At 67.6% G+C, this 57,671-nt stretch carries 45 protein-coding genes (2 of these 45 cut by a window edge); 20 read left to right on the top strand and 25 right to left on the bottom strand.

The genetic code is table 11. The features are described 5' to 3' along the window. The 4 genes in view from FHW78_RS08575 to FHW78_RS08560 are tightly spaced (at most 44 nt apart) and all read left to right on the top strand, a layout consistent with a single transcriptional unit that may run on beyond the window. On the top strand, positions 1–368 hold the final stretch of the coding sequence (locus FHW78_RS08575) for a TIM barrel protein (protein ID WP_255443270.1). It extends 463 nt beyond the left edge of the window; only the last 368 of its 831 coding nucleotides appear in the window; the start codon falls outside the window, past its left edge; it ends in the stop codon at positions 366–368. A gap of 35 nt (positions 369–403) precedes the next feature. Further along, a complete protein-coding gene (locus tag FHW78_RS08570) occupies positions 404–2,089 on the top strand; it encodes a GMC family oxidoreductase (RefSeq protein WP_183639489.1) in 1,686 nt (561 codons plus the stop codon). Continuing rightward, positions 2,089–2,667: a gluconate 2-dehydrogenase subunit 3 family protein gene (locus FHW78_RS08565; RefSeq protein WP_183639488.1), complete on the top strand. Its 579-nt coding sequence runs from the start codon at positions 2,089–2,091 to the stop codon at positions 2,665–2,667. Before FHW78_RS08570 ends, FHW78_RS08565 begins: the two co-directional genes overlap by 1 nt. Before the next feature lie 44 nt (positions 2,668–2,711). Beyond that, entirely contained in the window at positions 2,712–3,455 is a 744-nt protein-coding gene (locus FHW78_RS08560; protein ID WP_183639487.1) for a DUF1080 domain-containing protein, read from the top strand. A gap of 32 nt (positions 3,456–3,487) precedes the next feature. On the opposite strand, the gene FHW78_RS08555 is transcribed toward FHW78_RS08560, so the two are convergent. From FHW78_RS08555 to FHW78_RS08535, 5 genes are all read right to left on the bottom strand, one after another. Next, positions 3,488–3,769, bottom strand: a complete 282-nt coding sequence (locus tag FHW78_RS08555; protein WP_255443170.1) for a cytochrome c — start codon at positions 3,767–3,769, stop codon at positions 3,488–3,490. A gap of 32 nt (positions 3,770–3,801) precedes the next feature. Continuing rightward, entirely contained in the window at positions 3,802–4,656 is an 855-nt protein-coding gene (locus FHW78_RS08550; RefSeq protein ID WP_183639485.1) for a sugar phosphate isomerase/epimerase, read from the bottom strand. A gap of 67 nt (positions 4,657–4,723) precedes the next feature. Then, positions 4,724–5,848, bottom strand: a complete 1,125-nt coding sequence (locus tag FHW78_RS08545; protein ID WP_183639484.1) for a Gfo/Idh/MocA family oxidoreductase — start codon at positions 5,846–5,848, stop codon at positions 4,724–4,726. A gap of 11 nt (positions 5,849–5,859) precedes the next feature. After that, positions 5,860–7,074 (bottom strand): nucleoside permease, encoded by a 1,215-nt coding sequence (locus FHW78_RS08540; RefSeq protein ID WP_183639483.1) that lies wholly within the window; start codon positions 7,072–7,074, stop codon positions 5,860–5,862. A gap of 27 nt (positions 7,075–7,101) precedes the next feature. Continuing rightward, complete coding sequence (locus FHW78_RS08535; RefSeq protein ID WP_183639482.1) at positions 7,102–8,154, bottom strand: sugar phosphate isomerase/epimerase family protein; 1,053 nt, start codon at positions 8,152–8,154, stop codon at positions 7,102–7,104. Between the two features lie 92 nt (positions 8,155–8,246). Here FHW78_RS08535 and FHW78_RS08530 point away from each other — a divergent pair, with 92 nt between their 5' ends. Continuing rightward, positions 8,247–9,251 carry a LacI family DNA-binding transcriptional regulator gene (locus FHW78_RS08530; RefSeq protein ID WP_183639481.1) on the top strand — a complete coding sequence of 335 codons (1,005 nt, stop codon included), beginning with the start codon at positions 8,247–8,249 and terminating at the stop codon, positions 9,249–9,251. Positions 9,252–9,293: 42 nt separating this feature from the next. Here FHW78_RS08530 and FHW78_RS08525 read toward each other — a convergent pair whose 3' ends face one another. Continuing rightward, positions 9,294–10,868, bottom strand: coding sequence for a winged helix-turn-helix domain-containing tetratricopeptide repeat protein (locus FHW78_RS08525; protein ID WP_183639480.1), 1,575 nt, complete (start codon positions 10,866–10,868; stop codon positions 9,294–9,296). A gap of 234 nt (positions 10,869–11,102) precedes the next feature. Here FHW78_RS08525 and FHW78_RS08520 point away from each other — a divergent pair, with 234 nt between their 5' ends. The 8 genes from FHW78_RS08520 to FHW78_RS08485 all read left to right on the top strand — a co-directional run bounded on the left by FHW78_RS08520 (position 11,103) and on the right by FHW78_RS08485 (position 21,670). Beyond that, positions 11,103–11,858: an SDR family oxidoreductase gene (locus FHW78_RS08520; protein WP_183639479.1), complete on the top strand. Its 756-nt coding sequence runs from the start codon at positions 11,103–11,105 to the stop codon at positions 11,856–11,858. 134 nt (positions 11,859–11,992) lie between these two features. Further along, positions 11,993–12,994 (top strand): HlyD family secretion protein, encoded by a 1,002-nt coding sequence (locus FHW78_RS08515; RefSeq protein ID WP_218533440.1) that lies wholly within the window; start codon positions 11,993–11,995, stop codon positions 12,992–12,994. Next, the gene (locus FHW78_RS08510) at positions 12,991–14,580 is read left to right on the top strand and encodes an MFS transporter (RefSeq protein WP_218533442.1); all 1,590 of its coding nucleotides are present in this window, start codon (positions 12,991–12,993) and stop codon (positions 14,578–14,580) included. Before FHW78_RS08515 ends, FHW78_RS08510 begins: the two co-directional genes overlap by 4 nt. Before the next feature lie 324 nt (positions 14,581–14,904). Further along, positions 14,905–17,088, top strand: coding sequence for a TonB-dependent siderophore receptor (locus tag FHW78_RS08505; protein WP_183639477.1), 2,184 nt, complete (start codon positions 14,905–14,907; stop codon positions 17,086–17,088). Between the two features lie 33 nt (positions 17,089–17,121). After that, the gene (locus FHW78_RS08500; protein WP_183639476.1) at positions 17,122–17,439 is read left to right on the top strand and encodes an iron uptake protein; all 318 of its coding nucleotides are present in this window, start codon (positions 17,122–17,124) and stop codon (positions 17,437–17,439) included. 14 nt (positions 17,440–17,453) lie between these two features. After that, positions 17,454–19,121 carry a PepSY-associated TM helix domain-containing protein gene (locus FHW78_RS08495; RefSeq protein ID WP_183639475.1) on the top strand — a complete coding sequence of 556 codons (1,668 nt, stop codon included), beginning with the start codon at positions 17,454–17,456 and terminating at the stop codon, positions 19,119–19,121. Further along, the gene (locus FHW78_RS08490) at positions 19,114–19,446 is read left to right on the top strand and encodes a DUF3325 domain-containing protein (protein WP_183639474.1); all 333 of its coding nucleotides are present in this window, start codon (positions 19,114–19,116) and stop codon (positions 19,444–19,446) included. The genes FHW78_RS08495 and FHW78_RS08490 overlap by 8 nt, the downstream gene beginning before the upstream one ends. A gap of 73 nt (positions 19,447–19,519) precedes the next feature. Next, positions 19,520–21,670 (top strand): TonB-dependent siderophore receptor, encoded by a 2,151-nt coding sequence (locus FHW78_RS08485; protein WP_255443168.1) that lies wholly within the window; start codon positions 19,520–19,522, stop codon positions 21,668–21,670. Between the two features lie 30 nt (positions 21,671–21,700). Here the strand turns inward: FHW78_RS08485 and FHW78_RS08480 are convergent, their stop codons facing one another. From FHW78_RS08480 to FHW78_RS08425, 12 genes are all read right to left on the bottom strand, one after another. Continuing rightward, positions 21,701–22,735 carry a sialidase family protein gene (locus tag FHW78_RS08480; protein ID WP_183639473.1) on the bottom strand — a complete coding sequence of 345 codons (1,035 nt, stop codon included), beginning with the start codon at positions 22,733–22,735 and terminating at the stop codon, positions 21,701–21,703. Positions 22,736–22,740: 5 nt separating this feature from the next. Beyond that, positions 22,741–24,300 carry a sodium/sugar symporter gene (locus FHW78_RS08475; RefSeq protein ID WP_183639472.1) on the bottom strand — a complete coding sequence of 520 codons (1,560 nt, stop codon included), beginning with the start codon at positions 24,298–24,300 and terminating at the stop codon, positions 22,741–22,743. Between the two features lie 26 nt (positions 24,301–24,326). Further along, a complete protein-coding gene (locus FHW78_RS08470; protein ID WP_183639471.1) occupies positions 24,327–25,223 on the bottom strand; it encodes an SMP-30/gluconolactonase/LRE family protein in 897 nt (298 codons plus the stop codon). 2 nt (positions 25,224–25,225) lie between these two features. Then, positions 25,226–26,011: an SDR family oxidoreductase gene (locus tag FHW78_RS08465; RefSeq protein ID WP_183639470.1), complete on the bottom strand. Its 786-nt coding sequence runs from the start codon at positions 26,009–26,011 to the stop codon at positions 25,226–25,228. Positions 26,012–26,016: 5 nt separating this feature from the next. After that, positions 26,017–27,165 (bottom strand): galactonate dehydratase, encoded by a 1,149-nt coding sequence (gene dgoD / locus FHW78_RS08460; RefSeq protein ID WP_183639469.1) that lies wholly within the window; start codon positions 27,163–27,165, stop codon positions 26,017–26,019. Beyond that, positions 27,162–27,797 (bottom strand): 2-dehydro-3-deoxy-6-phosphogalactonate aldolase, encoded by a 636-nt coding sequence (locus FHW78_RS08455; RefSeq protein ID WP_141455254.1) that lies wholly within the window; start codon positions 27,795–27,797, stop codon positions 27,162–27,164. Before FHW78_RS08455 ends, dgoD begins: the two co-directional genes overlap by 4 nt. 10 nt (positions 27,798–27,807) lie before the next feature. Beyond that, positions 27,808–28,527 carry a FadR/GntR family transcriptional regulator gene (locus tag FHW78_RS20165; RefSeq protein ID WP_183639468.1) on the bottom strand — a complete coding sequence of 240 codons (720 nt, stop codon included), beginning with the start codon at positions 28,525–28,527 and terminating at the stop codon, positions 27,808–27,810. 102 nt (positions 28,528–28,629) lie between these two features. Continuing rightward, entirely contained in the window at positions 28,630–30,210 is a 1,581-nt protein-coding gene (locus FHW78_RS08445; protein ID WP_343205547.1) for an exo-alpha-sialidase, read from the bottom strand. After that, complete coding sequence (locus tag FHW78_RS08440) at positions 30,207–32,963, bottom strand: TonB-dependent receptor (RefSeq protein ID WP_183639467.1); 2,757 nt, start codon at positions 32,961–32,963, stop codon at positions 30,207–30,209. Before FHW78_RS08440 ends, FHW78_RS08445 begins: the two co-directional genes overlap by 4 nt. A 69-nt stretch (positions 32,964–33,032) precedes the next feature. Continuing rightward, positions 33,033–34,184: a cellulase family glycosylhydrolase gene (locus FHW78_RS08435; protein WP_183639466.1), complete on the bottom strand. Its 1,152-nt coding sequence runs from the start codon at positions 34,182–34,184 to the stop codon at positions 33,033–33,035. Positions 34,185–34,287: 103 nt separating this feature from the next. Next, the gene (locus FHW78_RS08430; protein WP_255443167.1) at positions 34,288–35,415 is read right to left on the bottom strand and encodes an aldose epimerase family protein; all 1,128 of its coding nucleotides are present in this window, start codon (positions 35,413–35,415) and stop codon (positions 34,288–34,290) included. Positions 35,416–35,559: 144 nt separating this feature from the next. After that, positions 35,560–36,480: a 2-dehydro-3-deoxygalactonokinase gene (locus tag FHW78_RS08425; protein ID WP_183639465.1), complete on the bottom strand. Its 921-nt coding sequence runs from the start codon at positions 36,478–36,480 to the stop codon at positions 35,560–35,562. Positions 36,481–36,661: 181 nt separating this feature from the next. Between FHW78_RS08425 and FHW78_RS08420 the strand changes: the two genes are divergently transcribed. Next, positions 36,662–37,672 (top strand): glycoside hydrolase family 43 protein, encoded by a 1,011-nt coding sequence (locus FHW78_RS08420; protein ID WP_183639464.1) that lies wholly within the window; start codon positions 36,662–36,664, stop codon positions 37,670–37,672. Positions 37,673–37,724: 52 nt separating this feature from the next. Here FHW78_RS08420 and FHW78_RS08415 read toward each other — a convergent pair whose 3' ends face one another. Further along, entirely contained in the window at positions 37,725–38,675 is a 951-nt protein-coding gene (locus FHW78_RS08415) for an alpha/beta hydrolase (RefSeq protein ID WP_218533451.1), read from the bottom strand. 3 nt (positions 38,676–38,678) lie between these two features. Then, positions 38,679–40,025, bottom strand: a complete 1,347-nt coding sequence (locus FHW78_RS08410; RefSeq protein WP_183639463.1) for a choice-of-anchor Q domain-containing protein — start codon at positions 40,023–40,025, stop codon at positions 38,679–38,681. A gap of 251 nt (positions 40,026–40,276) precedes the next feature. Between FHW78_RS08410 and FHW78_RS08405 the strand changes: the two genes are divergently transcribed. From FHW78_RS08405 to FHW78_RS08395, 3 genes are all read left to right on the top strand, one after another. Continuing rightward, positions 40,277–40,708: a DUF4440 domain-containing protein gene (locus tag FHW78_RS08405; RefSeq protein WP_183639462.1), complete on the top strand. Its 432-nt coding sequence runs from the start codon at positions 40,277–40,279 to the stop codon at positions 40,706–40,708. A gap of 241 nt (positions 40,709–40,949) precedes the next feature. Beyond that, a complete protein-coding gene (locus FHW78_RS08400; RefSeq protein ID WP_183639461.1) occupies positions 40,950–42,761 on the top strand; it encodes a sensor domain-containing diguanylate cyclase in 1,812 nt (603 codons plus the stop codon). Positions 42,762–42,967: 206 nt separating this feature from the next. Beyond that, positions 42,968–45,955: an EAL domain-containing protein gene (locus FHW78_RS08395; RefSeq protein ID WP_183639460.1), complete on the top strand. Its 2,988-nt coding sequence runs from the start codon at positions 42,968–42,970 to the stop codon at positions 45,953–45,955. A gap of 51 nt (positions 45,956–46,006) precedes the next feature. On the opposite strand, the gene FHW78_RS08390 is transcribed toward FHW78_RS08395, so the two are convergent. Continuing rightward, positions 46,007–46,801 carry a CHAD domain-containing protein gene (locus tag FHW78_RS08390; protein ID WP_183639459.1) on the bottom strand — a complete coding sequence of 265 codons (795 nt, stop codon included), beginning with the start codon at positions 46,799–46,801 and terminating at the stop codon, positions 46,007–46,009. A 272-nt stretch (positions 46,802–47,073) separates the two neighbouring features. Between FHW78_RS08390 and FHW78_RS08385 the strand changes: the two genes are divergently transcribed. Then, the gene (locus tag FHW78_RS08385) at positions 47,074–48,096 is read left to right on the top strand and encodes an NADP-dependent oxidoreductase (RefSeq protein ID WP_183639458.1); all 1,023 of its coding nucleotides are present in this window, start codon (positions 47,074–47,076) and stop codon (positions 48,094–48,096) included. Positions 48,097–48,196: 100 nt separating this feature from the next. Here the strand turns inward: FHW78_RS08385 and FHW78_RS08380 are convergent, their stop codons facing one another. Continuing rightward, positions 48,197–49,333 carry an ROK family transcriptional regulator gene (locus FHW78_RS08380; RefSeq protein ID WP_183639457.1) on the bottom strand — a complete coding sequence of 379 codons (1,137 nt, stop codon included), beginning with the start codon at positions 49,331–49,333 and terminating at the stop codon, positions 48,197–48,199. 159 nt (positions 49,334–49,492) lie between these two features. Between FHW78_RS08380 and FHW78_RS08375 the strand changes: the two genes are divergently transcribed. Beyond that, positions 49,493–52,051, top strand: coding sequence for a TonB-dependent receptor (locus FHW78_RS08375; RefSeq protein ID WP_183639456.1), 2,559 nt, complete (start codon positions 49,493–49,495; stop codon positions 52,049–52,051). After that, the gene (locus tag FHW78_RS08370; RefSeq protein ID WP_183639455.1) at positions 52,051–53,163 is read left to right on the top strand and encodes a YdcF family protein; all 1,113 of its coding nucleotides are present in this window, start codon (positions 52,051–52,053) and stop codon (positions 53,161–53,163) included. The genes FHW78_RS08375 and FHW78_RS08370 overlap by 1 nt, the downstream gene beginning before the upstream one ends. On the opposite strand, the gene FHW78_RS08365 is transcribed toward FHW78_RS08370, so the two are convergent. From FHW78_RS08365 to FHW78_RS08355, 3 genes are all read right to left on the bottom strand, one after another. Continuing rightward, positions 53,058–54,473: an MFS transporter gene (locus tag FHW78_RS08365; protein WP_183639454.1), complete on the bottom strand. Its 1,416-nt coding sequence runs from the start codon at positions 54,471–54,473 to the stop codon at positions 53,058–53,060. The two genes, FHW78_RS08370 and FHW78_RS08365, sit on opposite strands and share 106 nt — an antisense overlap. Before the next feature lie 334 nt (positions 54,474–54,807). Beyond that, positions 54,808–56,997 (bottom strand): S9 family peptidase, encoded by a 2,190-nt coding sequence (locus FHW78_RS08360; RefSeq protein ID WP_255443267.1) that lies wholly within the window; start codon positions 56,995–56,997, stop codon positions 54,808–54,810. A 218-nt stretch (positions 56,998–57,215) separates the two neighbouring features. Then, a protein-coding gene (locus FHW78_RS08355) for a TonB-dependent receptor (RefSeq protein WP_183639452.1) crosses the window boundary here: on the bottom strand, positions 57,216–57,671 show its 3' end. It continues 2,394 nt past the right edge of the window; only the last 456 of its 2,850 coding nucleotides appear in the window; its start codon lies beyond the right edge, outside the window; it ends in the stop codon at positions 57,216–57,218.

The raw sequence follows: 57,671 nt of genomic DNA, 5'->3' as shown, positions 1-57,671 counted from the left end.
TGGAACTACTGAATTCCAAGGTGGATCACCACGATTACCTGTGCGATCACTCCGACTGGGGCGTCGCCCTGTGCAAGCGGCTGGGATCGAAGCACTTCAGTCTGCTGTACGACATCTACCACATGCAGATCATGGAAGGCGACGTCATCGCCACCATCCGAAAGCACCACGAATTCTTCACCCACTACCACACGGCGGGCGTACCGGGTCGGCACGAAATCGGCGACGACCAGGAACTCAACTATCCCGCCATCTGTCGCGCGATTCGCGACACCGGCTTCGACGGTTACCTGGCGCAGGAGTTCATGCCTGCCGCACCGGATCCGGTCGCCTCGCTGCGTGAGGCGATCCGCCTCTGCGACGTCTGAAACAACAGCTATCCACCCAGGGAAAAACAGTACCCATGGCAGACAATCACTACGACGCCATCGTCGTTGGCTCAGGAATCAGTGGCGGCTGGGCTGCCAAGGAACTGACCGAGAAGGGCCTCAAGGTCCTGATGCTGGAACGCGGACGCAACATCGAGCACGTCAAGGACTATGTCAACGCGATGAAGGAGTCGTGGGACTATCCGCATCGCGGCCGGCCGACCCAGGCGATGATCGCGGAACATCCGGTCCTGATGCGCGACTACCCGCTTTCCGAGGAAACGATGGGGATGTGGGCCGACGAAAAGGATTGTCCCTATACCGAGACCAAGCGCTTCGACTGGTTTCGTGGCTACCACGTGGGAGGCCGTTCGCTGTTGTGGGGCCGGCAGAGCTATCGCCTGTCGGAAATGGATTTCGAGGCGAACCTCAAGGAAGGCATCGCCACCGACTGGCCGATCCGTTACGCCGACATCGCGCCCTGGTATGACTACGTCGAGAAGTTCGCCGGCATCGCCGGCACCCGCGAGGGGCTGGACGTGCTGCCGGATGGCGAGTTCCTGCCGCCCATTCCGCTGAACATCGTCGAGAAGGACGTGGCCGCGCGGATCAAGCAGGCTTTCGGCGGCACCCGCCACATGATCCACTCGCGCACCGCCAACATCACCCAGCCCAAGCCCGAGCAGGGCCGGGTCAACTGCCAGTACCGCAACAAGTGCATCCTGGGCTGTCCCTACGGTGCCTACTTCTCGACCCAGTCGGCGACGCTGCCGGCGGCGATGAAGACGGGCAACCTGACCCTGCGTCCGTTCTCGATCGTCAAGGAAGTGCTGTACGACAAGGATCGCAAGCGGGCGCGCGGGGTGGAGATCATCGATGCCGAGACCGGCCAGACCTACCAGTACACGGCCAAGGTCATCTTCCTCAATGCCTCGTCGTTCAACTCGACCTGGGTGCTGATGAACTCGGCCACCGATATCTGGGAGGGTGGACTGGGCTCGTCCTCCGGCGAGTTGGGGCACAACGTCATGGATCATCATTTCCGCGTCGGTGCGTCCGGTCGGGTCGACGGCTACGAGGACAAGTACTACTTCGGTCGTCGTCCCTGCGGTTTCTACATTCCGCGCTTCCGCAACGTCGGCAACGACAAGCGCGACTATCTCCGGGGCTTCGGTTACCAGGGCGGGGCCAGCCGTTCCGGCTGGTCGCGCGAAATCGCCGAACTCAACGTGGGCGCCGAACTGAAGGACGCGCTGACCCTGCCGGGTGACTGGTCCATCGGCATGACCGCCTTCGGCGAGATGCTGCCCTACCACGAGAACCGGATCAGCCTGGACCCGGACCGCAAGGACAAGTGGGGTCTGCCGGTGCTGGCGATGGACGTGTCCATGCGCGAGAACGAGCTGGCCATGCGCCATGACATGGGCGCGGATGCGGCCGAGATGCTGGAGGCCGCGGGCGTCAAGGACGTCAGGACCCACGACAGCGACTACGCGCCCGGCATGGGCATCCATGAGATGGGCACGGCGCGCATGGGCCGGGATCCGAAGAACTCGGTGTTGAACAAGCACAACCAGGTCTGGGATGCGCCCAACGTCTACGTGACCGACGGCGCTTGCATGACCTCCAGTGCCTGCGTGAATCCGTCGCTGACCTACATGGCGATGACGGCGCGGGCGGCGGATCACGCGGTGCGCGAACTCAAGGCGGGGAACCTGTGATGGAACGTCGCGAACTCCTGAAGATGATCGCCGCCGCCACCGGCGCGGCCATGATTGGCATTCCGGGCTTTGTCTACGGACAGGCGCCGGCTCCGAACGGCAAGAGCGCTTTCTCGGCCACCGACATCGCCCTGCTGGACGAGGTCGCGGACACCATCCTGCCGCGGACCAAGACCCCGGGTGCCAAGGACGCGGGCGCGGGTCCCTTCATGGCCCTGTACGTGACCGACTGCTATACGCCGGAGAACCTGGCGATCTTCCGCGCCGGACTGGCCGATCTCGACAAGCGTGCCGGTGGCCGCTTCGTCGCGCTGGCGCCGCAGGCCCGCACTGAACTGCTGCGCGCCCTGGACACCGAAGCGCGCGACTACCTGAGCACGGCGAAGGCGGCCGCCGGGGGTGCCAGCAAGGGTCCGGTGAAGCCGCACTACTTCACCATGCTCAAGCAGTTGTCGATCTTCACCTTCTTCACCTCGCAGGTGGGGGCGAACGAGGCGCTGCAGTACGTCGCCGTGCCGGGCCGTTATGACGGCGACATGCCCTACGTTCCGGGCACGCCCGCCTGGGCGACCGACTGATGGACATGGGCGCTTCGTCCGAACCGTTCTGGCTGGGGAACACGATGAGCAAACCGATCCTGATGGCGGCCTGCCTCCTGGCCGCGGGCCCCGCGCTCGCACAGGCGCAGGCCGACCCGCAACGCGATCCCGCCAAGACCGAGGTCTGGAAGCCGATTCCGGCAACGGTGGCCACGCCGCGCGATGCCGCGCCTTCCGATGCGGTGGTGCTGTTCGACGGCAAGGACCTCTCGGCCTGGGAGAGCGAACTGGGTGGCAAGGCGCCCTGGACGGTCGCCGATGGCGCGGTCACGGTGGTGCCGGGCAGCAAGGGCATCCGCACCAGGCAGCGCTTCTGCGACGTCCAGTTGCACGTGGAATGGCGCACGCCCACCGAGACCAAAGGCTTCGATGGCCAGCATCGCGGCAACAGCGGCATTTTCCTGCAGGAGGTCTACGAACTGCAGGTGCTCGACAGCTACAACAACGCGACCTATCCCAACGGCCAGGCCGCCTCGATCTACAAGCAGGCCATCCCCCTGGTGAACGCCTCGCGCGCGCCGGGCGAATGGCAGGCGTACGACGTCATCTGGAATGCACCGCGCTTTTCCGAAGGCGGCGGGTTGCTCTCGCCCGCGCGCATCACTGTGCTGCACAACGGCGTGCTGGTGCAGAACGATACCGTGCTGTCCGGCAAGACCGAATACATCGGCGCGCCGTCCTACGCGCCGCATGGCTGCGCGCCGATCTACATCCAGGATCACGATTCCAAGGTCAGCTTCCGCAACATCTGGGTGCGCGAGCTGTAAGCGATGGCGCGGAGCGAGCCTCCGCGCGCGTCCTACTGCTTCAGGAAGGCCGCGAGGTCTTCGATATCCTTTTCCGACAGATGGCCGAAGGGCGGCATCATGCCGCCGCCCTTCCGGATGCGTTCCTTGATCTGTTTCGGATCCAGCCGCTTGCCGACATCGGTGAGCGCCGGAAACGCGCCCGCCACGCCCGCGCGGTTGGCGCCGTGGCAGGCCGCGCAGTTGGCGGCATAGACCTTGGCGCCCGCGGTGGCGTCTTCCGCCGAAGCCGCGGCGGTCGCCAACGCCACGGCGACAAAGGCCAGGGTCGCCATGCCGATGGATTTCAGCATCCGCTGCCCGCGCATCAGTGCGTCGCGCCGGCCGGCAGGTGTTCACGCAGGTAGTCCGCGCCGGCCTTGACGACCGCGGCGGGATCGCGCGGCTGGTCGTGCTCGATGATGTACCACTGCACGCCAGCCTTCTCGGCGGCGGGGAGAATGGTCTTCCAGTCCAGGACGCCCTGGCCCAGCGAGGCGAAGCCGCCCTCGTCCGTGGCCTGGCCCTTCGGCGCGTTGTCCTTGGCATGCACCGCGAACACCCGTCCGCTGAACTTGCCGAGCATCGCGGCCGGGTCGTAGCCGGCACGCGCCACCCAGGCCAGATCCAGTTCGGACTTGAGCGCGGGGCCGGCCGCGTCGAACAGCAGTTCCAGACCGGTCTTGCCACCGAAATCGATCAGCTCGAAGTCGTGGTTGTGGTAGGCCAGGGTCATGCCCTTGGCCTGGGCCTTGCTGGCAATTTCGCCCAGTTCCTTGCCCAGTGCGGCCCAGCCGGCGGCGTCGGTGGGGCGTTCCTTCTCGCCGAGGTATGGCACGACCAGATGGGTGTTGCCGAGCGTCTGGTTGAACGCCACCACGCCATCGAAATCCTTGCGCAGATCCGCCAGCTGCACGTGGGTGGAGACGGCCTTGATCGCATATTTGTCCAGCAGCTGCTTGAGTTCGGCGGCGGTGACGTTCTGCGTGCCGACGGTTTCCACCGCGTGGACGCCGGCGTCGTGGACGATCTTCAGCTGTTCATCCAGCGTGGCGACGTTGCGCAGCGTGTACATCTGCACCGCGATGGGCTGGGCCGGCGTGGCGGCGTCCCTGGCGAAGCCGGGCAGGGTCGCCAGGAGCAGCAGGGCGGTGGTCGCAATCTTGCGTGGGGTGGTGCGCATCAGGGTGTCCTCCGGGGATTCCGATGACTACAGGAAAGAAAAGCGGTCGGGGCCTGTCTTCGTGTGTTCAGGCGATGGGGGTCCAGGCGCGGGAGCGGGCCGAGGCGATGACGCGATCGACGATCAGTGCCGAGCGCAGTCCGTCTTCGAACGTCGGCAACCCTTCCGGCCGTTCGGCCAAGATGGCGCGATAGGTGTCCGCGACGAAGGCCTCGAAGCAGTTGCCGTAGCCCTGCGCGTGGCCGGCCGGCAGCACCGAGAGCCGGCGCTGTTCGGCGCTTCCGGCACCCGGTCCGCGCGTGAAGATTTCCTCGCGCTGGTCGGGCAGGCCGATCCACAGGCGTTCGCTGTCTTCCTGATCGAACGCCACGCTGGCCTGGGCGCCATCGATTTCGAACCACAGGCGGTTCCGGCGACCGGCCGAGACCTGGCTGACGGTCAGCGAGGCCAGGGTGCCGTTGGCGGTCTTGAACAGGGCCGCGGCGACGTCCTCGCTCGACACCGCCTGCATCGCACCGCCCGCCGCCGGCGTGGCGAAACTCTGGCCGGTGGCGGCGGCGCGTTCGGCGATCACGGTTTCGAAGGCGGCGCTGACATCGACGAAACGCTCGCCGCTGACCCATTCCACCAGATCGCACCAGTGCGAACCGATGTCGGCGAACACGCGCGAAGCGCCGCCCAGCGCCGGATCCACGCGCCAGTTGTTGCTGGCCGGATCCAGCAGCCAGTCCTGCAGGTAGCTGCCGTGGATGAGCCGCAGCGGACCCAGTTCACCCTGGGCGATGCGCGCGCGGGCTTCGCGCACGACCGGGTGGTAGCGGTAGACGAACGGTACCGTGGCCACCCGTCCGGTGGAGGCGGCCAGCGCCGCCAGCGCCTTGGCGTCCTCCAGGGTGGTGGCCAGCGGCTTCTCGCAGATGACGTGCTTGCCGGCTTCCAGCGCGGCCTGCGCCATCGCCCGGTGCAGGTGGTTGGGCGTGCACACGTGCACGACCTGCACCTGCGGGTCGGCGAGCGCTTCCTCGATGTCGCGATAGGCGCGCGGGATATCCCAGGCCTGCGCCACTTCCTTCCCGCGCCCAGGCGACGAACCGACCACGCCGCGGACATCGGCGCCCGCCAGCAACGCGGCGCGGCGATGCACGGCGCCAATCATGCCGGTGCCGACGATGGCGACTCCAAGCTTGCTCATCTACGCAATCCTCAATGTGCGGACGACGCGGCGGCGGCCGGTCGATCACGGAACAGGAACAGGAAGGCGATCAGCACCACCAGCGCGACGCCCGCCGGGAACAGCCAGATCTGCCGCCAGTCCGGACCCGCCGCAGTGGTGTAGTGCTCCACGACCGCGCCGGACAGGAAGGTGCCGATCAGCATGCCGACGCCATACGTGGCCAGGGTGATGAAACCCTGCGCGCTGCTGCGGGTGTCGGGACCGGCATGCGCGTCGGTGTAGATCTGGCCAGTGACGAAGAAGAAGTCGTAGCAGATGCCGTGCAGCACGATGCCGATCACCAGCAGGGAGAACCCGCTGCCCGCGTCGCCATAGGCGAACATGCCGTAACGCAGCACCCACGCCGCCATGCCGACCGCCAGCATGGTCTTCACGCCCAGCCGCACGAACAGGAACGGCATGGCCAGCATCAGCAGCACTTCGGATACCTGGCCCAGCGACTGCAGGCCGGCCGCGCCGCGCACGCCCAGATCGTTGAGATAGGGATTGGTGAAGTTGTAGTAGAACGACAGCGGGACGCAGATCGCGATCGAGGCCAGGAAGAACACCAGGTACGAACGCGATTTCAGCAGGCGCAGCGCGTCCAGTCCCAGGATCTGTCCGACGCCCGCGTTGCGCTGCTGCGCCAGCGGCGGCGTGTGCGGCAGGGTGAGCGCATACAGGCCGAGCGCCAGCGAGGCCGCCGCGGCCATGCGGAAGGTGAGTTCAAGGCGATGGGCCTGTTCCCAGCCCAGCCAGCCGATCAGCACACCGGCGACGATCCAGCCGATGGTGCCGGAGACGCGGACGAGCGGGAACTGCTTTTCCGGCGACTGCATGTGGCGCATGGCGATGCTGTTGACCAGCGCCAGCGTCGGCATGAACAGCAGCATGTACACCATCACGCAGGTCGCGAAGGTGTTGAAGCTGGTGGCTGTGGACGCGACCCACATCAACACCGCGCCGGCCAGGTGCAACACCGCCAGGATGCGCTGCGCGGCGAAGTAACGGTCGGCGACCAGGCCGACCAGGAACGGCGCGACGATGGCGCCGATGGACTGGCTGAGGAACGCGGTGGCCACCTGGCTGGCGCTGGCCTTCAGCGGTCCCTGTACCAGATAGGTGCCCAGGGTGACGAACCACGCACCCCAGATGAAGAACTGAAGGAACATCATCGCGCTCAGGCGCGACATGGCGAACGTCATGACTTCCCCTCCCAGGTCGGTGTTGGTTCAAATCCCCAGCATGCCGCGCAACGCTTCCGGATCGGCGCCGCTGTCGGCAAAGTCGTCGAAGGCGCGCTCGGTGACGCGGATGATGTGGTCGCGGATGAAGGGCGCGCCCTCGCGCGCGCCGTCTTCCGGATGCTTCAGGCAGCACTCCCATTCCAGTACGGCCCAGCCCGGGAAGTCGTACTGGGCGAACTTGGAGAAGATCGCCTTGAAGTCGATCTGGCCGTCCCCCAGCGAGCGGAACCGGCCGGGACGATCGATCCAGTTCTCGTAACCGCCGTAGACGCCGCTGCGCGCGCTGGCGCGGTACTCGGCGTCCTTGACGTGGAAGATGCCGATGCGCTCGTGGTAGCGGTCGATGAAACCCAGGTAGTCCATCTGCTGCAGCAGCAGGTGGCTGGGGTCGTAGAGGATCTTGGCGCGCGGATGGTGATCGACCGCTTCGAGGAAACGCTCGAAGGTCGCGCCGTCGTGCAAGTCCTCGCCCGGATGGATCTCGTAGCAAAGGTCCACGCCGCAGGCGTCGAAGGCATCCAGGATCGGGCGCCAGCGGCGGCCGAGTTCTGCGAAGGCTTCTTCCACCAGACCGGGCGGCCGTTGCGGCCAGGGATAGAAGTAAGGCCAGGCCAGCGCGCCGGAGAACGTGGCATGCGCCTTCAGCCCCAGGCGCTGGCTGGCCTTGGCCGCCAGCTTCACCTGCTCGACGGCCCAGGCCTGCCGCGCGGCGGGATTGCCGCGCAGTTCCGGCGGGGCGAAGCCGTCGAACAGGCTGTCGTAGGCGGGATGGACGGCGACCAGTTGTCCCTGCAGGTGGGTGGACAGCTCGGTGATCTGGATACCGTGTCCGGCCAGCATGCCGGCCACGTCGTCGCAGTAGGCCTGGCTCTGCGCGGCCTGGGCGAGATCGAAGATATGGGGCGCGCTGGTCGGCACTTGTAGGCCAGAATAGCCGAGCCCCGCGGCCCATTCGGCCAGCGTGTCCAAACGATTGAAAGGAGGCTTGTCACCGATGAACTGCGCCAGGAACAGCGCGGGACCCTTGAGTGTTTTCACGTCAATCCGCCTCGATGCAATCGATTGCATTATCCTAGCATGGGCCAACCCGGACACGCGTTGTGCACCGCATCGGGGAACCCGGGACTGACATGGCGACCATCTACGACATCGCGAAGCACGTCGGCGTTTCGGCAGGCACCGTGTCGCGCGCGCTGTCGCGGCCGGAAAAGGTCCTGCCGGCCACGCGCAAGCGCATCGAACAGGCGGCGGCCGCGCTGGGCTATGTCCCCAACACGGTGGCCCGGACGCTCAAGACCCAACGCAGCAGCAAGATCCTGGTCACGGTCCCGGACATCGCCAATCCGTTCTTCGCCCAGATCCTGCAGGGTGCGGAGGAAGCCGCGCAGGCGGCCGACTACGCCGTCCTGCTCGGTGATACCCAGCACCAGCCGGATCGGGAGGAGCGCTACGCGCAGATGCTTCCGCGCAACGAAGCCGATGGCCTGATCGTGCTGGGGCACCGGCTGCCGCCAACGGCGCAGGAAATCGTCCGGCAACTCGGCGCCAACGCGCCGGTGGTCAACGGCAGCGAATTCGATCCGGCGCTGGGCATTCCCAGTGTCCACATCGACAACGCCGCCGCCGCGCGCACCGCGATGGAACATCTCTACGGCCTGGGCCATGAGCGGATCGCCGTGATCGGCGGACCGCCCGACAATCCGCTGCACCAGCAGCGGCTGGAAGGGGCCCGGATCGCGGCCAGGGTACGTGGCCGCCTGCGTCAGCTGACGATCGTGCCGGGCGACTTCTCGGTGGAATCCGGCTACGCGGCCGCGAAGCGGTTGTTGCGCCAGGCGGCCGCGCCGACCGCCGCATTCTGTTTCAGCGACCAGATGGCGCTGGGCATGCTCGCCGCGTGCCGGGATCTGGGCATCCGCGTGCCGGAGGACTTCTCGATCGTCGGCTTCGACGATCTGGCCTCGTCCCGTTACCTCAACCCGCCGCTGACCACCATCAGCCAGCCGATGCGCGAGATCGGCATGGGTGCGGTCAAGCTGCTGCTCGCCATCATCGAGGGCGTGGACGTGCCGCATCAGCAGACGCTGGAATTCAGCCTGATGTTGCGCGGATCGACTGCCGCGCCCGCCTCGTAGGGAAGCTCCGGAACAGGGCCGGATGATCCCGCCAGGCAGCCGTCAGGGCAGGCCCGCCAGGCGCAGCCCTTCGGTCAGCCGCACGAGATCCTGCGGGCGATGGATGGGCAGCCAGTCGGCGAGGCTGGACTGGGACAGCGACGGATCCAGCGCGCGCACGTGCGCGACGGCGAGGCTGGCCTGCCGCGCGCGTCCGGCCAGCGCATGGCTCGCCGCCGCCACCACGGCGGCGACCAGCAGCGAGGGCAGGTTGCTGAGCGCTTTCTCCGCCCAGATCGATGCGGCATCGAAATCGCCGGCGAAGAAGTGCGCCAGCGCGATGCCCGCCTGCATGCGGAACATTTCCGGATCCAGCGGGCTCAGCCGAACCGCGCGGGAAAACAACGCCATCGCGCTTTCCGATTCGCCGTGGAAGATGCGCAGGAAACCGCCCAGGAACCAGGCCGGTGCGAAGTTCGGATTCAGCAGCACCGCCCGATCCAGCAGTGCGATGCCGCCGTCCAGATCGCGGGTCAGGTGGCCCAGCGCATGGCCACCGCGGGTCAGCGCCACCGCGTCGTCCCGTCCCCAGGTCACCGCCAGCCGCGCCAGGCGCACGCCCTCGGCGACCTCCACGGGCCGGTCGATCATCCAGCCGTTGACCTTGCGCCAGACATGGCACCAGGCCGCCCCGCCGTAGGCCGAACCGTATTCCGGATCCAGCTCGATGGCGCGATAGAACTGGCGCAGCGCTTCCTCGATGGTTTCGCGGCTGCCGCTGTGCAGGTTCGCGACCCCGCGCAGGTAGTAGTCGTACGCATCCAGGCTCTGGGTCGGCTTGCGCTTGGCGCGTTCGATTTCCGCGCGCTCCAACTGCGGAGAGATTGCGCCAACCACGCTTTCGGCAACCTCCGCCTGCAGCTCGAAGATGTCGTCGAGCGTGCCCTCGAAGCGCTCGGCCCACAGGTGCGTGCCGGTCGAGGCGTCGATCAGCTGCCCGGTGATGCGGACCTTGTTGCCAGCCCTGCGCACGCTGCCTTCCAGTACGTAGCGCACGCCCAGCTCGCGGCCGACCGTCCGCGGATCCACCCGATGATCCTTGTAGGCGAAGCTGGTGTTGCGGGCGATGACGAACAGCCAGCGCACGCGCGAGAGCGCGGTGATGACGTCCTCGACCACGCCGTCGGCGAAATACTCCTGGCCACTGTCACCGCTCAGGTTCTGGAACGGCAGCACGGCGATGGAGGGCCTGTCGGGCAGCATCGGTGCGGACAGCGCGCCGACGCCGCTGCCATGCGCATCCGGCAGGGCCGGTACCGGCGCGATGTCGTCGTCCCGGATCTCGCCGATGAAGCGGAATCCCTTGCGCGCGACGGTGCGCAACAGGCGCTGTTCGGAGCCGGTGTCCGCGATCGCCTTGCGCACGGCGTTGATGTGGCTGGCGACCGTGGACTCGGAGACGATCCGGCCGCTCCATACCACCTGCAGCAGTTCGTCCTTGCCGACCACGCGGTCACGATGGAGCACCAGGTACAGCAACAGATCGAAGACCTGCGGGCCGATGGAAACGGGCTGCCCGCGCAGCGTCAGTTCCCGGCGCTCGTCATCGAGCAAGCAGTCTTCGAACGCGAATCGCACGGTCAACGCCCTTGCCGTACCCTCGCGCCCCGTGCCCGAGGGAATCGCGTCATGGTACCCGATTGAATTGCACGGCCGTACCGAACCGGGCCGGCGGCCAGTCCCGGCGCCGGCGCGAATCCAAGCGGATTCCAAGGTTTCTTGAAGGTCGCCGCAAGGACTTCGCCGGGACCGGCGCGCAAGCTTTCTCCATCGGCGGCAAGTCCTGCCGTTGACCCAGCGGAGAACATGCACATGAAGATCGTCGTCATCGGGGGCACCGGCCTGATTGGCTCGAAACTCGTCGCCACCCTGCGCAATCACGGTCATGAAGTATTGGCCGCCGCCCCGGGCACCGGGGTGAACACCATTACCCGCGAAGGCCTGGCCGAGGCCATGGACGGTGCTCAGGTAGTGGTCGACGTGGCGAACGCACCGGCCTGGGACGACCAGGCGGTGCTGGAATTCTTCGAGACCTCCGGCCGCAACCTGTTGGCCGCCGAAGCCGCCGCCGGCGTACGCCACCACGTGGCGCTGTCCATCGTCGGAAGTGAACGCAATCCCGACAACGGCTACTTCCGCGCGAAGGTGGCGCAGGAGAACCTGATCAAGGCGTCGGGACTTCCGTACACCATCGTGCGCGCCACCCAGTTCCACGAATTCGTCGCCGGCATCGCCCAGGCGGCCGTCGTCGGCGATGAAGTCCGCCTGTCGCCAGCGCTCATCCAGACCATTGCATCGGACGACGTGGTGGCCGCGCTGGCCGATGTCGCGCAGGCAACGCCAATCGACGGCACGATCGAGATCGCCGGCCCGGAGGCCATCCCGCTCGACGAAATGGCCAAGCGCCTGTTCGCGGTGACGGGAGACACGCGCAAGGTCGTGGCGGACGTGCATGCGCGCTACTTCGGCGGCGAACTGGACGACCAGTCGCTGACGCCTGGTCCCGATGCGCGCCTGGGCGCGATCCGTTTCGAGGACTGGCTGGTCCGTTCGAACGCGGCTGCGTGACCGCAGCGCCGTCAGGACCATCGCGAGGAGGAACCGACATGCCTTCGTCTGAAGAAAATACCCGCGCAGGGGAAGGGGCGGCGCCCAACCCCGGAGCACCGGCACCTCCGCGCGGCCGCGCCCGGAAAATCGGCGTGCTGCTGTGCCTTGGGGCGATCATCGCCGTCGGGGCCGGCTGGGCCTGGGCGCGTGCCGGCGCCAGCGTGTCCACCGACAACGCCTACGTGCGCGGGGACGTCACCTCGCTGGCGCCCAAGGTCGCCGGCTACGTCCGGGAAGTGAAGGTCGGGGACAACCAGGCGGTGCGCGCGGGCGATGTGCTGTTCCGCATCGACGACAGCGACTACCGGGCGCGGCTGGCCCAGGCCGAGGCCAACGTGCAGGCGGCGCGGGCGCGGCTGGTCAACGTCGATGCGGAGACCGCGTTGCAACAGGCGCTCATCCGCCAGGCCAGTGCGCAACGGCATTCGCAGCTGGCCGAGATGCGGCTGGCGGCGAAGGTGTCCGATCGACGACGCGAGCTGATCCGCGGTCGTTTCGTCAGCCAGGACCAGGTGGATGAAAGCGACGCGGCGCGCTCGCGCGCGGAGGCTGGCGTATCGGCGGCTTCGGCGACGGTGGAAGCGCAGACACGCAGGATCGCCGTGCTCGCCACCCAGCGCGAAGCCGCGCTCGCGGCGGTGGCCCAGGCCATCGCGCTGCGCGACCTGGCGCGCATCGATCTGGACGGCACCGTGGTGCGGGCGCCGCTGGATGGTGTCGTCGGCAATCGCCAGGTGCGGGTCGGCCGCTTCGTCACGGCGGGCGCGCCGCTGCTGGACATCGTGCCGGTCGATGACCTGTGGCTGGTGGCGAATTTCAAGGAAACGCAACTGGCGGACGTCCGCCCCGGCCAGCGCGTGCGCATCGAGATCGACGGTTACCCCGACGCCGCGTTCCGGGGCGTGGTCGACAGCTTCGCGCCCGGCAGCGGCTCGTCCTTCAGCCTGTTGCCCGTGGACAACGCCACCGGCAACTTCGTCAGGGTCGTGCAGCGGGTGCCGGTGAAAATCCGCTTCACCGGGCAACCGTTGCCGGCGCGGCTGGTGCCCGGCCTAAGCGCGCGCGTGTGGATCGATCGACGGGCCGGGTCGTGAACCTGGCCGTGGCCGCCGCGCCGGCCCGTGCCCGCTCCGCCACGGGATCGTTGCTCGTCGCCGGCATCGTGCTGGCCGCACTGACGGAAGCCGTTGCCGGTACCGTGCTGTCGCTCGGGCGGATGGACATCATGGGCGACACCCATGCCACGCCGGACGAATTCGCCTGGCTGGACGTGGGCTACGTGTCGATGAAGCTGGTCGGCTTCCTGCTGGCGCCCTGGCTGATCGCGTGGCTGCGGGCACGCGATGTGATTGCCGGCGCCGCGCTGATGATGGGAGTGGCTTGCCTGTTCGCCGCGGCCACCGCGCGGCTGGATCTGCTGATCGCGCTGCGCTGCCTGCAGGGGGTTTCCGGCGGCGTGCTGCTGATCGCCGGGCAGGCGCTGCTGTTCCTGGCCTTCCCGCGTTCGCGCCAGCCGCTTTTGCAGGCGCTGTTCGCGATGGGATCGGTGGTGGCACCCGCGACGCTGGCGCCCGCCTTGCAGGGCTGGTTGCTCGATACCCAGGCGTGGACCTGGATTTTCTTCGGAGTGGTGCCGATCGCGCTGGCGGCGGCGGGCATCCTGCTGCTGGCGGAGATGCCGGACATGCCGGTGAGCGACGCGCCCGCGCCTTTCGACGGAATCGGCTTCGCCCTGGCGGGTGTCGCGTTTTTCTGCCTGGGCTATGCCCTGATCCAGGGCAACCGGTGGGACTGGTTCCAGGAACCACGCATTGCGTGGATGACCGCGATAGGCGCGACGAGCCTGCTGGGGTTCATCGGCTGGCAGTTGCGGATGCGCGGCCGGGGCCTGATCGACTTCTCGGTATTCGCGGACGAGGAATTCTGCTTTGCCTTCGTCGTCAGCTTCGTGGCCGGTGCCGCGTTGTTCGGCAGCGGTTACCTGATCCCGGCGTTCGCGGTGTCCGTGCTGGGTTTCACCCTGACCGACGCCGGGCGACTGCTCCTGCCCGGCGGCGGCCTGTTCATCGTGGCGCTCCTGATCGCCGCTTACCTGATGCAGGCGCGCCGGCTGCCGCCCGTGGCCACGGTGCCGTTCGGCATCCTGATGATCATGACGGCCATGTGGATGCTGTCGGGATCGAATCGCGCAAGCGGCGCCGACGACATGATGGCGGCCATCCTGCTGCGTGGATTCGGCCTGGGCTTGCTGTTCCTGTCGATCACGCTGATTGCCTTCAGCCATCTGCCTTCGCGGAACCTGGCCAGCGGCATGGCCCTGTTCAATACCGGTCGCCAGTTGGGCGGCCTGATCGGCGTGGCCGGCCTGCAGACCCTGATCGAGCACGAAACCCACATCAACGCGACGGTGCTTGGTGGCCACCTCACCGCCGGTGGCGCGCCCCTGGGTGAACGGCTGGCCGCAACCACTGCGATGCTCGCCGGTCACGGCATGGACCTGGCGTCCGCCACCCGCGCGTCGTTTGGTCTGCTGGGCAAGGCGATGGCAGGCCAGGCCACGGTCATCGCGTTCGACGCCGCGTTCATGGCCGTGGCATTGCTGTTCGTGGCGGCGGTCCCGGTATTGCTCGGGACCAAGATCGCGCTGGCGAAATTCGCGGGTCGCCGCAACCGTTCGTAGCGCGGGGGGCGGGGAAGGGGTGATGACCACCGGCGACGCCCCGGCCATACCGGTGGCAGCCGGTCCGGGCGGGGCAGGTACCCATGCCCGATCCGGTGCCGGCGAACGCCGCTTGGTCCCTGAACAGGGGCATTCTCCGGGCAAGCCAGGCGCAACAAATGCGAATGAATTGCAAAACGATAGTCATTCGCATTTAATGTGGGGCCGCAGGAGCCGCCGGCACTCGCTGCCGGCCCGTGCTGTGTCCAGCGCGCCGCGTGCGGGTGGGCGGCGGCCGGACGTCCTGCCGACCCCCTCGCCATTCCGACCAGCAGATCACCCCCCATGCGTCCCACCCCTCCGTCCCCGTTCTTCCGTTTCCGTGCCCCGCCCGCCACCCACCGCCTCGGCGCGGCGATTTGCCTGGTCTTGGCCGCGCTGTCGGCGACCTCCCTGGCTTCGGCCCAGGAAACCGCCGCCGTCCCGACGGTCGCCAGCGACGCCGCCACCGATCTGGACACCGTGCTGGTGGTCGCGCAGCGCGCCAACCGCGTGAGCAACGGCGCCACCAACCTGGACCTGGACATCAAGGACACGCCGCAGTCCATCAGCGTCGTGGACGCCACCCAGATGCGCGAGTTCGGCGCCGACAGCCTCAATGAAGCGCTGCGCCTGGCCACCGGCATCCAGGTGGACGAGTGGGAAACCAACCGGACCACCTTCACCTCGCGCGGCTTCGACATCGCCAACACGCAGATCGATGGCGTCGGCCTGCCCAACGACTGGGGCATCGTCACCGGTGCCATGGACACGTTCGGCTACGAGAAGCTGGAAGTCATCCGCGGCGCCAATGGCCTGCTGACCGGCGTGGGCAATGCCGCCGGCACCATCAACTACGTGCGCAAGCGCCCCACCAACGAGCGCCAGGGCGCGTTCGGACTGAGCTACGGTTCCTGGGCCACGGTGCGCGCCGAAGCCGATTACTCGACGCCGTTCACCGCCGATGGCCGCTGGGCCGGGCGCTTTGTCGCCGCGCATGAAAAGGGAGACTCCTGGCTGCGCGCCAAGCAGGACCAGCGTGATTTCCTGTACGGCGTCGTCGATGGCCAGATCGGTGAGAACGGCACGCTCACCCTCGGCTATTCCTGGCAGAAGGGCCAGACCGACGGCAACATGTGGGGCGCGCTGGCCTTCATGTACAGCGACGGCACGCAGGCCGAGTGGGATCGCAGCGCCTCCACCACCCAGGACTGGACCTACTGGGACACCACCCAGCAGAACGCGTTCGCCGAATACACCCACCAGCTGGGCGCGGACTGGCAACTGAAGGCGACCTACAACTATCGCAAGGTGGAGAACGACGACAAGCTGTTCTACGCCACTGACTACGCCGGCACCGGGCTGGAACCGGGCACCCACCTGGGCCTGTACGGCTATCCGTGGCGCGGCGAGGATGAGATGACCGCGCACCTGGGCACGCTGACCGCCAACGGCCATTTCCAGATGGGCGGACGCGATCAGGAAGTGATGTTCGGCGTCAGCTGGTCCAAGAGCGAGACCCGCAGCTACGAGTACGCCAACGCGGTCTATGACAGCGATCTGTTCGGTTACATCGAGATGCCGGGCTTCCCGTGGGCCGGCAACATCATCCCCGAGCCGGAGTGGGGCAGCGCTTCGCTCTACAGCACCCTGAACCAGCGCCTGAAGCGCGCCTTCGGCGCCACCCGGCTGGCGCTGACCGATCGCCTCAAGGCCGTCGTGGGCGCGAACTACGCGCAGTACCATCGCGATGGCGTGAACTACGGCGTGGTGTTCGACCAGACCGAAGGCCACACCAGCCCCTACGCCGGCCTCACCTTCGATTTCAACGCGCATGTGCTGGGCTATGTCAGCTATTCGGACATCTACCAGCCGCAGAGCCAGTCCGACGAGAACGAGCGCTATCTCGACCCGACCAAGGGCACCAACTACGAGATCGGCGTGAAGGCCGACTGGCTGGACAAGCGATTGCTGACCACGCTGGCGGTGTTCCAGGCCAAGCAGGACAACCTGGCCACCGGTGCCGGCTACAACGACAACGGCCAGTTCTACTACACCGGCGTGGACGTGGAATCCCGCGGCATCGAGTTCGAGGCCACCGGCCGGATCGGCGAGCACATGGATCTGGTGTTCGGTGCCACCGCGCTGAAGTTGACCGGCCAGGATGGCGACGACACCTATCGCTGGGTACCGCGCCGCACCGCCAACCTGATGCTGAGCGCGCGCCTGCCGGGCCACACAGCGTTCTCCTACGGCATCGGTGGCCGCTGGCAGAGCGAGATCTCCAACGTGGAGAGCAACGGCTTCACCGTGAGGCAGGGCAGCTACGCGGTGATCAACGGCTACCTGGCCTGGGACTTCCTGCCCAATGCCACCTTGCGCCTGAACGCCAACAACCTGACCGACGAGAAATACATCAACACGCTGCGCTACAGCGGTTACTACGGCGCGCCCGCGAACTACACGCTGAGCCTGAACTGGCGGTTCTGATCGCCGTCCACCGCCGAAGAGGTTCTGTACGCCATGTCACGCACGACCACATTGCCATCGGCCACCGCCACCTCCCGCCTTCGCGTGGCCTCGCGCGTGTGCGCGGCGGTGCTGGGCGGCTATGCCTTCGCCTGGGGCGCGGTCGCGCTGGTGACCGCGCTGCTGTTCGCCGCCGGGCTGGATTTCCACGATGCCGAGTTCATGGGCGCGCTGCTGGGCCTGCTGGCCTACCTGGCGGTGTTCCTGTGGACCATCGCCACGCGCCGGCTGGCCCGGGCATGGGCGGTGTTGCTGGCGGCGGGCGCGCTGATGACCGGCGCGGCTTCGCTGTTGCAATCGATGCTGGCCTGAGACGGAGAGACGCCATGCACAACAGTTTCCGACAGGCCATGGCCTGGCTGCATACCTGGTTCGGCCTGGTGCTGGGCTTCGTGCTGATGGCCGCGTTCTTCTTCGGCGCACTGTCGGTGTTCGATCGCGAATTCGACCGCTGGGCGCTGCCGGCCACCCGTTTCGAGCCCCAGCCGATGCCTTCGTTCGAACAGGTCCTGCGTCCGGCCTTCGAACGCATGCAGCCCACGTCCGAGGCGATCGAGCAGATGCGCACGCGTGTGAACGGCGACATGCCGCGGCGGTTCGACACGGTGGTCAGCTGGAGCGCCTACACCACCCACCGCGATCCGGTGCTGGCCCTGTACGCGGGTTACGAGGTGCCCAACGCCAAGGATCCGGAAGAAGCCATCTGGGCCTACGGCACCATCGATCCGCGCAATGGAACTGCGCTGCGCGACGACCAGTTGAAGATCGGCAGCGAGTTCTTCTATCCGATGCACTACAGCCTGACCTGGGACTGGAAGAACCTGGGTTTCTGGATCGTCGGTTTCTCGGCGCTGGTGATGCTCGCCGCGCTGGTCAGCGGCGTGGTCATGCACCGGAAGCTGTTCCGCGAATTCTTCACCTTCCGCCCGGGCAAGGCGCGCCTGCGCAGCACCCTGGACCTGCACAATCTGACCGGCGTGGTGGCGTTGCCGTTCCACTTCTTCTTCGCCTTCACCGGCCTGGTGATTTTCGCCGCCACCTATTATTTCCCGGTCGGGCATACCCAACTGCACGAACTGCACGACCTGCACGCGCAGGTGGAGGCGCGGGAATCCGGCCTGCCGCATGAGCGGTCCGGCGTGCCGGCCGGGCTGGCCCCGGTGGATGCGATGGTGGCCGAGGCGAAGCGGCGCTGGGCGGCAAAGGACAAGGCCGGTGATGTGGGCTTCCTGGTGTTGCAGCACGTGGGCGATGCCAACGGCTACGTCAGCGTCTATCGCGCCGGTACCGATCGCATCGCGCTGGTCGGCGACGGCGTCCACTTCAAGGCGGCCACCGGCGAGCTGATCCGCGAGGATCCGCCCGCCACCGCGGTCGGCCGCGTCAGCGAATTCCTCACCGGCCTGCACCTGCAGCACTTCCGCCATTGGCTGCTGCGCTGGCTGTACGTGCTGGGCGGATTGGCCGGCGCGGTGTGCATCGCCACCGGTTTCATCTTTTTCGTGGAAAAGCGCAAGCGCCAGCACGCGCAGCAGGGCAGCCAGGGCGCGCGGGTGGTCGATGCGCTGGCCGTCACCACGGTGACCGGCATGGTGCTGGCGACCCTGGGCATCCTGATCGCCAACCGGCTGTTGCCGGAGGCGCTGCCGGGGCGCGGCGATTGGGAGAAGTACGCGTTCTGGGGCGTCTGGTGCCTCGCGCTGGTGCACGCCGCCCTGCGCAGCGCGCCGGTGTCGAAGGGCTTGCCGAACCCGGCGTGGCGCGAACAGTGCTGGGCCATCGCCGTCTTCGCGCTGGCGGCGGTCGGATTGAACTGGATTACCACCGGCGATCACCTGCTGCGCACGCTGTCGGTGGGCTACTGGCCGGTGGCCAGCATCGATCTGGCGCTGTTGGCCACCGCCGGGCTGGCCGCACTGGCCGCGCGCCGGTTGAGGCGCCGCGCGGTCGCGGCGGATGCGCGCATGACAGGCGGGGAGGCGGCGCATGTCTGACGCCGCCGTGTCGAACTGGCTGCTCGCGGTCGCCGTACTGGCCGGCCTGGCCGGCATGGGCTGGCTGGCGCTGTCGATGCAGGCGCACGCCCAGCAGGTATGGGGCAGGGCATTGCCTGCCACCGCATCGCGCCTGTTGCGCTGGCTGGGCGCGGCGGGCATCGGCGCGGCCCTGGCGTTGTGCCTGCGCGTGGACCACGCCTCCATGGCGGTCCTGGTCTGGGTGATGACGCTGGCGTTCTCGGCACTGGTGATCGCGATGTCACTGGCATGGCGTCCGCGCGCGCTGCGCGTGCTGGCGCCGTGGACAGGATCTCGCCGCTGACGCCGCCGCATTCGACTCTTCCCGCTGTATCCACGTCTCGACTCCCGTTCCGGGTTCCACCAGGGGTATCGCCTTGTTCCCGCACGCCATCCGCACCGCGCTGCCGCGCCATTCCCTTCTCTGCCTCGGCCTGATGCTGGCGACCTCCGGCGCACGCGCGCAGGAAGCGACCGCGCAGGATCCGCCCGCCGGCAATGGAGCCAAGCAATTGGACACGATCCATGTCGAGGGCCGGCGCGTCGGCCTGAACCTGGACCAGGATGCCGGCGTGGGCGTGCTGGGCAACAAGCGCCTGCTGGATACGCCGTTCTCGGTGACGGTGGTGGACGAGGAGGACATCAACAAGCGTGGCGCCACCACGCTGGGCCAGGTGTTCATCAACGACCCGTCGGTGTTCGCCGCCGAGCCTTCGGCCACCACCAACTGGTGGGGCACGCAGATTCGCGGCATCGGTGTGCTGAACCACTACGTGGACGGCGTGCCGATGCTGATGGAGTGGGGCGGCGAGTTCCCGCTGGAAGCCGTGGAGTCGGTGCAGGCGCTCAAGGGTCTGGGCGGCTTCATGTACGGCTTCGGTTCGCCCGGCGGCATCATCAGCTACCGGCTCAAGCGCCCCACCGACACGCCGCTGCTGGCCACCACGCTGGGCTATCGCAACGACGGCGCGTACGCGTTGCGTGTGGACGCCAGTGAACGGGTGGACGGGCCGGATTCGCTGGGCCTGCGCGTCAATGCGGCGACCGAACAGGGCGATGCGTACAACGGCGCGGGCATCGACCGCACGCTGCTTTCGCTGGCGCTGGACCGGCCCATCGGCGACGCCCTGCGCTGGCACGCCGAAGTGGTGAGCGAGGACAGCAACCTCAAGCACGAACCGCTGTACTTCTATTGGGATCGCTACGAGGGCACGCGCCTGCCGAAGCCGACCTACGACTACGAGAACGCCATCGTCCGCAACGGCTACTACAAGTCCCGGACACTGCATGCGACCACCGGGCTGGAATGGCGCCTGGGCGATGCCTGGCGCATCGATCTGACGGTCGGCAGCAGCCGGCGCGAGCACTACTCCAACAAGATGTTCGCCGACCTGCTGAACGAGGCGGGCGACTATGCCGGCAACGTCTACAACTTCGCCGGCGATCTGCGCAACAGCGTGGGCCAGCTGCTGGTGACGGGGGAAGCGACGACCGGCGCGCTCCGGCACGAACTGGTATTCGGTGCCAGCTACCAGCGCAAGTGGGAGCGCTGGGGAACGGACTGGTACTGGAGCAACGATTTCAACGGCAACCTGTATCGGCGGCTGGACTTCCTGTCGACGCACGTCCCCGACTTCGGCTTTGGCCCGGTCGATTACGACGAACGGCAGAAGTCGCTGTTCGTCAGCGACACGATGCATTTCGGCGATCACTGGCAAGCCGTCCTGGGCGTGCGCCACGTGGATTACGAGCAGAAGGACCTGGACGGCGATCCCCAATCCGATTCGCGCTATACCACCTCATCGCTGACACCGACGCTCGCCCTGGTCTACAAGCCGGTGGACAACCTGTCCCTCTATGCCAGCTACGTGGAATCGCTGGAGGCCGCCGGCCGCGTGGCGATGGACGCGGAACCGCCTTACGTCAATGCGGGCGAAGCGCTGGATCCGACCACCAGCAAACAGTACGAAATCGGCGCGAAGTACCAGGCCGGCCGCTTCGGCTTCACCGCCGCGGCGTTCCGCGTCGAGCGTGCGGCCCAGGTGGACCAGTGGCGCGGTGAGGAACGGTACCGGGTACAAGATGGCCTGACGCTGTATCGCGGGCTGGAGGCCATCGGCAGCTTCGGCCTCACCCACGATCTCGACCTTGGACTGGGTTTCCTGTGGCTCGACGCGAGCCTGGAAGACCTGTCGCCGGAAAACGCCGCTTTGCAGGGCAATCGCCCCGCCGGATCCTCGCGCCGCCAGATCGTGGCCAACTTCGAGTACCGGCCGCCGTCGGTGAGCGGCCTGAGCCTGCACGGCAACGTGCGCCACTCCGGCGATCAGTACTACGAGGACGCGAACCGCGTGCTGATTCCCGGGCGTACCCTCGCCAGTGTCGGCCTGCAGTATCGGACCCAGATCGGCGGACGCATGGCCACCGTGACCGCGAACGTCAACAATCTGTTCAACCGGCGGTACTGGAACCTGGACACCCTGGGTGAAGCCAGGAACGGATCGCTCGCGTTGCGGATCGACTGGTAAGCCCGCGCCTCGCCGCGTGATGTCGCGGCCTCAGTAGGTGCCGAACCGGATCTGCACGCGGCCGCCCTCGGTGACGTTGATGACGCCGATTTCGTCGGGCGCGATCTCGTAGACGGCCGGCCATGAATGGCGGAAACCGATCGGCCAGGCGGGTTCGGGCAAGCGTTGCCAGTGTCCGCCACCGTCTTCGCTCACGCTGATCTCGTTCTGGCAGGAGGTGACGAACATCGTGCCGCGGGTGGTGGTGGTGATCTGCGGCCCGCAGCGCTGATCCGCCAGCGGCGTGCCCAGTCCGGCGGGCCAGGAACGGCCATCGGGCGAGATTTTGGAAGAAACCGGGCAGTGCTTGTCTTCGCCACAGATTTCGAACACCAGCACGTAGCCGCCCTGCGGACGCCGCGCCATCACCGGCATGCCGGGTCGCAGCGCGCCGCCGCCGGGCTGGGCGGCGATCACCGCCCTGGATTCCCAACTGCGTCCTCCATCGCGCGACAGGCGCTGCGAAACCACCTGGTTGTAGGCCGGCTGGCCGTCGGCCAGGGTCTCGTCCGCATACAGGACCGACAGCGTGCCGTCGTCGAGGAGGGTGAGCACCGGTTCCCATACGCCGCGATCGTTGCGGCCGCCGGGCGTTTCGTTCTGGTCGATGACACTCAGGAACCGCCAGCTGCGGGCGCCGTCATCGCTAGCGTAGAGATGCAACCGGTAGGAGACGCCGTCCACCAGCGAGCGCATCGCCAGCAGCACGCGCCCATCGGGCAGGGCGAGGACTTCGCCGTTGTCGATCTTGCGTCCGGGTTCGGCCAGTTCCGACCAGGGCTGCCAACTGCGCGCCTGGTCGTCGCTTACGGACAGCGCGAGCGTGGTCGGCCAGTCCTTGTGGAAGCGCGTGGTCACCGCCAGCCAGCGGCCGTCGGTCAGCCGGGTCATGCGACCCCAGCCGGCGTCCCGTGCGGCGACGGTGGCGGTATCGGTCCAGCGCACCTCGACTGCCCAGATCGGGGCCGCGGCCAGCATCAGGCCCGCCAGGAGCGCGCCTTGCGCCGACATGCGAAGCGCGCGCATGCCCATCACCAGAAAACCGCGTACAGCGCGACCAGGATGGCAACGACCGCGAGCGAGGCAACGTTGAACGAAGGCGCGGTGGCGTAACTGACGTCGGCGGTGCGGATCCGATCGCGATCGCCACTGGCACGTGTCGCCAGCGCGACGCCCACGGCCAGGACCAGCGCCAGCAGGAACACCAGGCCGATGCGATCCATGAACGGCAGCGCCGGCCACACCAGCTTGAGCGCCAGCGACAGCAGGAACGAACCGATCGCGGCGGCGAGCGCGCCGGCCTCGTTGGCGCGCTTCCAGAACAGTCCCAGCAGGAAGATCACCACGATGCCGGGAGTGAAGAAGCCGGTGAATTCCTGGATGTACTGGAAACCCTGGTCGAATCCGCCCAGCAGCGGACGCGCGGTCAGCACCGCCACCAGGATCGCCACGGCCGCGGCGATGCGGCCCACCCGCACCAGCTTGGCCTGCGAGGCATCGTGATCGCGCTTGGCGTAGAAATCGAGCGTGAAGATGGTCGCCACCGAATTGATCTTGGAGGCCAGCGACGCGACGATCGCCGCCACCAGCGCGGCGAACACCAGTCCCAGCACCCCGCTGGGCAGCAGCCGCATCATCGTCGGATAGGCCGCGTCCGGGCGTTCCAGTTGCGGCGCCAGCACCACCGCGGCGATGCCCGGCAGCACCACGATCACCGGCATCAGCAGCTTGAGGAACGCGGCGAACACCACGCCCTTCTGCGCTTCGCGGATATCCTTGGCGGCGAGCGCGCGCTGGATGATGTACTGGTTGAAACCCCAGTAGCTCAAATTGGCGATCCACATGCCACCCAGCAGCACCGACAGGCCGGGCAGATCCTTGTAGAAGGGATTGGCCGGGTCGAGGATCATCTCGAACTTCTCCGGCTGCTGCCGCCACAGGGTGGTGAACCCGTCGATCACGCTGCCATCGCCGATCTGGCCCAGGGTGATGCCGGTGACCAGCAGGCCGCCCAGCACCAGCAGCGACACCTGCACGATGTCGGTCAACGCCACCGCCTTCAGGCCGCCGTACAACTGGTAGGCCAGGGCGAAGGTGCCGAGCAGGATCAGCGCCAGGTTCTGATCGAGGCCGGCCACCTGCGAGACCGCGATGGATCCCAGCCACAGGATCGAGGTCAGGTTGACGAACACGTACAGGCCCAGCCAGAACACCGCCATCAGGGTGCGGATGCGATTGCCGTAACGCTCCTCCAGGAACTGCGGCATGGTGGTGATGCCGTTGCGCAGGAAGATCGGCAGGAACCATTTGCCGACGATCAACAGGGTCAGCGCCGCCATCCACTCATAGGAGGCGATGGCCAGGCCGATCGCGTAGCCGGAACCGGACATGCCGATGATCTGTTCGGCCGAGATGTTGGCCGCGATCAGCGAGGCGCCGATCGCCCACCAGGGCAGGGCGCGGCTGGCGAGGAAGTAATCCTGCGCGGACTTCTCGTGTCCCGCTTTCTCGCGCGAGACCCACTGCGCCAGGATGAAGATGGCGGCCAGGTAGGCCAGCACGATGCCAACGTCGAGTGTGGAAAGCGTCATGGGATCTCCGCGGGAGGGGGCGCGCGTCAGCGGCGCGGCTTGGCGTCGGGGTTGCCGGCGAACCGGGGCTCCGGCAGCCCGGCGATGCCGGGATTGAAGGCGAACACGTCACCGGCATGGCGATCACGCTCGCGCGCATCCGCGTCCAGGCCGTCATGCGCGCTGGTGACGTACAGCGTGCGCAGATCGGCGCCGCCGAAGACCGGGCGGGTCGGCTGCGTGGCGGGAATCGACACGCGGCGATCCTCACGGCCGTCGGGCAGGTAGCGCACCACCCGCGCCGCGCCCCATTGCGCGTTCCATAGCCCTCCGTCGGCATCCACCACGCTGCCGTCCGGCTCGCCGTCCTGCGTGGTCAGGTCGGCGAAGGGGGAAGCCGGACCCAATGCGTCGCCATAGTCGCAACGCTGGATGACCTTCCGCAGCGAATCGCAGAAGTACATGGTCGCGCCGTCGGGGCTGAAGGCGACGCTGTTGGCGATCGCCACGCGTGGCAGCGGCAGGGCTTCCAGCGACAGGTCGGCATGCAGGCGATGGAATCCGCCCACCGCGTATCGGGGTCCTCGCGCCGGTTCGTGCAGGGTGCCGAACACGAAGCGTCCCTGGCGATCGCAGGCGCCATCGTTGGCGCGGGTCTCGGGCACGATGCCGATGCGGTGCAGCTCGCGCAACTCGTAGCGCTGCGGGTGGAAGAATGCCAGCCGCGACGCCAGCGCCAGCAGCAGCCACCCTTCCGCCTCGCACAGCGCGAACGAGGCCAGGCGCTCCGGCAGCGGCCACTGATCGACCTTGCCGCTCGCGGGCGCGTACCGCCACAGCCGCGCGGCATGGATGTCGGTCCAGTACAGCGCTTGTTCGCGGTCGCACCACAACACGCCTTCGCCGAGCCGGTTGCCGGCGGGCACCACGATGCTCACGTCCATGTTCACACCCAGCCGCCGTCGACGATGAAGTCCTGGCCGGTGCACATGCGGCTGTCGTCGGCGGCCAGGAACAGCGCCGCGCGCGCCAGGTCTTCGGCTTGCAGATGGCCGGGCAGGCACTGCGCGCGCCGGATCTGCGCCTCGCCTTCCGCATCCAGCCACAACCGCCGCTGCTTTTCGGTGATCACCCAGCCCGGCACGAGCGCGTTGATGCGGATGCGATCCGCGCCCAGTTCGCGCGCCAGACCGTTGACCAGCCCATGCACGGCGGACTTGGCCATCGCATACATCGGATAGCCGGCGTTCTTGATCATCCAGCCGGTGGAGCCCAGGCAGATCACCGAGCCGCCGCCGAGCGCGCGCATGTCGGCTACCACCGCCTGGGTGGCGAAGTACTGGTGGCGCAGATTCACCGCCATGTTGCGCTCGAAGTCGGCCGGCGTGGTGTCGCCGAAGCCATGCCGCCCGTCGTTGGCGGCGTTGTTGACCAGCACCGCGATTGGCCCGACGTTCCGGCGCGCATCGGCGATGGCCGCGTGCAGTGCGTCCAGGTCGGTCACGTCGCAACGCAGGTAGACGGGGACGTGCTCGACCGCGCCGAGGCCGGCCAGCAGGTCTTTCGCGCCGGCATCGTCGATGTCCAGGAAGGCGACGCGCGCGCCCTGGCGGGCGAAGTGTTCGACGAAGCTGGCGCCGATGCCGGTGGCGCCGCCGGTGATCAGCACGCTGCGGCCGGCGAGACTGGGATAGCGCGCCATCGCGCCCGCGGGAGGTGTCGTTTCAGTCATCGGGATCACCACTCCGCCACGCTGCCGTCGGCATGGCGCCAGACCGGATTGCGCCAGCGATGTCCTTCCGAAGCCCGCTCGTCCACGTAGGCCTGGTTGATTTCGATGCCCAGGCCCGGGCCGCCGGGAATCGCCACGTAGCCGTCGTTGTAGGCGAACGGCGCGCGGTCGGCCAGGTAGTCGAGCAGATCATTGGCGGCGTTGTAGTGGATCCCCAGGCTCTGCTCCTGGATGAAGGCGTTGTAGCAGATCGCGTCCAGCTGCAGGTTGGCGGCCAGCGCGATCGGCCCGAGCGGGCAGTGCAGGGCCAGCGCGACGTCGTAGGCCTCGGCCATCGCGGCGATCTTGCGGGTTTCGGTGATGCCGCCGGCATGCGAGGGATCCGGCTGGATGATGTCGACGCCGCCGGTCTGCAGCACGCGCTTGAAGTCGAACCGCGAGTACAGGCGCTCGCCCAGCGCGATCGGCGCCGGCGAGAGCGCGGCCAGTTCGGGAATGGCTTCCAGATGTTCGGACAGCACCGGCTCCTCGATGAACATCAGCCCGAACGGCGCAAGTTCACGCATCAGCACCTTGGCCATCGGCTTGTGCACGCGACCATGGAAATCGACCGCCAGGCCGATTTCGCGGCCGACCGCATCGCGCACGGCCTGCACGTTTTCCAGCACGTGGGTGACCTTTTCGTGCGAATCGACGAACTGCACCTCCTCGGTCGCGTTCATCTTGACCGCGGTGAACCCGCGCGCCACCGCTTCCTTCGCCGCGCGCGCGGTGTCCGCCGGGCGGTCGCCGCCAATCCACGAGTACACCCGGATCCGGTCGCGCACCTTGCCGCCGAGCAGCGCATGCACCGGCACGCCCAGCGCCTTGCCGTGGATATCCCACAACGCCTGGTCGATCCCGGCCAGCGCACTCATCAGCACCGGCCCGCCGCGGTAGAAACCGCCACGATAGAGCACGTTCCAATGGTCCTCGATCAGCCGCGGATCCTGGCCGATGAGGTAGTCGGACAGCTCCTCCACCGCGGCGGCCACGGTATGCGCGCGGCCCTCCACGATGGGTTCGCCCCAGCCGCTGATGCCCGCATCGGTATCGATGCGGACGAACAGCCAGCGTGGCGGCACGAGATAAGGCGTGATGGCGGTGATCTTCATGGGGTGGGGTCCCGGTTGGTCTTGTTCCATGCATCGATGAAGGCGCGCGCCCGCCGCGCCACTTCGGTGGGCGGGGTGCCGGGCGCGTACAGCGCCGAGCCGATGCCGAAGCCCGTTGCACCGGCGTCGCGATAGGCGGCCATTCGTTCGGGTGTGATGCCGCCCACCGGCAACACGCCGGTGCCGCGCGGCAGCACGCTGAGCCAGGCTTTCAGCACCGGCGGTGGCAGTTGCTCGGCGGGAAACAGCTTCAGTGCGTCGGCGCCGGCGCGCAGCGCGGCGAAAGCCTCGGTGGGGGTAGCGACGCCGGGCGTGCAGCGCAGCCCGAGCGCGTGCGCCGCGGCGATGACGTCGACGTCGGCGTGCGGCATCACGATCAGCCGGCCGCCGGCATCCTTCACGTCCTCGACCTGGCGAGGCGTGAGCACCGTGCCGGCACCGACCAGGCAATGGTCACCGAGCGCGCGCGCCAGCAGCGCGATGCTTTCCAGCGGTTGCGGCGAGTTGAGCGGGACTTCCAGGATCCGGAAGCCGGCCTCGGCCAGCGCCAGGCCGATGGCCGGCGCTTCCTGCGGGGTGAGCCCGCGCAGGATGGCAACCAGAGGGAGGGGTTGCATCCAGGCGGTGCTCATGGGAACTCCTTCAGCGGGTGGACTTGCGCGTGCGCCCTCGTCCTTTCTTGATGTTGGCGCGCGAGTCCTCGATCATGCCGAGCATCGCCTCGCGCGCGGATTCCGGCCGCTTGAGCCGGATCGCGTCGTAGACGTCGAAGTGGCGCGGCAACGAGTACTTGAAGTCCGCCGCGGTCTGAGCCGACAGCAGGAAGTACGCGCCCAGCGCCGCGTCGATGACCGAGAACAGCGAAGCCATCAGTTCGTTGTTGGTCGCGTCCAGCACGCTCTCGTGGAAGTCCAGGTCCGCCTTGGCCCAGGCATCCTGGTCCGTGGCCGCGGCCATCGCCTCGTAGGCCGCCTTGATCTTCGCCAACTGCTCCGGCGAGCGCCGCCGTGCCGCCGCCGCCGCCGCCGCCGGTTCGATGATTTCGCGCATCTCCACCAGCTTCTCGACGAAGTCCTCGGTCGGCATCGAGGCACATCGCCAGGCCAGGATGTCGCCGTCGAGCTGGTTCCAGTGGCGTGGTTCGCGCACCCGGGTGCCGGTCTTCTGCTTGGTTTCGATCAGGCCCTTGGAACCGAGTACCTTCAATCCTTCCCGCAGCGCGGTCCGGCTCACCGCCATGCGCTGGGCCAGCACTTCCTCGCGCGGCAGGAGTTCGCCGGGCTTGATCTCGCCGCTGACGATCATCCGGCCGATCGCCTGGATGACCTGGTCGTAGAGATTGCGTACCGCGATTTGCTTCACTGGAGCCCCTTGGGTTCGGTGCGCCGCGTCCGGCGGCCACTCTGATTATCCGACAATAGGGGTATAGCACGACTGGGGGCATGGCATGGGAACCGTGGGAAATCATGGCGCCACCGTCGCGGGGGCGATGTCCAGATAGTCGTAGTCCAGCGGCCGGTCGCCGTTGCTGACGACGATGCGGTTGTCGCCTTCCTCCAGGGATGCGACGAACGCCGCCTCGCGCCAGCCGGCGCGGGGCGTGCTGGCGGCGGAAGCGGGGGAGGGCAGCTCCCGGCCATTCACCCGCACGCGCGGCGCGGCGGCGAAGCCGATGTCGGCGTAGCGCAGGCGGATGTGGCGATCGCCGGCGCGCCCGGCCCGGACCTCGAACACGAGATCGGCGCCGGCGCCGCTGGCCAGGCGCACCTTGCGGCCGGCCGACGCGCTGGCGTCGTCGATCTGCGCGGCGCGGCGGCGGGCCGCGTTCTCGGCTTCGTACCGCCCCAGCGCCAGCGGCGCGGTGGCCTGCAGGATCTCGTTGGACTCGGCCCGCGCGGGCGCCGAGGCGATGGAGGAGGAGGTGATGTGCAGCAACTGGCCGTCGGCGCGGACCAGCATGGCCTGGGTCCAGCCGGCGTGGATGTTGCCGCTGGCCTTGCGCACCGGGGCGTCGACTTCCCACCAGGGTCCGCGTCCGCCATGGTCATTGCGATAGAGCGTGCGGCCACCCGCATCGCCACCGCCGCCGGCCCGTTGCGCGGCCACCAGCAACACGCCATCCGCGGTTTCGCCGGGCAGCCAGCGGATGCTCGGGCACGCCGCCGGCCAGGCGCCGGCGGCGGTGCGCAGGGCGATGCCCGGATCCTCCGGCGCGCCCCAGTCCAGTCCATCGGCGCTGAATTTCAGATGGACCTGGCCGTTGCGTTCACCGTCGATGTTCTCGAACACCATCGCGTAGCCGCGACCGGGGACGCGTTCGACGATGGCCATTCCGGGGCGTTCGACACCACCCGGGAGTGCGACGTCCACGGTCTCCTCGCCCCAGCTGCGGCCACCGTCGAGCGAGACCTTGTGCGCCAGCAACTGGTTGAAACCGGCCGGCTTGTGCTGCTCGCTGGAGTAGAAGGCGACCATGCGGCCGTCGTCCAGCACCACGATGTAGGGTTCCCAGACCCCCTGGTTGAGTCGATCGGAGGGCTGGCCACCGCCCTGCACGATGCTGCCGCGATACTCCCAATGCTGGCCGCCGTCACGGCTGGCATAGAGCTGCAGGTCCTGCGCGATCACCTGATCGCGTTCGTTGCGGCCGGTCGAATTGGCGGCGAGCAGCAGGGTGCCCGCCGGAAGGTCGCCGCTGGAACGGGTCAGCTCGCTCAGGTGCGGTTGCCAGCGCAGTTGCCAGCGGCGCACATCGCCGTGCGGCTGATCGGTGATCTCGCCGACTTGCCGCCAATGCCCGCCTGCGTCGCGGCTTTCGTATAGCGGAATACCGCCCGGAGCGGACGGCTCGAACACCAGCAACATGCGCCCGTTGTCGTCCGCCCGCGGCTGGTGCGCCAACTGGATCGCCGATACGTAACCGACGCCCGCGGCCAGGCGCGCGCCGCGGGCGGCATCGTCCGTGGCCGGCGCGGCGGTGGCCGCACCGGCGCACAGCAGCGCCGGTGCCAGCCACTTCACGCGGGGCGTCGCGTGCTTGTTCACAGCTTGAACCGCAGGCCCAGGGCGAGGGTCTTGTCCTGGAATCGGATGTCGCGCGGACGGGTATCGCCGTCGCCCCAGAACTGGTGCAGGTTGTTGCCCAGCAGGTTGGTGGCCGAGAACACCAGCGTGGTCTGCGGGGTCACGTCGTAGCTGACCGAAAAGTCCAGCGAGCTGGCCGGTTCCACCTGGTCCTCGTTGCCGGACACGGTGGGCTGGGTGAAGAAGTCGATGTAGCGGCTGCGGTAGCCGTAGGCCAGTCGCGCCGAAAGCCCCTGGTTCTCGTAGAACAGCACCGCGTTGTAGTTGTTCTTCGACACGTTTTGCAGCGGCCGCGAGATTTCCGGTCCGCCGATGAACTGTGGCGAGCGGGTGGATCCGTCGATGTAGGTGTAGTTCAACTGCGCGCCCAGGCCGCTCCAGGCGCCGGGAAGGAAGTCGAAGGTCTGCTGGTAGGCCAGCTCGACGCCCTGCAGGTGGCCGCTGCCGGCGCTCTGCGGCGAGGACAGTTCGTACGGCGCGCCACCGATGGTCACGTTGGTGACGTAGGTCTGGATGTAGCCGTCGATGTCGCGATAGAACACACCCGCGCTGGCATAGCCCACCGGCGAGAAGTACCACTCCAGCGAAGCGTCGTAGTTCATCGATTCGATCGGGCTCAGATCCGGATTGCCGCTGGATGCGATCCCGGGGCGGTTGATGGTGCCCGGATTGAGCGATATCGACGGGTTGAGCGCGCCGAAGTCCGGATAGCTGATGGTCTTGGCGGCGACCAGGCGGAGCTGCCACTCATCGCTGAAGTGCAGGTTCATGCTGGCGTTGGGCAGCGTGTTGGTGTCGTCGGTCTGGCGCGTGATCGGGCTGTAGACGCTGGTGCTTGCATCGAAGGAGAAGGCGCTGAGATCGCGCTTCACCTTCTCCACCCGCACGCCGACCAGGCCGTCGACCGGCAGGCCGAACAACTCGAAGTCGTACTTGGCCTGCAGGTAGCCGGCGGCCTTGCGCTCGCCGATGTCGAAGAAGCGGCCGGGATTCTCCGGGGCCAGTCCGGCGGGCAGGCCGTAGAACGCGCGCAGCGCGTCGGCGTTGTCGATCAAGTAGTCGTAGCAGGGCACCAGGAATTTCTGGTGCAGCGCGGCGTTGTCGCGCTTGCTGCAGAAGAAGCTGGAGGCCGGGAAAAGGCCCACCACCTGGTTGTCCGGGTTCGGGTTGGCGGTGATGTTGTCGGTGCCCGCGCCGCCCGGCGGCGGCGTGGAGATTTCCACGCTGCCCTTGGCGCTGGCGGTGCGATCCGCATAGCGCAGGCCGAACTGGATCGACGCAATCGGGCCGTCGATGAATTCGAAGCGGCCATCGCCACGCCAGCTGTTCTCCTCGCCACCCGAGTGTGCCCAGGTCTGGAACAGGCCGTTGAGGTAGAAGCGCGACGGATCCAGCGCCGGGTCGCCGGCCAGGTACCAGTTCTGGTGACTACCGGACGTGCCTTCCCAGACCGTGGTGATCGGGCCGCTGAGGAAGGTGTCGATGATGAAGTTCTCGTCGCGGTAGTAGCCGGACGTGCGGGTGAACTCGGTGGACAGGTGCAATTGGTCGCCGTCCCACTTCACCCCCAGCGCGTTCTGGATGTCCTGGCCGCGCTGCTTGTGTGCCTGGGTGCTGGTCGCGGCGTAGGTATCGCCGGTCCAGGAACCGCTGGTCGCGTCGCAGACGGTCTGGCCGGCCAGCGGTCCGTCCAGCTGGTTCGGATAGCAGTGGTTGCCGACGCCGAGCTGCGACGGGGCCACCGCGCCGTTCGGGAACGAGAAGTAGAACGCCTGGTCGAAATCGTCGCGCACCCAGTCGTACAGCCCTTCCAGGTAGACCTCGGTGCGATCGTTGGGCTTCCACTGCAGGGCGTAGTTGAACGCGCCGCGCTTGCGATCGCCCTGGTTGTACGCCGTGCCCCAACCATTCGGTGCGGCGATCAGGTTGCCCTCGGCGGTACGTATCGGGTTGTTGCTTCCATCGGTCACGATCTTCGGGAAGTCGCCCCACACCGCGTCGTAGGCGTAGTGCTTGCCCAGATAGCCGAAGTTGACCAGCGCGCCGAATTCGCCGGCGTCGGTGTCCCAGCGGTTGCTGAGCAGCAGGCTGGCGTTGGGGTCGACCTTGCCGCCGTACTCGCTGTGGGTACCGGTGAGGGTGCCGGCCACTTCGGCGCCGTCGAAGTCGAACGGACGGCGCAGCTCGATGTCGACCAGTCCTGCGATGCCGCCCAGCGGCAGACTGGCCTCGCTGCTCTTGTAGACGCGCAGGGTCTTCACCGCGGTGGCCGGCAGGTTCTGGAAAGCGTAGCCGCGCCCGGAGCCGCTGAAGATCTCGCGACCGTTGAGGGTACTGATGACGTTGGGCAGGCCGTGGATCACCACCGAGGTCGTCTCGCCCTGTCCGCCCTGTGCGATCTGCACGCCGGTCACGCGCTGGAGCGCGTCCGCCACGCTGTTGTCGGGCAGCTTGCCGATGTCCTCGGCGACGATCGAATCGACCACCATGTCCGCGTCCTGCTTGATCGCCTGCGCGGTCTGCAGGCTCTGGCGCAACGCGGTGACCACGACCGTATCCAGGTTGGTGGCGTCCTGGGAGGAAGGATTCTGGTCGGCCGGCGCCTGCTGCGCGGTCGTACCGGCGTTGCCATCCTGGGCCATGGCCAGCGTCGGCAACATGAGGGCGGACAGGATCGAAAGCGACAGCAGGGAGCGGGGAAAACGAGTGTTCATGACATCTTCTCCGGAAGAGGGGCGTGAGCGATCCGCCGGCCGCGGGAGCGGCCGGTGGGGCGTCTCGGTTCAGTGACTGGGAACGGCGTTCCCGGGCGTGTCGGCAAGCTTGCGGAACAGCTCGGCTTCACGCGCGCGGTAGGGCGTGCCGTCGGCCTTGAGCAGATCGTGGAACCACAGGGTCGGCTCCTGCATGGTGTACGGGCGCTGCCAGCTGTCCCACGGAAAGCGGGTCTGGATGGCACCGTCGACGAAGCCCCAGTTGATCATGCCGATGTTCTCGCGCCGCGCGATCGGCAGGATGGTGTCCACGTTGGAGCCGTTGCCGCGCGCCAGCCACTCGGTGCAGATCAGCGGACGGTCGTAGCCGCGCAACTGGGCGATGCGCGCCTCGAAGGCTTCGGGCTGTTCGTAGTTGTGGAAGGTGATGACGTCGGACTGCTCCAGCTGGGTGCGCTGGATGGCGTTCAGGCTCTTGGCGCCAGGCGACCAGTCGTCGCCGATCCACACGCCGCTGGTGAGTGGCTGGATCGGCTTCTTCGCGCGCGCCCATTCGAAGATCCTGGGCAGCAGTTCCTCGATGCGCGCCTGCTCGCGGTCCAGTTGCTTGTCCATGTAGTTGCCGCCGCCCGGGTTGTCCGGTTCGTTCCACAGGTCCCAGGCCAGCACCCGCTTGTCGTTGGCGAAGGCACCGACCACGCCCTGTACGTAGGCGCGGAAGTGCGCGTCGTTGGCCGGATCGACCAGTTCGTGCCGGCCCGGGCTCTGGAGCCAGCCGGAGTTGTGCACGCCGGGAATCGGGCGGCGCTGCGCGCCGAGCACCGGATCCGGATCCCAGCAGCTGTCGAACAGCACCAGCATCGGCCGGATGCCGTGCTTCGCAGCGATGGCGAGGAACTGGTCGAGGCGCTTCAGGAAACCTTTCTGATCCTGCTTCCACAGCAGGTCGTGCAGATAGACGCGCATGGTGTTCATGCCGAACTTTTCGCGCGCCCAGCCGAGCTCGCGATCGATCGCCACCGGATCAAAGCTCTCGGCCTGGAACATCTCCAGCTGGTTGATCGCGTTGGAGGTGGTGTAGTTGGCGCCGACCAGCCAGGGCTGCTGTTCGTACCAGCTCTTCGCTTCGGCCTGCGACCAGCGTTCGCCGTCGGCGGCCGTCGCCATCGGCGCGGTCGCGGCGAACAGGATTGCAAGCAGGGGGGTGAGCCACTTTTGCATCGGATGCATCTCCATTACCTGAGAGGATTCGGGCATGCCTCCGGCATCCACGGCGGCAAGGGCCGTCGCGGTGGGTGGCATGCGGCGCCGGTTGGCGCCGGGATCAACGGGTGCTGCTGGCGTCCTTGTCCGTGGAGAACCGGTAGACCATGCGGTTCACGTACTGCTGGCCGGGCACAAGGCGCGCCGAACCGAAGGCGGGCTGGTTCGGCGTGTCGGGAAACAGCTGGGGTTCGAGCGCGATGGCATCGCCCTGGCGGTATACGCGGCCGCTCTTGCCCACCGTGGTGCCGTCCAGGAAGTTGCCGGAATAGAACTGCAGGCCGGGCTGCGCGGACACCAGCGACATCACCCGGCCGGAACGCGGGTCATGCACGCGCGCCACCTCGCGGGCTTCCTTCGCCGGTTCGCGGCTGATCACCCAGTTGTGGTCGTAGCCGCGACCATGCAGCAACTGCGGCTCGCTGCCGGTGCGAAGATCCCGGCCGATTGGCTTGGGCGTGCGGAAGTCGAACACGGTGCCGGCCACCGGCCGGAACTCGCCCGTTGGAATCAGGGTGGCGTCGACCGGCGTATAGGCGTCGGCGGCGATCATCAATTCGTGATCCATCGCCGTGCCGGATCCTTCGCCGGACAGGTTCCAGTAGGCGTGGTTGCTCAGGTTGACGATGGTCGGCGCATCGGTGCTGGCGCGGTATTCAATCGCCAGGCGGCCATCGCCTTCGAGCGCGTAGGTGGCGGTGACCGTCAGCGTGCCGGGATAGCCCTGGTCGCCGTCGGCGCTGACGTGGCGCAGGGTGGCGCGATCAGGCTTGGCCTCGACCACGTCCCAGACCACCTTGTCGAAGCCACGGGCGCCGCCGTGCAGGCTGTTGGGGCCATCGTTGGTGGGCACGCTGTATTCGCGTCCATCCAGCGTGAACCTGCCGCGGGCGATGCGATTGGCGAAGCGCCCGACGACGGTGCCGAAATATTGCGGCTTGGCCAGCGTGGCCTGCAGCGTCGCGTCGCCCAACACCACGTCGGCGTACTTGCCGTCGCGATCCGGCACTTCCAGCGAATGCAGCGCCGCGCCCAGCGTCAGTACACGCGCCTGCATGCCGCTGCCGTCGCGCAGCAGGATGGATTCGACCTTCGTGCCGTCCGGCAGCGTGCCGATGACCGTGCGCTGCTGCGCGCCCGCCGATGCGGCGACCGCGAGCGCCAGCGCACCCATGCAACCAACTGCCATCCCCTTGCCAAGCAACATCGCTCTTGACCTCTCCCAACGGCGTGGAAGGCTACAAAAACATATAATCAGACAATATGCACGTTGCGGCGCAACACATGGCAGGCGGCCTCGGTCACGCGGCCCGCGTGAGCAACCTCGGCCAACCTAGCCGCGCAACGCGTGGATGCCGGTGAATCCGCGTACGACGGCATCCGCCGAGGCGACCGGCCGCGAGGCGATCCCCTGCACCGCCAGCGCAGCCTGGTACAACATGCACACCGGTGCCGATCCGACCAGCGGCACGGTGGTGGCGCGCAGTTCCGGAAACAGCGCCAGCGCGTCGGCGATCTCGGCCCCGATCAACAGGCCGCGCAGGTAGGCGCTGGCGTCCGCGCGCGGCAGCAGGCCGCGAATCACCCGTGCGCGAACGCCGAACAGCAGCGCGCCCAGGCCGAGGGCATGGGCCGCGGCCGCGCCTACGCCGTCCCGGAACGCGGGGCCATCGTGGCCCGGGCCCTCCACGACCGAGGCGAGCAGGCCCGCCGCGGACAGGCGGTCGTGGATTTCGCCCGACATCGCGGTCATGAAGTCATGCACGCGCCCGTCGCGCAGGCGCACCCATTTGGTGTGCGTGCCGGGCAGGGCGATCACGGGCGAATCACCGAGTCGATCGCCGGCCAGCAGGCCGAACAGTTCGGTTTCCTCGCCGCGCATGATGTCCGGCGCGCCATCGGCCTCGCGCACGCAGGCCAGGCCGGGAACGATGTGCAGCGACAGTTCCCCGATGCGCACGGGCACCAGGCCCGCGCCCACCGTCCGCAGGCCGGCCGGGCAGTCGACATAGCCCGCGTCGATCCAGCCGATGTTGGAGCCGATCATGCCGGCCGCGTAGACGGCGCCGGCCTGTGGCCAGCGTGCGCGCACGCGATTGGCGACATCGACCATGCCCTCGCGCGAGAGCGTGGTGATGCCGGAGGCGGATTCGAGCGTGTCGATCACCTGGCCGTCGGCGGCGATGAGATAGGCGCGGAAATTGGAGCTGCCCCAGTTGATTCCGACGATGCTGTCCGCGTGCGCGTGGTTCATGGCGAGGCTCGAATGTGGGCGGTGCGATCCGCTGGCCGCGATCGGCGCGGAGGCGGCTTGTATATTGTCGGATTATATGATTACGTTGGCGGCTCCATGCAAACCGGGTCGCACGCGGCCCGTCTTCCCGCCGTCGTCCGCATCACGCGGCGCCGGGCTGACCGGAAACCGAGGAGGACTCATGTTCCATTGGCCGGCACGCCTGTTGCTGGGCGCAATCCTGCTGTACACGAGCACGGCGAATGCCGCCGAACCACCGGAATTCCGGAATCCGCTGCTGCCTTCCGGGCCGGATCCCTGGATCGTCCGCGACGGCGGGATCTACTACTACATGGGCACGCACGGCAACCGGCTGGCGATCCGCAAGACCCGCGATCTCGCGCGCCTGGCCGAGGCGGAGGAGACGACCATCTGGCGGCCGCCGGCGCGCGGTCCGAACGCCCAGTCGATCTGGGCGCCGGAGCTGCATCGCATCGACGGCAAGTGGTACGTGTACTACACCGCCGCGGCCAGCGGCCACGATGACGACGATCATCGCGGCGTCTTCGTGCTGGAAAACGGAAACGCCGATCCGACCACCGGCGAATGGCGCGATCGTGGTCGGCTCGCCACCCGGCATCCCGGCATCGACGGCACCACGTTCGCCATCGGCGACAAGCGCTACTTCGTCTATTCGCCATACGTCGGACCGGACAGCGTGCTCGCAATCGTGGCGATGTCCGATCCGTGGACGCTGGTCGGCGAGGAAACCATCATCGCGCGCCCGGACCAGGACTGGGAGCGGCAGGGCGGCCGGCAGATCCTGGAAGGGCCGGAATTCCTCGCCGGGCCCCGGGGCGATCTGTTCCTCTCATACTCGGGCAGCGCCTGCTGGTCGGACGATTATGCGATCGGCCTGCTGCACGCGCGCCCCGGAAGCGATCCGCTGCAAGCCTCGTCGTGGACCAAGGCGCCGCAACCCATCCTGGCGAAGAATCCCGCCGGCCATGTCCACGCACCCGGCCACAACGGCTTCTTCGACATGCCCGACGGCAGTGCCTGGATCGTGTATCACGCCAATCCCGGACCCGACATGAAATGCACGGCGAAGCGATCCCCGCGCATCCAGCCGGTGCACTGGCGCGAGGATGGAACCCCATGGCTGGATCCGCCGGTCGGCGAGAGTGCCGCGCCCGCAGCCGAGCGTAGATGAAGGTCCCGTGGTGTCTGCGAACGTCTGGCGGTGTGCCCGGCAAGCCGCGCGGTCAGTGGCCCGACGCGTTTGCCCGTCGCATGAACGCCAGCACCGTGGCGACGAACGCCGAGGGGTTCTCCAGCGGCAGAAGTTCCCCGGATCGCGGGATCAGGCTTCCGGCGGGATTGACCGCACCGCCGGCGCGCAGTCCAGCCAGGTATTCCTGCAGGTCGGCGGGGTCCGCATCGCCACGGACGTAGGCCAGGGCCGTATCGAAGGGCACGCATTCCCGGTTCCGCTCCGCGTCCTCGGGCATGGCCCGGTACCACTCGAACCCGGCACGCAGGGCTTCCGGGCGCTGGTAGGCTTCGGCGAACCGCTGGCGCATGTCGTTTCCAACCGCCTGCCTGTCGCGTGACAAGGCATCGATGAAGTAATCGAAGTAGGCACGCTGCCTGCCCGCCACCAGCGCTTCGGGAAGAGACGGCACCCGATGGAAAGCGAAATGCCAGATGGCCGGATTCGCGACCACCTCGTCCCACGGGTCCAATCCCGGCACCGCCGTATTCATCACCATCGCCCCGGCAATGCGATCGCCGTGGTAACGGGCCGCCGCGTACGCAATCATTCCACCGACGTCGATGCCGGCCACGACGGGGCGCGATCCCCCCAATCGTTCGGCCGCCGCGATCGCCACGTCGGCCAGGGTGGCCTTGTCGGAAGACGGCGGTGGGCCCCGCGATTCGCCTACTTCCGGCAAGTCGATGGCCATCGCGAACGCGTGTCCGCCCAATGCGTCGATCACCGGATCGTAGAGATGGCGGCAATGCGGCCATCCATGCAGCAACAGCAGTGGCGGCAGTCGATCATCGCCGGCAAGCGTGGCCGCAAGCTTCATTGCGTCGATCTGGACGGTAGTGGTTCGCATGCGGACTCCGCTTGCCTGTTGCCCGTGTCCACCCGCACCGACGGCGATGCCCGCGAAGCATGGCCACGCGGGCCGGACGGCGGCCGGCGGCATGGGTCACTCCGCCCGGAACCTGCTCTCGGTCGCGCCGATGTCCGGCGCGTTGCCGCGCACGCGCGCAAACGGACGCCCACGCTGGTCGTGGCGGAGATCGAGCAGGTTGCTGCCACGATCGATGGCCGGGCTGCCACGCAGGAGCAGGTGGGTGGGCGACGGACCGCCGTGGTCCGCCAACGGCGAGAGCAGCGGATCGGCCTGGAGGGTGTCGGCCGGCAACGAGGCCTGCGATGACTGGATCAGGTTGTGGCCGCCCACGACGCCGTCGATGTAGACGGAGACGTCGATGGATGGCGCGCCGAGGCAGGTGTTGCGTGCGACCACGGTGCTTTCCAGGTCGAGTTCCAGGACCGACCGTAGCGCGCCCCTGCAATCCAGGGTGTTCTCGTTGAAGGCGATGGTGCTGTTGAGGATCCTTGCGCCGCCGCCCTGCAGGAGCATCGCCGCCCAGTATTCGGCGACATTGCCGCTGAAGGTGCTGTTGACGATGACGGGACCGGAGTAGGCGTTGATCCCTCCCCCGGCCAGGGCCTCGTCGCGGGCAGGATGCTGCGGCTCGGAGGCGGCATTGCCGGAAATCGTGGAGTCCTCGATCAGCGCGGCGCCATCGATGTGCAATCCGCCGCCGACCCGCGCCCGGTTTCCGCTCACGACCGAACGTCGCAACGTCAGGTCGTTCGCGGCGATGCCACCGCCGTAGTACGCCGAACTGTCGCGGATCTGGCTGTCCAGGACCGTCACCGTGCCGCCCGCGTTGACCGCACCGCCATAGCCGAAGGTCGTCACGTGGGCATCGGACACGATGCTGCGCTCGATGAGCACGTCGCCGAAGGCATAGATCGCGCCGCCACGGCCTTCCTCGGTCCAGTAGATGTCATCACGGACGACCAGCAGGCAGTGGTGCACGCGGGAACGCACGATCTCGATGTTCCCCAGCGACTTGATGCAGCCGCCCATGTCGTGCGAGCCGCCTAGCTCGTCGCGCGAATTCTCGATGGAAAGCTCCTCGATGCGCAGCGTCCCGCGCCCCCAGTGCTCGATGGCCCGGTTGCCGTACCAGTTGCCGTCGATGGCCAGTCGCGCGCGCCCGGGACCCTTGAAGGTCAGGTCCTCCTGCCCGAAGTACAGGCTGCCGCCGAGCACGATGCGATCGCAGGCCAGCCCGCGCAGGTCGATGATGTCGCCGCTGGCGGCGGAACCCACCGCCGCGCGGAGGCTTCCGGGACCGGCGTCGTCGCAGTTGCCCACCGTGATCGTGGCCGCGTGCGCCTGGCCGGATCCGGTGATCGCCGCCATCCCGGACAACGCGGCAAGCAGGAGCCCTGCAAACGAACCACGACGCATCATGGCGGAATCTCCGGAGGCACGGCGTTGCCAGCCGAGCCTGCGGCCGCCAGCGTGGTCGGGTCGTGAAAAGCACGCCTTTGCCGGCGAGTGGGCGCAGGTCCCCGGTTGGGTGCCGGATTCCACCCGTGCATGCCAGCGGACGCGACAGCAGGCGTCAGGAGGGACGATCCCGCCGCAGGCGGCGCCTTCACCGGCTTGCCACCGTTCCGGGGAGGCAGAATGGGGCCGGCACCCTCATCGGAGCGCCTGTCATGGAAACGGAAGTAAGAACGCTGTTTGAACGCTACGAGCGGCTGTTCCGGCAAGCCTTGGCGGGCGAGGCGGACATGGACGAGGTCGCATCCCTGTATGCCTCGGACGTCATCGCCGCTTCGCCGGCCGGGGTGATGTCGGGCAAGAACGATCAGCAGCTCAGGAACGTCATGGCCCAGGGGTATGCGCACTATCGCGACATCGGTACCCGGCGGATGCGGATACGGGATATCCGCGTCGCGCCCATCGACGGGCTTCACTGCATGGCCAGCGTGGCATGGACCGCGACCTATGCGCGCGACGATCTCGCCGAAACGGCGATCGATTTCGAGGTGCATTACCTGGTCCAGGTTCGGGACGGCGAGGCCAGGGTCTTCGGCTGGGTATCGGGCGACGAACAGGCGCTGCTGAAGCGGCACGGCGTCGTCTGAGCATCGCGTCCGCGGGGTCTCCCGCGGGCAGGCCGGACCCGGCGGACGATGGGATCGCGCGATGGCGGTGCGCGGCGCCGGCTGACGGCCGGCGTCCAGGAAGCGTCGAATCCCCCCGACGATGCATGCCGCCCCGTTATCCCCCGGCCCCGGGGTGGCTACACTGGCGCGGGGTCATCGACACGTCGATGACGGGAGGCAGGCCAGGCTGGCGTCTGGCCGGGTATGGCGAGGGGGCGCGGTGGGCGCTGGGAAGCAGGTCAATCGGTGGTCGGACGGCATCGCGCTGGCCGTGCTGGTCGGAGGGACGGCGTGGCTTTCCCTGAAATGGGGGAAAGGCGCGGACGAACTCGCCGCCGTCTGGATATCCAGCGGCATCCTCACCGGCTGGCTGCTGGCGCGCGAGACGCGCGCCTGGCCGCTCTGTCTGGGTGTCGGCATCGCGGCGGACCTGCTGGGCCAGTGGCTGGCCGGGGTGCCGCTGGGAGCCGCGGCCTTCCTGGCGACCTGCCATCTGATCGAAGTGCTGGTGGTCGCGTGGTCGGTGCGCCGGGTGGTGCCGAACGTGGGCGACCCGCAGCGCTGGCTGACCCTGGGGGGCGTTGCCACGGCCAGCACACTGGCCGGCTGCGCGTTGTCCGGCGTGCTGGCGGCGTGGATGGCGGAAGCTTCGCTGCCGTCCAGTTTCGTGCGGGCGTTCCTGGGCTGGTACGCCGCGCACGTGGTGGGCATGGTGATCTTCGCCACCACCACCCTGGTCCTGCACGTGGAAGGCTGGCGGGCCATCGCGCCGCGCGGCAAGCGGCGCAGCTTCGTCATCAGCATGGCGCTGATTGCCGCGGTGGGTGCGCTGGTGTTCAGCACCTCGTACCCGGTGCTGTTCCTGACCTATCCGCCGCTGTTGCTGGCCGCGTTCCGGCATCGGTTCCCGGGCGTGGCGGCGGGCGTGATCCTGCTGGGCGTCATCGGCGGCACCCTGACCGCCCAGGGCAACGGTCCGTTGTGGGGACCGGAGGATCTGGGCGATGCCGGCCGCATCGCGCTGCTTCAGCTGTACCTGGCCGGCGGCTGCCTGATCACCATCCCGGTGGTGCTGGGCATGGCCGAGCGCGACAAGCTGACTTCCAGGGTGCGCGAGAACGAGCACCGCTACCGCCTGCTGGCCGACTACTCCGGCGATCTGGTGGTGCGGCTGCGGCCGGATGGCGAGCGCGTGTACGTGTCCCCCGCGTCCGAGGACATCCTCGGCTGGAAGCCGGCGGAAATGCTGGGCCTGCGCTGGAGCCTGGTGCATCCCGACGACCAGGGCCGGCAACGTGTGGCAATGGACGAGGTGCTTGCTTCCGGCCAGCCGCAGACGCTCAAGTACCGGGTCCGCCACCGCGACGGGCACTACCTGTGGATGGAGGTGGTCATGCGTCCCATCCCCAAGGAAAACAATCCGGCGGAGAACGACTTGATCCTGACCGGGCGCGACATCAGCCGGCGGGTGGCGGCGGAAGAAGCGCTGGAAGCCAGTCGCCGCGAACTGGAGCGGTTGAGCCGGGTGGATGCGCTGACCGGCGTGCCCAACCGCCGGCAACTGGAGGAACGGCTGTCGCTGGCGTTGCTGCGCATCGAGCGCAGCGGCGAGGCGCTGGCGCTGATGTACCTGGACATCGACCACTTCAAATGCATCAACGACACGCATGGACACGCGGTCGGCGACAGGGTCATCCGCGAATTCGCGCGCCGGCTGGTGTCGTGCGTGCGCGCGACCGATCTGGTGGTGCGGCTGGGCGGTGACGAGTTCGTCATCCTGCTTGAACACATCACCCACCCGGTGATGGTCAAGGTGGTCGCCGAGAAGATCATCGCCAGCGTCCGCGAACCGCTGCAGCTGGAGGATCTGACCTTGCAGATCTCCACCAGCATCGGCGCCGCCTTCGCCCGCGAAGTGGAGGCGCAGGAGGATCTGCTGGTGGCGGCGGACGATGCGCTGTACGAGGCGAAGGAGGGGGGCCGTGATCAATACCGGGTGAGCGTACTGGGCGCGGAAGCGCCCAGTGCCTGAGTTCGCCTGGAAATGTCCCGCCATTCGCATCGTTGGCGGATGGCTTGCAACAGCAAGGATCCCTTGCCGGAATCCGCAGCCGGCTCGCGTTTCCGGGTCAACGGCAAGTGACGACATTCATCACAAAAACACCTACGCGCACTCGGTAACGTAAAAAAATCATCCCACCCGTGGAATGAGGGCCGTCCTGAGCGATCTTCCCCGCCATGACTGACGATTCAATGGACATGAATCCCGCAAGGTTTGCCACGTTGGCCCGTTCCCTGCCGGCATTCCGGCGGTTCGGCATCCTGCTGGGGCTGGCGCTCACCGTCGCGCTGCTGGCGGCGATCGTGCATGACCGCGGCACGCGGGTCGATGCCGCCGAGCGCCACAGCCTGGCGGTCGCGGTGGGCATCGACCGCCTGCTCCATTACGAGCTACGCCACCTGGAACGCGCCCTGCGCGGCATGGCGGGCGATGCCGACGGCTACGTCCGCGACTATCCATCGCAGAGTACCTGGGACATCTCCTCGGCCATCCGCGCCGTGATTTCCAGGAATGCCGAGCTGCAGGACATCGATCTCTATGATCGCGAGGGAAAGCCGATACGGCGCGGGGTCAGCGAGTATTCCTCGCAGGCGAACTTCCAGCCGCCCCCGGGAGAAGGGGATCTCAGGACCGGCAGGCTGCAGGTGCAGGGCCACAGCCATCCGGTGGTCCCGCTGGCGTTGCGGACCCCCGATGGCAACTGGCTGGTGGCGCGTTTGCGGACTGGCGAACTGCAACGCCTGCTGGAAGGGTTGGACATCGGCCAGCTCGGCAGCGCGGCCATCCTGGATCGTGGCGGGTACCTGCTGGCGCGTCAGGGCGAGGCGGGCGATATCGGCAAGCGGGTCGACATCCCGCTACTTGCGGCGGGAGAAACCACGCAGGTCAGGCGGGTCAGCCCCCTCGACCAGGTCAGGCGCTACGCCAGCTTCACCTCCACCAGCGGCTATCCGTTCGTGGTCGCGGTCGGCATCGCCGAACGGGAAGTGCTGGCGCCGTGGTGGAATTATGTGGTCAGCGCGTCACTGCTGCTGGTCTTCTACTGGCTGGGTGCAGCCTATCTCGTCAGGCGATTGCTGTCTTCGGAAACCGCGCGCCTTGCCACGCAGGGAGAACTGGTGCGGCATGCCGACTGGCTGGCCAAGGCGCAGGAAGCCTCGCGTGCCGGGGTCTGGGCGCTGGAGCTGGATCAGGAAAAGGTCCGCGCCTCCGCGCAGGCGGCCGCGCTGTTCGGATTCGACCAGAAGCCGGACCTGATTCCGCTGGAAGACTTTTTCGAACGCATGCACGACGAGGATCGCGAGCGCGTCAGCCGCGAGTTTTCCGACTCGCTGTCCAGCGGGCAGTCGTTCCATTCCGAATACCGGGTTGTCCTTCCGGACCGGAGGATCCGCTGGATCAGCGCGCGCGGTGCGCGGGTGGCAGACGAAGCCGGCAAGCCGCTGATGACCGGCACCATCGTTGACATCACCGAACGGCGCGAAAGCCAGGCGCAGATCGAGCGTGCGGAAATCCAGTTCCGCGAGCTGTTCGATCTGAATCCGCTGCCGTTCTGGGTGTTCGACCTGGAATCGCTGCGGTTCCTGGCGGTGAACGAGGCGGCCATCCGCAAGTACGGCTATTCGCGCGAGGAGTTCCTCGGCATGACCATCCTCCAGATCCGTTCGCCCGAGGAGCAGGCCGAGGTGCTGAAGTCGGTGCACGATACCGCCGAGCCGCGCGAATCGGAAAATGTCTGGATCCACTACAGCCGCGACGGACGCCCCATGTACGTGCGCGTGCACAGCAGCAGCATCCAGTTCGACGGACGCCCGGCCCGGCTGGTGCTGGCCGAGGACGTCAGCGAACGGGTCGCCTACGAGGAGGATCTGGCGTGGCGGGCGACGCACGATGAAAGCACGGGCCTGCTGAAACTGCGCGCGCTGATCGATCAGGTGAATGCGCGCTCGCAGAACTGGCATACGCCCTATGGCGCGGTCTACCTCCAACTGCGGGATCTGGAGGTGGTCTCCCCCACGCTCGGCCGGCGGATGGGCGAAGCCATCCTGTCGGAGATCTCGCGCCGGCTGTCCGCGGTGGCCGGCCGCTACGGGCCGGCCGCCTACCTGCCCTCTGATGCGTTCGTGCTCGTCGCACGGGACGCGCGCGAGATCGAGCGGCTCGTCGCGGAGGTGGTCAGGGTGCTGGCGGATCCGGTCGAATTCGAAGGCGGCAGCCACCGGGTCGAAGCCTGGATTGGCGTGGCCGATTCGCCGGGCGTGGTGCCCGGCGCCGCGGAGCAGGTGGTCGATCACGCCGCGCTGGCGGCGCTGCATTCCCGCAACGAGAACGAGCCCGCGACCGTGTTCCGGCTGGAAATGAACGAGCAGGCCGCCGAGCGCCTGGCCATCCTGTCCCGGCTCCGCCGTGCGATCGCAGGCAACGAGTTCGAGCTGTTCTTCCAGCCCGTCACCTGCCTGACCACCGGCGACGTCGTGGCGATGGAGGCCTTGCTGCGCTGGCGCCAGCACGACGGCAGCTACGTACCGCCGGCCCATTTCGTGCCGCTGGCCGAGGAATCCGGCTTGATCGTGCCGATCGGCGAATGGGTGCTGGAGCATGCGGCCCGGGCGAGGGCGCGGCTGGGCGCGGCAGGCTGGGACGACATCGCCATCGCCGTCAATGTGTCCGCCGTGCAGTTCCTGCAGGGCACCCTGCCATCGAGTCTTCGCCAGGTGCAGGACAGGCATGGATTGCCGCGCGGCGCCCTGCATGTGGAGCTCACGGAAACGGCGATGCTCAAGAGCCGGGAGGCCGTGCGCGCTTCGCTGGAGGAACTGCAGCGCCAGGGCGTCTGCATTTCCATCGACGATTTCGGCACGGGCTTCTCCAGCATGGCGTACCTGCGCGATCTGCCGCTGGATTACCTGAAGATCGACCGCAGTTTCGTGATCGGCGTGCATCGCGACGAGAAGAATGCTTCCATCTGCCGCGCTCTCATCGCGCTGGGGCGAGGCCTTGGCTTGCGCACCATCGCCGAGGGCGTCGAGGAAAAGGGAGAGTACGACTGGCTGCGCGACAATGCCTGCGATTACGTGCAGGGCTTCTACGTGGCCAGGCCGGCACCGCTGGAGGTGGTGATGGAACGGCTGGACGCGGACCGGCGGGTGGTTTCCCGGCGATAGCGTGCGGCGGGACGTCGCGACGGCATCATGTATCCGTTGCGACAGCCCCGGTCAGCGCGGTTCCTTCAGCTCGCGTTCGATGCGCCGGCGCATGACCTCGCGCTCGAAGGTCATCGGCATGCGTTCCAGCACATCGGCCAGGTGCTCCTTGTCCTGGCGTTGACCCAGCCGATTGCTCTGCTTGTGCAGGATGCGGATGGCCTTGCCCGGAGTCTCGCCGTGAAGCGTCTCCGGATGGAAATCCGGGACCAGCGTGCGCAGCAGTTCCAGTTGCATGCGCAGGCGCCGCGCGCGGCGGCGCAACCTGTGCAGATGCTCCGGCGACGGATCGCGTTCCGCCTTGCGTTCGGCTTTTTTCAGGCGCTTGCGCGAATGACGGAGCGCCTCGTGCAGGTCGTCGTCTTCCAGTTCCGACCACGCTACCGTCTCCAGCGCGCGCGTGCAGGCATCAAGCAGCATCTGCCTGCGCGCGAAGTCGGGATCGCGGCGGAGCGCGCGTTCCAGCATGTGATCGCGGCGTTCGGCCAGCCAGCGCACGACGTTCTGCGCGGAGGCCGGTTCCTGCGATGCGATGGCCTCGGCCGTTTCCAGCGCGACCTGCGCATCGCGCAGCCGGGACAGGCTGTCGCCGAGGCGCCGCAACTCCCGGTCCACGACTTCGATCGCCTCCAGCCGCCGCACGGCCAGCGCCAGCAACGCGCGCAGGCGCCGGATGGCCTTGCGCGCCTCGTGCACCGCGCGGTGCGGATGACGCCGATCGGCGAGCGCGCGCCGCACCGCCCGCAGTTCAAGGCGGACGCGGCGGTTGATCCGAGCCTGCAGGGTTCCCCGGGCGGAGGACTTCATCGGCGGCGCCGGCGGCGTGGCGGACCGCCACCTTAGTCCCGGCACGCCCGTCTGCCAAGCACGGCACCCGTCGGCCAAAGGACGGCGTTTCCCGCGGGGACCCGACCTGCCTGATGGAAGGCAGGTTGACGTCGCATGTCCCCGGTGCAGGCGAGGACGGCCGCCCCGTTGGTTCACCGCTCCCGATGGAACACAGATTTCGAGCGGGTTCCCGGGCAGGGAGAGTGGTGCCGGTGCGATGCTGTCGGACCCCCTGAACCTGGTTCCCGCGAATGAGCAATCCCATCAACACCCGTATCGTCCTGGCGGCGCGTCCGAGTGGCGAGCCTGACGCGTCGCATTTCCGTCTCGAACGGCTGCCGGTGCCCGCGCCCGGTCCGGGCCAGGTGCTGCTGCGCAACCGCTACCTGTCGCTGGATCCGTACATGCGCGGACGCATGGATGCCGGGCGTTCCTATTCGCCGCCGGTGGCCATCGACGACGTCATGGAAGGACGCACGGTGGGCGAGGTGCTGGAATCCCGCCATCCCGGATTCGCGGTGGGCGATCAGGTCGTGGCCACGGGCGGCTGGCAGACGTTCGCGGTCGTCGATGGCGATGCGATCACGCGCAGGCTCGACGGCATGACGCTGCCGCTCAGCACGGCGCTGGGCGTGTACGGAATGCCGGGCTTCACCGCCTATGCCGGCCTGCACGAGATAGGCAAGCCGCAGCCGGGGGAAACGCTGGTGGTCGCCGCCGCCAGCGGCCCGGTCGGCGCCACGGTCGGCCAGATCGCGAGGATGCGCGGTGCGCGCACCGTCGGCATCGCCGGCGGCGAGGCCAAGCGGCGGTACCTGGAAACGATCGGCTTCGACGTCGCGCTGGATCACCGCACGGATGATTTTTCCGAGCAGTTGCACACCGCGGTACCGGAAGGCATCGACGTGTATTTCGAGAACGTGGGCGGCAAGGTGTTCGACGCGGTCGTTCCCCTGCTCAACGACTTCGCCCGGATCCCGGTCTGCGGCACGATTGCCACCTACAACGCGCGCGGCCAGGTATTGCCAGGACCGGATCGCCTGCCCGGATTCTTCAGCCAGATCCTGCGCCAGCGCCTGAGCGTGCGCGGCTTCATCCAGCGCGATTTCATCGATCTGTTTCCCCGCTTCCTGGAAGAGATGGGCCAATGGCTGGCGGACGGCCGCATCCAGTATCGCGAGGACATCGTGGAAGGCCTGGAGAACGCGCCCGAAGCCTTCTTCGGCCTGCTCAAGGGACGCAACTTCGGCAAGCTGGTGGTGAAGCTGGATTGAGCGTCAGCCGCGATGGCGGCGCGTCGAATGCGGTGGAGCCGAGCTTGCTCGGCTTCGTGGATTCGGGCGGTGCCGGAGGAGCAGCGGAGCGAGCTCCGCTCTACGGGGTGGCGGCGGTGGTGTAGTGCAGCGGCAGGCTGGCGGCGCCGACACTCAGGCTGGAAGCGGACAGGGGCGAGACCACGACGCGGGGCATGACGAGTTCGGGCGGCAGGGTCGGCGGCACGCGCTGGCGCACGAGATCGGCCAGCAGATGCAGCAGCTTTTCCGGAATCAGGCCGTGCAGGACGATGCCGTCCAGATCCAGCGCGACGGTGAGGAACCTGCACAGGTCGTGCATGCAGGGATAGACCCGCTCGGCCCACCCGTGGAGCAGATGTTCGGGAATGTCCTCGATCACCACGTCGCGGACATGCCGCGGCGGCCACGCCATGCGTTCGCCCAGGTACGCGAGCAGATCGCGGCCCGAGGGGCGGATGCTGGAGTAGGGAAACAGCCCGCCGAATTCGCCGGCGTGGCCGCGTGCGCCACGAAACGGACGGCGGTCGAGGATCAACCCGCCGCCGAAGCCGTAGGCGATGTGCATGACCGCGAAACTGCCCAGCCGTTGTCCCTCGCCGTAATACATTTCCGCCAGCGCCACGGCCTTGGAGCTGTTCTCCAGCCAGCAGGGCAGTTCCAGCACTCCGGCGAAGAACGCCTGCAGATCGAGCGGCTTCCAGTCCTCGAATTCGTCGGGCAGATCGTTGTTGCCTTCGGGGCGGGTGCCGGAACCGTACGCGCCCAGCGCCACGCCGGGCATGGAAACGCCGGCGCCGATCAACCGGGACGTGTCGATGCCGGCCTCGGCGATCAGTTGCCCGAGCATGTGCGAGGCCGCCGCGCCCACCTGATCCGGCGCCAGGGTCGGCAGCGGCAGCCTCGCGCTCGCGCAGACGCCGCCCTCCATGTCGACGATGCAGCCTTCCAGATATTCGCTCTGCACGGCGATGCCGGCGGCGAAGGCGCCGCGCGGATTCAGCCGCACCAACTGCGCGGGTTTGCCGCGCTGGCCGTCGCGCACCTTCTCCGATTCGATCACCAGTCCGCGGTCGAGCAGTTGCTGGATCAGTCGCGACAGGGTGGGCGGCGCCAGGTCCGATTCGCGCGACAGCTCCGCGCGGGACATCGGTCCGCGATAACGGAGCAGGTCGAGCACGCGCTGCTCGCTGGGCGCCAGTCCCAGGGCTATGGACATAGATCCATTCCTTTATATTCCAGTGACAAAGATATTACGGGCGAATTTCGTCAAGGACACAGAATAATTCGCGATTAAGCATGAAATCCGGCTGAAACAATCAGAAAGTATGTTTCTTGGCGGAATATATTTTGCCCCGCCACCCCCACCGGAGCCACCATGTCGAGCCTTACCCGTCGTTCTGCCTTCAGGCTGTCCGTCCTCGCGGCCGGCATCCTGACCGCGCTGCCGGGGTTCGCCCAGAACCCGCCGGCCGCCGATACCGCCCCGGCGTCCGCGGCGCAGGACACCCCGGCACGCCCCGCCGATGCCCGCCCGGGCAACACCGACGCCAACACCCTGGACGCCATCGTGGTGACCGGCGCCGCGCGCACCCAGCGGCGGTTCGACGCCTCCTACGCGGTCAATTCGCTGACCGCCGAGGAAGTGCAGCGGCTGGCGCCGAAGAGCTTCGCGGATCTGCTGGGCAGCGTGCCGGGCATCCATGTCGAATCCACCGGCGGCGAGGTGCAGAACATCACCCGCCTGCGCGGCATACCGACCGATCGCGGCTACATCGTGTTCCAGCAGGACGGCCTGCCACTGTTCCACGAGATCGACGGGCACTTCTTCAACTCCGGCGAGGGCATGCACCGTTTCGACGTCATGAACCAGCGCGTGGAAATCGTGCGCGGCGGTCCGGCGCCGATCTATGCCAGCGGCGGCGCAGCCATCGTCAACAACGTGCTGGTCGAGGGCGGCGACGAAACCCGTGGCAAGGCGCAGCTGACCCTGGGCGACACCGGGCTGTACCGCGGCGAGGCGTACCAGTCCGGCGCGCTGTCGGAGGACACCTATTACGCGGTGGGCGGATTCCTCCGCCATCACGACGGCTACCGCGACAACGGTTTCCCGAACGACCAGGGCGGCCAGCTGCGCGCCAACATCAAGCACTACATGGAAGACAGCTGGATGAAGTTCAGCGCGACCTACGTCGACGACCACAACGTGTTCTACCTGCCGATCCCGGTCGCCGATCCGCGCAATCCCTCGGTATCGCTGAATCCGTACCTGGATTACTTCGAGGGAACGATGAACTCGCCGTCGCTGCGCAACGTCTCGCTCAAGTACCTGGACGCGGCCGGCGTGATGCACGGCCTGCGCCGGGATCTGGCCGACGGCCGCCACATGCGCTTCGGCAACGTCGGCTTCCAGTACGAGAACACCGCCGGTGACTGGACCATCTCGTTCAAGTCCGGCTACACAAAGGGCAAGCTGAGTTTCGACGCGCTGTATTCGACGACCAATCCAGCCGATGGCAACACCTTCGCCAACAGCTACCTGGAGCGGGCGCGGGCCGCGTTCGGTCCGGACGTCGCCCGGATGGGCTATGCCCTGGCCGGCAGCCGCGGCACGGCGGCCTATGACCCCTATGGCGCCTCCGGCCTGGTGATCTCCGCGCAGTACCGCGCGATCGAGTCGGAATTCTATTCGGCGCAGGCGGATCTGAGCGCCGCGCGCCGGTTCGAAACCGGCCTGGGCGCGCACGAGGTCAATTTCGGCATCTACACCGCCTTCTACGGCACCACCGCGTTCACCGCCTACCAGGACATGCTGCTGGAGGTGTCCGGCAAGCCGAGGACGCTCGATCTGGTCGCCTATTCGGCCGCCGGCGCGCCGCTGGGTTACGTCACCGACAACGGCGTGCTGCGCTACACCACCACGCTCAATGCCGGCGAAGTGGATGCGCGGATGCTGGCGGTCTACGCCAACGACACCTGGGAAATCACCGAAAAACTGAAACTGGATGGCGGCATCCGCCACGAGAAGTACAGCTACGACGGCTACGCCGAAGACACCGCCGCCGCGAACCTGGGTGATGCGACCACCCTGGCCGACGACACCACCCGCCGCTTCAACGGCGCCACCCAGACCCACAACCTCAGTCCCTCGGTCACCAACTGGACCGTGGGCCTGAACTACGACTTCCGCCCGGGACTGGGTGCGTACGCACGCGCTTCCCATGTGGAGATTCCGCCGCAGTCCAGCGTCGCGCGCAGCATCAATCCGACCATCGTCAAGACCGCGACCGATCAGTACGAGCTGGGCCTGAAGGCATCGTTCGGGGCCTCGTACCTGTACCTGACCGCGTTCTACACCAAGTTCGATCCGCTCAACGCCTCGTTCGTGGCATACAACCCGACCACCGGCCGCAACGACCAGTCGGTGCCCTTCATCGGCACGGCGGTATCGAAGGGCGTCGAGATCGACGGCCTGTTCCGGGCTACGGACTGGTTCGCGGTGGCGGGTGCGGTGACCTTCAGCGATCCGCAGTACAAGGATCTGCAGAACAACTCCGGCGCCGACCCCAGCGCGGTGAACGGCAACCAGATCGTCCGCGAGCCCAAGTTCTACGGACATATCCGCCCGACCGTGAACTTCGACGCCGGTGATGGACAGATCGAGGCTTATCTCCGCTACGATGTGGTCGGCAAGGCCTACGTGGATCTCTTCAACCGCACGATGCTGCCGTCCTATCAAACCCTCGGTTTTGGCGTGTCCTGGAAGCGTGGCCCGTGGGGCGTGCAACTGGTGGGCGACAACCTGACCAACGAAGAGGGCCTCACCGAAGGCAACACGCGCACCGACGCGTTGTCCGGGCAGGGTTCGAGCGAGGCCATCTACGGGCGGCCGCTGTTCGGGCGCAACTTCCGCCTGGTCCTGAGCCGGAGCTGGTGATGCGCATCGCGGCTCTGCTGTGCCTGATGCTGGCGGTGGCCCAACCCGGATTCGCCGCGACTGTGGAAGACGGCATGACCGCCGCGCTGGGCCAGCGCCTGTTCCCGGCGCTCGCCGCGATCCGCCGCGACCAGGCGGGCACGGAGGTTCGCACCCTGCTGGCCGCGCGCGAGCGCCGGCTCACGCAGTGCGGTGACGATGCCGCCTGCAAGGTCGACGCCGCGCGCTGGAACCGCCAGGAGATCGACGCGATGGCGACGCTGGGGGCGCCGGACCGCCCGCCGGAGGCGATCCGCCGCGAGCTGGCCGGACTCAATTCCATCCTTGATGTCTACGGCAAGGGCGCGGCTTCGCGCTATCCGCGAATCGACGGACCGATGGGCGAGGCGGGCAGCCAGCGGCTTGCCGCCGACGTCGCCACCGCCGTGGCGATCAGCGAGGTCGGCCGCGGCGAGGCGGTCGCCTCGCTGGACGCCAGCATCGGCCTGGCGCTGGCGCTGATCGACGTCAACGACCGGCTCGACGCGATCGCGTTCGAGCCCATCGAGGGTGGCCTGAACGCGGCCGCCTTCGCCCAGGCGAAAACGCTGGACTGGTCGCGCTACCGCTACACCGCGATCATCGTGCTCGGGGCCGGGCCGGAAGATCCGCTGACGCCGCTGAGCGCGCGCGGCAAGCTGCACGTGAAGGTCGCCGCGCAACGCTATTTCGACGGACTGGCGCCTTTCATCATCCTCAGCGGTGCCGCCGTCCACCCGCGCGGAACCCGCCATGTCGAAGCAGTCGAGATGCGCCGCGCGCTGGTGGAGCGGTACGGCGTTCCGGAGAACGCGCTGGTGATCGAACCCTATGCCCGGCACACCACCACCAACCTGCGCAATGCCTCGCGCCTGTTGATGGCGATGAAGACGCCAGCGGATCGCGATGCACTGGTGCTCAGCGACCCGAAGCACATCGATTACGTGGTGGGCGCGGAGTTCGCCGAACGCAACCGGACCGAGTTGGGCTACCTGCCGGGCACGCTCGGCAAGCGCACCTCGCCATTCGACGTGCCGTTCCGTCCCTCGCCGGATTCGGCGAAGGTGGATCCGCTGGATCCGTTGGATCCCTGAGGGACGGCTTCAAGCACGGGAGACGGGCGCGGGCGCCCGGCGTGCGATTCGCGCAGCGACTTCATCGTCCGATAGATGACCATGGTGCAGACGAGTGCGCCGAGCGCGGCCAATGCCGCCGCCCGCGCCAGGGCAAGCCCGTGATCGGCCGCCGGCGACCGCGCCACCGCCGGATCCAGCACCTGGCCCAGCATCAGCATCGACAGGGCGATGCCGAGCTTGGAAGCGAAGGTGTAGATGCCGTAGGACCAGGTGTCGGCGCGCGTCGCGGTCCGATCGTGATGGCGATGGATCAGATTGGCGGCCGTTCCCCAGAGCAGCATGGTGCAGCCGAATGAGCCGCCGCCATAAAGAAACGCGAAAGTATTCAGTCCGATATCCCCGGCAACACCCGGCAGCGCGAACGATCGTGACAGGCCGAGGCTGGCGATCGCGGACAGGCAGGCGGCCAGCAGGAACGCCGCATGTTCGCCGCGGCGCGAGGCCAGCTGCCGGAATAGCGGCAGCAGCGCCAGCGTGCCGATGGAAAAGGCGATCAGCACGCCGGAACGCGACGCCAGGTAGGGCATCATCCTGCCCATCACCGAGAGCAGGCCGGCGTTGACGAAGGTGGCGATCAACAGCATCGCCATGCCCTCCGGCAGGCGCGGAAAAGTGCCGCTGCGGATCCGGGCGGCGACGCCATGGACATTCCTGTTGGCGGAATCGTCCACCGGTTTCCGGACGACGCGGGCCAGTCGCCAGGCGGATAGCAGTGCCGGCGCGCACAGCACTGCGATGAACAGCGCGATGTGTCCGCCGGAAGGCGACGTCGCATGTTCGCCGACCAGCAGATAGGCGGCGAGGGCCACCAGGATGCGCGCGGCGCCACTGAGGAAATAGCGCCCGGCCGAAAGTTGCAGGACTTCCCGGTGGTCGCGCGCGAGCACCGATGTCAGTGCATTCTGGGGAACGTCGTAGAGCTTGTAACAGAGCTGGAACACCAGCCCGGTGCCAAGGGCGTGGACGACCGGCGATAACGGCAGTGGCACCGAGAACAGCGCCACGAACGCGAGCGTCGAGATCAGCGCTCCCCACGCCTGCAGGCGGACCAGCCGGTGAGGCACGTCCGGGCCGCGTCCGATCAACCAGCCCGCCACCGGATCGGCCAGCGCGCCGAACAGCATCAGCGCCATCGTCAGCAGCCCCATCGTCTGCGGCGGCAACTGGAGATGCTGGGTCAGGAAATAGGCGAACAGCAGATCGTAGGCGTGCCAGACCAGGCTCTTTCCACCGTGAGCACCCAGGTAATCACGGAACGGCTTGTGCATGGCGGGTTCCGCGAGGGGCTCGGGTGCGTGGGCGGGGGCATGGGCGTGGACGTGGACACTCCCATGCTCGGGCACAGTTATAGAGCCGTGACGCTACGCGTTCATTTCAACCATGGCGTTGCGGTCGCGTGGCGATCGCAACAGGATTTGCGATTGGGTGAAACGTTCCCGTAACCGGGGCAGCGGAAAATTCCCTCCGTAGCGACGAGGCTCCCTCTCTCCCCCTCCGTCGCTGCTTGCAGAGCCCGGCATTCATTGCCGGGCTTCGCTTTTTCCGGTGCTGGCGAACGGGCGCGTTGGCCCGTTCATCCGGCGCGCGAAACAGGCGCGTGGCTCAGGGCGCCGAGGACGCCGAGTTCCAGCGCGGTGTCGGCCGATCCTGGAGATGGCGGATGAAGAAGTCGTAGTGGCGGCGCTGGACGTAGTCGAAGGGTTCGGACCAGCGTCCCACCGAATGGCCGGCACCGGGCATCATCAGCAGTTCGAAATCCTTGTCGGCGCGGATCAGCGCATCGGCCACCTGCAGGGTCGAGGCGGGATCCACATTGGCGTCCTGTTCGCCCACGATCAGCAGCAGGTCGCCGCGCAGCTTGTCGGCGTGCTCCACGCCCGACGCGGCCGAGTAGCTGGCGTTGACCGGCCAGCCCAGCCACTGCTCGTTCCACCACAGCTTGTCCATGCGGTTGTCGTAGCAGCCGTTGCTGGCCACGCCAGCCTTGTAGAACTCCGGATGGAACAACAGCGCGTGCAGGGTGTTCTGCCCGCCCGCCGACATCCCGTGGATGCCGACCCGGCCGATGTCGTAGGACGGATCCGTCGCGGCCATCGCGCGGTGCCAGGCGATGCGATCCGGGAAACCGGCGTCCTGCAGGTTCTGCCAGGCCACGTCATGGAAGGCCTTTGAGCGGCCGGTGGTGCCCATGCCGTCGATGCGGACGACGATGAAGCCCAGATCCGCCAATGCCTGCATCCGCACCAGGCTGTCGCTGCCCGAATCCATGTCGAACGGCCAGAAGCGCTTGGGCACGAAGGCGCCGTGTGGCCCGGCGTAGATCGACTCGATGACCGGATAGTGCTTCGACGGGTCGTGATCGCGTGGACGCACCGCGATGCCCCAGATGTCGGTGGCGCCGTCGCGGCCCTTGGCGGCGAAGATCTGGGGCGGATTCCAACCCGCCGCGCGCAGCGCGCCGACATCGGCGCGTTCGAGCACCGACACCAGGCTGCCGTCGGCGCGGCGCAGTTCCGAGACCGGCGGCAGATCCACCCGCGAATAGGTATCGAGGTAATAGGCCATGTCGCTGGAGAAGGCGACATCGTGCCAGGCGTCGGCCTGGGTCAGGCGGGTGAGATTGCCGCCGTCGAAGTCGACCCGGAAGTAATGCTGAAGATACGGGTCCTTGCCCGCGTCCATGCCGCCGGCGGTGAACCAGATCTGGCGCTTGTCGTCATCGACCTTGACCACGTCGCGCACCACCCATTCACCGCGCGTGATCTGGCGCTTGACCTGGCCGCTGGCATCGTCGAACAGGTACAGGTGGCGCCAGCCGTCGCGTTCGGAGATCCACAGCACCTCGTTGCCGTCCTTGCCGACGTCGTGGCGATAGAGGTTCCAGGCATTGACGAAGGTCGGGCTGTCCTCGCTGACCGCCACCCGCGCCTGGCCGCTGGCGGCATCGACGCTGATCACGCGGACCTGCTTGAAACCACGCTGGATGTATTCGAACGCGAAGCTCGCGCCGTCCTTGCGCCACTGGATCTCCCACAGTTGCAGCGGGTTGGGGAACAGCGCGTCGTCGACGACCCGTACCGTGCGCGAATCGACATCGATCAGTACCGGCCGTTCGATGTCGACCTCGTCGCCCGGCTTGGGATACAGCTGGGTGTGGACGAGTGGCTGGATCTGGTTGCGGGGAGTGGATTCGACCCGGGTGACGCGGCGATCGGTGCCGGGCTTGACCCGGTAGACCGCCAGGCGCCGGGAATCGGGCGACCACGCGATTGATTCGGGATCGTAGAAGGCGTCGGCGCGGCCGTCGCGGGTGAGCGGTTCGGGCTGCGCCAGTGAACCGGCCGCGCGGATGACTAGATCGTGGCCCTGCGCGAAGACTTCCCACTTGCCGTCCGGCGAGTGGCGCGGTGCGTTGTCGGCGGGCTGGGTCATGTCGCGCACGACGCCCCAGCCACGCGGGCGGCTGGGCGTGCCATCGTCGCGCGCGCAGGTGTAGGCCTTCAGTTCGCAACGCCATGGCCGCGGCTCGGCCAGGCCGATTTTCATCTTGATGGCGCGGCCTTCGTCGGCGAATTCGAAGTCGCGGAACGGCAACCGCAGCGGCTCGTAGCGTTCGCCGGTGGCCTTGCCCAGCGCCGCCGCCAGGCGTGCCTGGTCGAAGGCCGGGCGCTTGCGCTGATCCTTCGGGTCCACGATCACGTAGCTGAAACCGCCGGGTACTGTCTTGCGGTAGTAGAAGCGGCCATCGTGGGTGGCCTTGGCCGCGAAGGGCAGGTCGCGGGTCAGGTACATCCATTCCTGTCCCAGGTGCAGCGAGCGCTGGTAGTCCGCATCGCCGGGAGCGGTATCACTCGCTGAAGCGACGAACGGCGAGAGCAGGGCCAGTACAGTCAGGGCCGCGCGTGACCGGCGGGTGGCGGCAGGTGGGCGAAGGGCATCTTTCATTCGATCTTCTCTGGAGCCAAAAAAAGAAGGGGCCGGCCGGCTGCCGGCCCCCGGGGGAACACCGATTACTGGAACCGGTAAGCCAGCTGCGCGCCGATCTCCCGCCCGATCGGGCTGTAGGTCCAGTAGAAGTACGGGTAGTCGGCGTAGCTGTCGTCGCGCGGATGGATCTTGTCGAACACGTTGTTGACGAACAGGGTCACCGACATCCTGTCGGTGATCTTCTTCGACAGGTTGGCATTCCACAGCAGGTAGGGCGCGATGCGGCGGTCCAGGTCGTAGCTGGGGATCGAGCCCATCCGCGAGCCGTAGACGTTCGCGCCCCAGTCGCCGCGATTCCAGTTCACCGACAGGTTGGCCCGGCTGCGGGCGTTCCAGTTGTAGGATCGGTTGTCGCGGTCATAGAGCACGCCATCCTCGGCGTACTGGGTGAACTCGTAGCTGAGCGTGTGCGACCAGCCGAGCAGGACGTTGAAGCGGCCCAGGCGATCGGTGTCCCAGCGATAGCGGACGGTCGCGTC

Origin of the sequence: Pseudoxanthomonas sp. OG2 (assembly GCF_014192765.1) — a bacterium.
Lineage (GTDB): Bacteria > Pseudomonadota > Gammaproteobacteria > Xanthomonadales > Xanthomonadaceae > Pseudoxanthomonas_A > Pseudoxanthomonas_A beigongshangi.
The sequence above is the reverse complement of the archived record's forward strand: the minus strand, read 5'-3'. Positions and strand labels throughout refer to the sequence as shown.

Coding starts and splice junctions, on each gene's coding strand:
- FHW78_RS08570 (WP_183639489.1), top strand. CDS start 404: ATGGCAGACAATCACTACGACGCCATCGTCGTTGGCTCAGGAATCAGT.
- FHW78_RS08565 (WP_183639488.1), top strand. CDS start 2,089: ATGGAACGTCGCGAACTCCTGAAGATGATCGCCGCCGCCACCGGCGCG.
- FHW78_RS08560 (WP_183639487.1), top strand. CDS start 2,712: ATGAGCAAACCGATCCTGATGGCGGCCTGCCTCCTGGCCGCGGGCCCC.
- FHW78_RS08555 (WP_255443170.1), bottom strand. CDS start 3,769: ATGGCGACCCTGGCCTTTGTCGCCGTGGCGTTGGCGACCGCCGCGGCT.
- FHW78_RS08550 (WP_183639485.1), bottom strand. CDS start 4,656: ATGCGCACCACCCCACGCAAGATTGCGACCACCGCCCTGCTGCTCCTG.
- FHW78_RS08545 (WP_183639484.1), bottom strand. CDS start 5,848: ATGAGCAAGCTTGGAGTCGCCATCGTCGGCACCGGCATGATTGGCGCC.
- FHW78_RS08540 (WP_183639483.1), bottom strand. CDS start 7,074: ATGACGTTCGCCATGTCGCGCCTGAGCGCGATGATGTTCCTTCAGTTC.
- FHW78_RS08530 (WP_183639481.1), top strand. CDS start 8,247: ATGGCGACCATCTACGACATCGCGAAGCACGTCGGCGTTTCGGCAGGC.
- FHW78_RS08520 (WP_183639479.1), top strand. CDS start 11,103: ATGAAGATCGTCGTCATCGGGGGCACCGGCCTGATTGGCTCGAAACTC.
- FHW78_RS08505 (WP_183639477.1), top strand. CDS start 14,905: ATGCGTCCCACCCCTCCGTCCCCGTTCTTCCGTTTCCGTGCCCCGCCC.
- FHW78_RS08500 (WP_183639476.1), top strand. CDS start 17,122: ATGTCACGCACGACCACATTGCCATCGGCCACCGCCACCTCCCGCCTT.
- FHW78_RS08495 (WP_183639475.1), top strand. CDS start 17,454: ATGCACAACAGTTTCCGACAGGCCATGGCCTGGCTGCATACCTGGTTC.
- FHW78_RS08490 (WP_183639474.1), top strand. CDS start 19,114: ATGTCTGACGCCGCCGTGTCGAACTGGCTGCTCGCGGTCGCCGTACTG.
- FHW78_RS08480 (WP_183639473.1), bottom strand. CDS start 22,735: ATGCGCGCGCTTCGCATGTCGGCGCAAGGCGCGCTCCTGGCGGGCCTG.
- FHW78_RS08475 (WP_183639472.1), bottom strand. CDS start 24,300: ATGACGCTTTCCACACTCGACGTTGGCATCGTGCTGGCCTACCTGGCC.
- FHW78_RS08470 (WP_183639471.1), bottom strand. CDS start 25,223: ATGGACGTGAGCATCGTGGTGCCCGCCGGCAACCGGCTCGGCGAAGGC.
- FHW78_RS08465 (WP_183639470.1), bottom strand. CDS start 26,011: ATGACTGAAACGACACCTCCCGCGGGCGCGATGGCGCGCTATCCCAGT.
- dgoD (WP_183639469.1), bottom strand. CDS start 27,165: ATGAAGATCACCGCCATCACGCCTTATCTCGTGCCGCCACGCTGGCTG.
- FHW78_RS08455 (WP_141455254.1), bottom strand. CDS start 27,797: ATGAGCACCGCCTGGATGCAACCCCTCCCTCTGGTTGCCATCCTGCGC.
- FHW78_RS08440 (WP_183639467.1), bottom strand. CDS start 32,963: ATGAACACTCGTTTTCCCCGCTCCCTGCTGTCGCTTTCGATCCTGTCC.
- FHW78_RS08435 (WP_183639466.1), bottom strand. CDS start 34,184: ATGCAAAAGTGGCTCACCCCCCTGCTTGCAATCCTGTTCGCCGCGACC.
- FHW78_RS08430 (WP_255443167.1), bottom strand. CDS start 35,415: ATGGCAGTTGGTTGCATGGGTGCGCTGGCGCTCGCGGTCGCCGCATCG.
- FHW78_RS08425 (WP_183639465.1), bottom strand. CDS start 36,480: ATGAACCACGCGCACGCGGACAGCATCGTCGGAATCAACTGGGGCAGC.
- FHW78_RS08420 (WP_183639464.1), top strand. CDS start 36,662: ATGTTCCATTGGCCGGCACGCCTGTTGCTGGGCGCAATCCTGCTGTAC.
- FHW78_RS08415 (WP_218533451.1), bottom strand. CDS start 38,675: ATGCCGCCGGCCGCCGTCCGGCCCGCGTGGCCATGCTTCGCGGGCATC.
- FHW78_RS08410 (WP_183639463.1), bottom strand. CDS start 40,025: ATGATGCGTCGTGGTTCGTTTGCAGGGCTCCTGCTTGCCGCGTTGTCC.
- FHW78_RS08405 (WP_183639462.1), top strand. CDS start 40,277: ATGGAAACGGAAGTAAGAACGCTGTTTGAACGCTACGAGCGGCTGTTC.
- FHW78_RS08395 (WP_183639460.1), top strand. CDS start 42,968: ATGACTGACGATTCAATGGACATGAATCCCGCAAGGTTTGCCACGTTG.
- FHW78_RS08390 (WP_183639459.1), bottom strand. CDS start 46,801: ATGAAGTCCTCCGCCCGGGGAACCCTGCAGGCTCGGATCAACCGCCGC.
- FHW78_RS08385 (WP_183639458.1), top strand. CDS start 47,074: ATGAGCAATCCCATCAACACCCGTATCGTCCTGGCGGCGCGTCCGAGT.
- FHW78_RS08380 (WP_183639457.1), bottom strand. CDS start 49,333: ATGTCCATAGCCCTGGGACTGGCGCCCAGCGAGCAGCGCGTGCTCGAC.
- FHW78_RS08375 (WP_183639456.1), top strand. CDS start 49,493: ATGTCGAGCCTTACCCGTCGTTCTGCCTTCAGGCTGTCCGTCCTCGCG.
- FHW78_RS08370 (WP_183639455.1), top strand. CDS start 52,051: ATGCGCATCGCGGCTCTGCTGTGCCTGATGCTGGCGGTGGCCCAACCC.
- FHW78_RS08365 (WP_183639454.1), bottom strand. CDS start 54,473: ATGCACAAGCCGTTCCGTGATTACCTGGGTGCTCACGGTGGAAAGAGC.
- FHW78_RS08360 (WP_255443267.1), bottom strand. CDS start 56,997: ATGTACCTGACCCGCGACCTGCCCTTCGCGGCCAAGGCCACCCACGAT.